53 protein-coding genes and 1 pseudogene (1 of these 54 cut by a window edge) are annotated in these 55,661 nt (G+C 69.7%); 28 read left to right on the top strand and 26 right to left on the bottom strand.

Translation table 11 applies throughout. The features are described from left to right. On the bottom strand, positions 1-468 hold the 5' portion of the coding sequence (locus tag ACFWNN_RS23685; RefSeq protein WP_382442101.1) for a GNAT family N-acetyltransferase. Its footprint begins 18 nt before the window's first position; only the first 468 of its 486 coding nucleotides appear in the window; it begins with the start codon at positions 466-468; its stop codon lies off the left edge, out of view. Positions 469-516: 48 nt separating this feature from the next. On the opposite strand from ACFWNN_RS23685, the gene ACFWNN_RS23680 reads away from it, so the two are divergent. The 4 genes from ACFWNN_RS23680 to ACFWNN_RS23665 are packed head-to-tail and all read left to right on the top strand — an operon-like array spanning position 517 to position 2,301. Next, complete coding sequence (locus ACFWNN_RS23680) at positions 517-1,044, top strand: TetR/AcrR family transcriptional regulator (RefSeq protein WP_382442100.1); 528 nt, start codon at positions 517-519, stop codon at positions 1,042-1,044. A gap of 10 nt (positions 1,045-1,054) precedes the next feature. Beyond that, entirely contained in the window at positions 1,055-1,696 is a 642-nt protein-coding gene (locus ACFWNN_RS23675) for an epimerase (protein ID WP_382442099.1), read from the top strand. Further along, positions 1,693-2,082 (top strand): hypothetical protein, encoded by a 390-nt coding sequence (locus ACFWNN_RS23670; RefSeq protein ID WP_382442098.1) that lies wholly within the window; start codon positions 1,693-1,695, stop codon positions 2,080-2,082. Before ACFWNN_RS23675 ends, ACFWNN_RS23670 begins: the two co-directional genes overlap by 4 nt. A gap of 48 nt (positions 2,083-2,130) precedes the next feature. Beyond that, the gene (locus ACFWNN_RS23665) at positions 2,131-2,301 is read left to right on the top strand and encodes a KOW motif-containing protein (protein WP_382442097.1); all 171 of its coding nucleotides are present in this window, start codon (positions 2,131-2,133) and stop codon (positions 2,299-2,301) included. On the opposite strand, the gene ACFWNN_RS23660 is transcribed toward ACFWNN_RS23665, so the two are convergent. The 3 genes from ACFWNN_RS23660 to ACFWNN_RS23650 are packed head-to-tail and all read right to left on the bottom strand — an operon-like array spanning position 2,298 to position 4,319. After that, positions 2,298-2,852 carry a cysteine hydrolase family protein gene (locus tag ACFWNN_RS23660; protein ID WP_382442096.1) on the bottom strand — a complete coding sequence of 185 codons (555 nt, stop codon included), beginning with the start codon at positions 2,850-2,852 and terminating at the stop codon, positions 2,298-2,300. The two genes, ACFWNN_RS23665 and ACFWNN_RS23660, sit on opposite strands and share 4 nt — an antisense overlap. 19 nt (positions 2,853-2,871) lie before the next feature. Then, positions 2,872-3,774: a GlxA family transcriptional regulator gene (locus ACFWNN_RS23655; RefSeq protein ID WP_382442095.1), complete on the bottom strand. Its 903-nt coding sequence runs from the start codon at positions 3,772-3,774 to the stop codon at positions 2,872-2,874. Next, positions 3,771-4,319 (bottom strand): cysteine hydrolase family protein, encoded by a 549-nt coding sequence (locus ACFWNN_RS23650; RefSeq protein WP_382442094.1) that lies wholly within the window; start codon positions 4,317-4,319, stop codon positions 3,771-3,773. Before ACFWNN_RS23650 ends, ACFWNN_RS23655 begins: the two co-directional genes overlap by 4 nt. Before the next feature lie 91 nt (positions 4,320-4,410). Here ACFWNN_RS23650 and ACFWNN_RS23645 point away from each other — a divergent pair, with 91 nt between their 5' ends. Continuing rightward, on the top strand, positions 4,411-5,301 hold the full coding sequence (locus ACFWNN_RS23645; protein ID WP_382442093.1) for a hypothetical protein: 891 nt from the start codon (positions 4,411-4,413) through the stop codon (positions 5,299-5,301). On the opposite strand, the gene ACFWNN_RS23640 is transcribed toward ACFWNN_RS23645, so the two are convergent. Further along, positions 5,298-5,639, bottom strand: coding sequence for a DUF2203 domain-containing protein (locus ACFWNN_RS23640; protein WP_382442092.1), 342 nt, complete (start codon positions 5,637-5,639; stop codon positions 5,298-5,300). The genes ACFWNN_RS23645 and ACFWNN_RS23640 overlap by 4 nt on opposite strands. A 27-nt stretch (positions 5,640-5,666) precedes the next feature. Between ACFWNN_RS23640 and ACFWNN_RS23635 the strand changes: the two genes are divergently transcribed. Continuing rightward, positions 5,667-6,539, top strand: coding sequence for an oxidoreductase (locus ACFWNN_RS23635; protein ID WP_382442091.1), 873 nt, complete (start codon positions 5,667-5,669; stop codon positions 6,537-6,539). Here ACFWNN_RS23635 and ACFWNN_RS23630 read toward each other — a convergent pair. Both ACFWNN_RS23630 and ACFWNN_RS23625 read right to left on the bottom strand, forming a co-directional pair. Beyond that, the gene (locus tag ACFWNN_RS23630; RefSeq protein ID WP_382442090.1) at positions 6,526-7,269 is read right to left on the bottom strand and encodes an ABC transporter permease; all 744 of its coding nucleotides are present in this window, start codon (positions 7,267-7,269) and stop codon (positions 6,526-6,528) included. The genes ACFWNN_RS23635 and ACFWNN_RS23630 overlap by 14 nt on opposite strands. Then, positions 7,266-8,174, bottom strand: a complete 909-nt coding sequence (locus ACFWNN_RS23625) for an ATP-binding cassette domain-containing protein (RefSeq protein WP_382442089.1) — start codon at positions 8,172-8,174, stop codon at positions 7,266-7,268. Before ACFWNN_RS23625 ends, ACFWNN_RS23630 begins: the two co-directional genes overlap by 4 nt. A gap of 76 nt (positions 8,175-8,250) precedes the next feature. Here ACFWNN_RS23625 and ACFWNN_RS23620 point away from each other — a divergent pair, with 76 nt between their 5' ends. The 5 genes from ACFWNN_RS23620 to ACFWNN_RS23600 are packed head-to-tail and all read left to right on the top strand — an operon-like array spanning position 8,251 to position 12,474. Then, positions 8,251-8,934, top strand: a complete 684-nt coding sequence (locus tag ACFWNN_RS23620; protein WP_382442088.1) for a TetR/AcrR family transcriptional regulator — start codon at positions 8,251-8,253, stop codon at positions 8,932-8,934. Further along, positions 8,931-9,461, top strand: coding sequence for a molybdenum cofactor guanylyltransferase (locus ACFWNN_RS23615; RefSeq protein ID WP_382442087.1), 531 nt, complete (start codon positions 8,931-8,933; stop codon positions 9,459-9,461). The genes ACFWNN_RS23620 and ACFWNN_RS23615 overlap by 4 nt, the downstream gene beginning before the upstream one ends. A 60-nt stretch (positions 9,462-9,521) precedes the next feature. Continuing rightward, on the top strand, positions 9,522-10,571 hold the full coding sequence (locus ACFWNN_RS23610; protein WP_382442086.1) for an AAA family ATPase: 1,050 nt from the start codon (positions 9,522-9,524) through the stop codon (positions 10,569-10,571). A gap of 59 nt (positions 10,572-10,630) precedes the next feature. Continuing rightward, positions 10,631-11,512, top strand: a complete 882-nt coding sequence (locus ACFWNN_RS23605) for a DUF58 domain-containing protein (RefSeq protein ID WP_382442190.1) — start codon at positions 10,631-10,633, stop codon at positions 11,510-11,512. Beyond that, positions 11,509-12,474: a VWA domain-containing protein gene (locus ACFWNN_RS23600; RefSeq protein WP_382442085.1), complete on the top strand. Its 966-nt coding sequence runs from the start codon at positions 11,509-11,511 to the stop codon at positions 12,472-12,474. Before ACFWNN_RS23605 ends, ACFWNN_RS23600 begins: the two co-directional genes overlap by 4 nt. On the opposite strand, the gene ACFWNN_RS23595 is transcribed toward ACFWNN_RS23600, so the two are convergent. The 4 genes from ACFWNN_RS23595 to ACFWNN_RS23580 are packed head-to-tail and all read right to left on the bottom strand — an operon-like array spanning position 12,459 to position 15,813. Further along, complete coding sequence (locus ACFWNN_RS23595; protein WP_382442084.1) at positions 12,459-12,992, bottom strand: dihydrofolate reductase family protein; 534 nt, start codon at positions 12,990-12,992, stop codon at positions 12,459-12,461. The two genes, ACFWNN_RS23600 and ACFWNN_RS23595, sit on opposite strands and share 16 nt — an antisense overlap. Continuing rightward, positions 12,989-13,852 (bottom strand): TAXI family TRAP transporter solute-binding subunit, encoded by an 864-nt coding sequence (locus ACFWNN_RS23590; protein WP_382442083.1) that lies wholly within the window; start codon positions 13,850-13,852, stop codon positions 12,989-12,991. Before ACFWNN_RS23590 ends, ACFWNN_RS23595 begins: the two co-directional genes overlap by 4 nt. Then, a complete protein-coding gene (locus ACFWNN_RS23585; protein ID WP_382442082.1) occupies positions 13,849-15,153 on the bottom strand; it encodes an ATP-binding protein in 1,305 nt (434 codons plus the stop codon). The genes ACFWNN_RS23590 and ACFWNN_RS23585 overlap by 4 nt, the downstream gene beginning before the upstream one ends. Further along, a complete protein-coding gene (locus ACFWNN_RS23580; RefSeq protein ID WP_382442081.1) occupies positions 15,154-15,813 on the bottom strand; it encodes a response regulator transcription factor in 660 nt (219 codons plus the stop codon). Positions 15,814-16,353: 540 nt separating this feature from the next. Here ACFWNN_RS23580 and ACFWNN_RS23575 point away from each other — a divergent pair. Then, positions 16,354-17,646, top strand: a complete 1,293-nt coding sequence (locus ACFWNN_RS23575) for an MFS transporter (RefSeq protein WP_382442080.1) — start codon at positions 16,354-16,356, stop codon at positions 17,644-17,646. On the opposite strand, the gene ACFWNN_RS23570 is transcribed toward ACFWNN_RS23575, so the two are convergent. Beyond that, entirely contained in the window at positions 17,626-20,205 is a 2,580-nt protein-coding gene (locus ACFWNN_RS23570; RefSeq protein ID WP_382442079.1) for an FAD-binding and (Fe-S)-binding domain-containing protein, read from the bottom strand. The two genes, ACFWNN_RS23575 and ACFWNN_RS23570, sit on opposite strands and share 21 nt — an antisense overlap. Before the next feature lie 108 nt (positions 20,206-20,313). Between ACFWNN_RS23570 and fabG the strand changes: the two genes are divergently transcribed. Genes fabG through ACFWNN_RS23555 form a run of 3 tightly spaced genes read left to right on the top strand, consistent with a single transcriptional unit; the run spans position 20,314 to position 22,898 of the window. After that, positions 20,314-21,018 carry a 3-oxoacyl-ACP reductase FabG gene (gene fabG, locus ACFWNN_RS23565; RefSeq protein WP_382442078.1) on the top strand — a complete coding sequence of 235 codons (705 nt, stop codon included), beginning with the start codon at positions 20,314-20,316 and terminating at the stop codon, positions 21,016-21,018. A gap of 34 nt (positions 21,019-21,052) precedes the next feature. Continuing rightward, the gene (gene fabI, locus ACFWNN_RS23560; RefSeq protein WP_382442077.1) at positions 21,053-21,820 is read left to right on the top strand and encodes an enoyl-ACP reductase FabI; all 768 of its coding nucleotides are present in this window, start codon (positions 21,053-21,055) and stop codon (positions 21,818-21,820) included. A 52-nt stretch (positions 21,821-21,872) separates the two neighbouring features. Beyond that, complete coding sequence (locus ACFWNN_RS23555) at positions 21,873-22,898, top strand: ferrochelatase (protein ID WP_382442076.1); 1,026 nt, start codon at positions 21,873-21,875, stop codon at positions 22,896-22,898. 59 nt (positions 22,899-22,957) lie between these two features. Here ACFWNN_RS23555 and ACFWNN_RS23550 read toward each other — a convergent pair whose 3' ends face one another. Next, positions 22,958-23,755, bottom strand: coding sequence for a hypothetical protein (locus ACFWNN_RS23550; RefSeq protein ID WP_382442075.1), 798 nt, complete (start codon positions 23,753-23,755; stop codon positions 22,958-22,960). A 60-nt stretch (positions 23,756-23,815) separates the two neighbouring features. Then, a complete protein-coding gene (locus tag ACFWNN_RS23545) occupies positions 23,816-24,232 on the bottom strand; it encodes a hypothetical protein (protein WP_382442074.1) in 417 nt (138 codons plus the stop codon). A 164-nt stretch (positions 24,233-24,396) separates the two neighbouring features. On the opposite strand from ACFWNN_RS23545, the gene ACFWNN_RS23540 reads away from it, so the two are divergent. Genes ACFWNN_RS23540 through ACFWNN_RS23530 form a run of 3 tightly spaced genes read left to right on the top strand, consistent with a single transcriptional unit; the run spans position 24,397 to position 28,069 of the window. Then, the gene (locus tag ACFWNN_RS23540; protein ID WP_382442073.1) at positions 24,397-25,788 is read left to right on the top strand and encodes a sigma 54-interacting transcriptional regulator; all 1,392 of its coding nucleotides are present in this window, start codon (positions 24,397-24,399) and stop codon (positions 25,786-25,788) included. Beyond that, a complete protein-coding gene (locus tag ACFWNN_RS23535) occupies positions 25,785-27,713 on the top strand; it encodes a VWA domain-containing protein (protein WP_382442072.1) in 1,929 nt (642 codons plus the stop codon). The genes ACFWNN_RS23540 and ACFWNN_RS23535 overlap by 4 nt, the downstream gene beginning before the upstream one ends. Then, a complete protein-coding gene (locus ACFWNN_RS23530) occupies positions 27,710-28,069 on the top strand; it encodes a hypothetical protein (protein WP_382442071.1) in 360 nt (119 codons plus the stop codon). The genes ACFWNN_RS23535 and ACFWNN_RS23530 overlap by 4 nt, the downstream gene beginning before the upstream one ends. Before the next feature lie 326 nt (positions 28,070-28,395). On the opposite strand, the gene ACFWNN_RS23525 is transcribed toward ACFWNN_RS23530, so the two are convergent. After that, a complete protein-coding gene (locus tag ACFWNN_RS23525; RefSeq protein WP_382442070.1) occupies positions 28,396-28,932 on the bottom strand; it encodes a DUF4240 domain-containing protein in 537 nt (178 codons plus the stop codon). A gap of 74 nt (positions 28,933-29,006) precedes the next feature. Here ACFWNN_RS23525 and ACFWNN_RS23520 point away from each other — a divergent pair, with 74 nt between their 5' ends. After that, complete coding sequence (locus ACFWNN_RS23520; RefSeq protein ID WP_382442069.1) at positions 29,007-29,819, top strand: hypothetical protein; 813 nt, start codon at positions 29,007-29,009, stop codon at positions 29,817-29,819. Here ACFWNN_RS23520 and ctaD read toward each other — a convergent pair. Genes ctaD through ACFWNN_RS23505 form a run of 3 tightly spaced genes read right to left on the bottom strand, consistent with a single transcriptional unit; the run spans position 29,816 to position 36,835 of the window. Then, positions 29,816-31,576: a cytochrome c oxidase subunit I gene (ctaD, locus tag ACFWNN_RS23515; RefSeq protein ID WP_382442068.1), complete on the bottom strand. Its 1,761-nt coding sequence runs from the start codon at positions 31,574-31,576 to the stop codon at positions 29,816-29,818. The two genes, ACFWNN_RS23520 and ctaD, sit on opposite strands and share 4 nt — an antisense overlap. 45 nt (positions 31,577-31,621) lie before the next feature. Next, positions 31,622-32,941 (bottom strand): esterase/lipase family protein, encoded by a 1,320-nt coding sequence (locus ACFWNN_RS23510; RefSeq protein ID WP_382442067.1) that lies wholly within the window; start codon positions 32,939-32,941, stop codon positions 31,622-31,624. After that, positions 32,942-36,835: a hypothetical protein gene (locus ACFWNN_RS23505; RefSeq protein WP_382442066.1), complete on the bottom strand. Its 3,894-nt coding sequence runs from the start codon at positions 36,833-36,835 to the stop codon at positions 32,942-32,944. A 346-nt stretch (positions 36,836-37,181) separates the two neighbouring features. Here ACFWNN_RS23505 and ACFWNN_RS23500 point away from each other — a divergent pair, with 346 nt between their 5' ends. Next, on the top strand, positions 37,182-37,508 hold the full coding sequence (locus ACFWNN_RS23500) for a hypothetical protein (protein ID WP_382442065.1): 327 nt from the start codon (positions 37,182-37,184) through the stop codon (positions 37,506-37,508). A 40-nt stretch (positions 37,509-37,548) separates the two neighbouring features. Here the strand turns inward: ACFWNN_RS23500 and ACFWNN_RS23495 are convergent, their stop codons facing one another. Then, the gene (locus ACFWNN_RS23495; RefSeq protein ID WP_382442064.1) at positions 37,549-38,388 is read right to left on the bottom strand and encodes a slipin family protein; all 840 of its coding nucleotides are present in this window, start codon (positions 38,386-38,388) and stop codon (positions 37,549-37,551) included. 66 nt (positions 38,389-38,454) lie between these two features. Beyond that, complete coding sequence (locus tag ACFWNN_RS23490; RefSeq protein WP_382442063.1) at positions 38,455-42,609, bottom strand: glycoside hydrolase family 2 TIM barrel-domain containing protein; 4,155 nt, start codon at positions 42,607-42,609, stop codon at positions 38,455-38,457. Positions 42,610-42,845: 236 nt separating this feature from the next. Between ACFWNN_RS23490 and mshC the strand changes: the two genes are divergently transcribed. Further along, the gene (gene mshC / locus ACFWNN_RS23485) at positions 42,846-44,084 is read left to right on the top strand and encodes a cysteine--1-D-myo-inosityl 2-amino-2-deoxy-alpha-D-glucopyranoside ligase (protein WP_382442062.1); all 1,239 of its coding nucleotides are present in this window, start codon (positions 42,846-42,848) and stop codon (positions 44,082-44,084) included. On the opposite strand, the gene ACFWNN_RS23480 is transcribed toward mshC, so the two are convergent. Further along, positions 44,081-44,848, bottom strand: a complete 768-nt coding sequence (locus ACFWNN_RS23480; protein ID WP_382442061.1) for an ATP-dependent Clp protease adaptor ClpS — start codon at positions 44,846-44,848, stop codon at positions 44,081-44,083. The two genes, mshC and ACFWNN_RS23480, sit on opposite strands and share 4 nt — an antisense overlap. 34 nt (positions 44,849-44,882) lie before the next feature. Here ACFWNN_RS23480 and ACFWNN_RS23475 point away from each other — a divergent pair, with 34 nt between their 5' ends. Continuing rightward, on the top strand, positions 44,883-45,323 hold the full coding sequence (locus tag ACFWNN_RS23475; RefSeq protein WP_382442060.1) for a hypothetical protein: 441 nt from the start codon (positions 44,883-44,885) through the stop codon (positions 45,321-45,323). A gap of 55 nt (positions 45,324-45,378) precedes the next feature. Here the strand turns inward: ACFWNN_RS23475 and ACFWNN_RS23470 are convergent, their stop codons facing one another. Next, the gene (locus ACFWNN_RS23470) at positions 45,379-47,178 is read right to left on the bottom strand and encodes a S8 family serine peptidase (RefSeq protein WP_382442059.1); all 1,800 of its coding nucleotides are present in this window, start codon (positions 47,176-47,178) and stop codon (positions 45,379-45,381) included. A 410-nt stretch (positions 47,179-47,588) separates the two neighbouring features. Here ACFWNN_RS23470 and ACFWNN_RS23465 point away from each other — a divergent pair, with 410 nt between their 5' ends. Further along, positions 47,589-48,689, top strand: a complete 1,101-nt coding sequence (locus tag ACFWNN_RS23465) for a S1 family peptidase (protein WP_382442058.1) — start codon at positions 47,589-47,591, stop codon at positions 48,687-48,689. Between the two features lie 167 nt (positions 48,690-48,856). Here ACFWNN_RS23465 and ACFWNN_RS23460 read toward each other — a convergent pair whose 3' ends face one another. Continuing rightward, complete coding sequence (locus ACFWNN_RS23460) at positions 48,857-49,354, bottom strand: GbsR/MarR family transcriptional regulator (RefSeq protein ID WP_382442057.1); 498 nt, start codon at positions 49,352-49,354, stop codon at positions 48,857-48,859. A gap of 83 nt (positions 49,355-49,437) precedes the next feature. Here ACFWNN_RS23460 and ACFWNN_RS23455 point away from each other — a divergent pair, with 83 nt between their 5' ends. Both ACFWNN_RS23455 and ACFWNN_RS23450 read left to right on the top strand, forming a co-directional pair. Beyond that, positions 49,438-50,325 carry an ATP-binding cassette domain-containing protein gene (locus tag ACFWNN_RS23455; protein ID WP_382442056.1) on the top strand — a complete coding sequence of 296 codons (888 nt, stop codon included), beginning with the start codon at positions 49,438-49,440 and terminating at the stop codon, positions 50,323-50,325. Beyond that, positions 50,322-51,905 (top strand): ABC transporter permease, encoded by a 1,584-nt coding sequence (locus tag ACFWNN_RS23450; protein ID WP_382442055.1) that lies wholly within the window; start codon positions 50,322-50,324, stop codon positions 51,903-51,905. The genes ACFWNN_RS23455 and ACFWNN_RS23450 overlap by 4 nt, the downstream gene beginning before the upstream one ends. Here ACFWNN_RS23450 and ACFWNN_RS23445 read toward each other — a convergent pair. The 3 genes from ACFWNN_RS23445 to ACFWNN_RS23435 form a co-directional block, all read right to left on the bottom strand. Then, positions 51,835-52,995: an MFS transporter gene (locus tag ACFWNN_RS23445; RefSeq protein WP_382442054.1), complete on the bottom strand. Its 1,161-nt coding sequence runs from the start codon at positions 52,993-52,995 to the stop codon at positions 51,835-51,837. The genes ACFWNN_RS23450 and ACFWNN_RS23445 overlap by 71 nt on opposite strands. Positions 52,996-53,068: 73 nt before the next feature. Next, positions 53,069-53,275, bottom strand: coding sequence for a hypothetical protein (locus ACFWNN_RS23440; RefSeq protein WP_382442053.1), 207 nt, complete (start codon positions 53,273-53,275; stop codon positions 53,069-53,071). Positions 53,276-53,418: 143 nt separating this feature from the next. Then, positions 53,419-54,321, bottom strand: a complete 903-nt coding sequence (locus tag ACFWNN_RS23435) for a PAC2 family protein (protein ID WP_285642163.1) — start codon at positions 54,319-54,321, stop codon at positions 53,419-53,421. Between the two features lie 48 nt (positions 54,322-54,369). Here ACFWNN_RS23435 and ACFWNN_RS23430 point away from each other — a divergent pair, with 48 nt between their 5' ends. From ACFWNN_RS23430 to ACFWNN_RS23420, 3 genes and pseudogenes are all read left to right on the top strand, one after another. Beyond that, positions 54,370-54,513, top strand: coding sequence for a hypothetical protein (locus ACFWNN_RS23430; RefSeq protein WP_382442052.1), 144 nt, complete (start codon positions 54,370-54,372; stop codon positions 54,511-54,513). A gap of 141 nt (positions 54,514-54,654) precedes the next feature. Continuing rightward, positions 54,655-54,945 (top strand): annotated as a pseudogene (locus tag ACFWNN_RS23425) (hypothetical protein); the annotation flags it as partial. Next, on the top strand, positions 54,938-55,594 hold the full coding sequence (locus ACFWNN_RS23420) for an HAD family hydrolase (RefSeq protein ID WP_382442051.1): 657 nt from the start codon (positions 54,938-54,940) through the stop codon (positions 55,592-55,594). The pseudogene ACFWNN_RS23425 and the gene ACFWNN_RS23420, both read left to right, overlap by 8 nt. Positions 55,595-55,661 lie beyond the last annotated feature (67 nt).

The raw sequence follows: 55,661 nt of genomic DNA, 5'->3' as shown, positions 1-55,661 counted from the left end.
GCGCCTCCAGACCTGGCCGGTCACGTCGTGGCCGAAGCTGTGCTGCGGCACCTCTTCTTCGAGTGCGAACCCGTGCGCCTCGTAGATCTTCCGCGCCGAGTCGAGCCCGCCGACCGTCCACAACACCATGTGCTCGTAACCGGCGTTGCGCGCGAACTCGACGCACGTGCTGACGAGCTTGTTGCCCGCGCCGTGCCCACGCGCGTCGGGGTGCACGAGCAGTACGCGCAGCTTCGCGGTCGTGTCGTCCTCACGGACGCAGAACACACACCCGACGCGTTGGCCGTCCAAGTCAGCGATCCACGCGCCCTCTCTCGTGGGGTCGTGATCGGTCGCGTAGTCGCCGACGATCTTGGCGACCAACGCTTCGAACGAGGTGTCCCAGCCGAGCTCGGACGCGTAGAGCTCGCCGTGGGCCTGGACGACCCAGCCCAGGTCACCAGGCTGGTCGAGCGGGCGGATCAGCATGGGTCTCCTCCACTGACACGAGTGTTTCAGTAATGCGAGAATAGCCCCATGCCGTCCGCCCGCGAGACCGAGCTCCTCGAAGCCGCCTACCGCTACGTGCTCACCCACGGCCTGGCCGACGTGTCGCTGCGGCCGCTCGCGGCGGCCATCGGGTCGAGCACGCGCGTGCTGCTCTACCTGTTCGACAGCAAGGACGGCCTGGTCAGGGCGTTGCTGGCGCGGGCGCGGGCGGACGAGCTGGCGCTGCTCGCCGACATCGGCACCGGGCCGGGGGTGGTCGAACGGCTGTGGGAGTGGTTGTCAGCGCCTGCGCATCGGCCGTTGCTGACGTTGTGGCTGGAGGCCTACGCGCGCTCTCTCGTGGAGCCGGACGGACCGTGGGCGGGCTTCGCGCGCGCGACTGTCGAAGACTGGCTGGAGGTGCTGCGCGCGGCGCAGCCGTCAGACGTGCGCGACACCGATGCGGGACTGGCGGCGCGCACGCGCGAGCTCGCGTTGCTGCGAGGGGCGTTGCTCGACCTGCTGGCGACGGGGGACACCGAGCGCGTCCTCGGCGCGGTGCGGGAGCTGCACTAGGTTTGAAGACGTGAAGGTAGTGATTTTCGGTGCGTCCGGAATGGTCGGTCAGGGCGCGTTGCGGGAGAGCCTGCTCGACCCCGACGTGGACTCCGTCGTGACGGTGGGACGGTCGCCGTCGAGCACGAGCGACCCCAAGCTGCGGCACGTCGTGCACGCCGACTTCAGTGACCTGTCGGCGATCGCCGCCGAACTGGCCGATGCCGACGCGTGCTTCTACTGCATGGGCGTGACTTCGGCCGGTCTCACCGAAGCCCAGTACACGCCCGTGACGCACGACTACGCGGTGGAGGCCGCACGGGTCGTGGGCGGCACCTATGTGTACGTGTCCGGTGAGGGTGCCGACGCCGACAGCAAGACCATGTGGGCGCGGGTGAAGGGGCGCACGGAGAACGAGCTGCTGGCGCTCGACCGGCCCGCGTTCGTGGTGCGGCCCGGTTTCATCCAGCCGTTGCACGGGATCACGTCGCGCACGCGGATCTACCGGTACGTCTACACGTGGTCGTCGTGGCTGTTCCCGGTGCTGCGCAAGGTGGCGCCGAAGTACGTGACCACGACGGAGCTGCTCGGGCGCGCGATGCTGGCGCTGGCCAAGGGCGCGCACGCGGACCGGATCCTGCGCAGCGACGAGATCAACCGGGTGGCGGGATGACGCTCGCCGAGGCGATCCGCGAGTACCAGGAGGACGGGTACCCGGTCACGCACGTCGTCGCGTCGGTGTGCGGCGGGTGCGGCGGCGGGAAGTTCCGCGTGCAGATGACCGAGGACCAGTGCGTGCGCCGGACGTGTCTCGGGTGCGGCAAGGCGGAGTTCTTCGCCGACTCCGAGGAGCACTGGGACGAGGACGACGCGGAGGAGTGCGAGTGCACGTGCGGTGGCGAGGAGTTCGCCGCCGCGCTCGGGTCGTCCTGCCTGCCCGACGGCGAGGTGCGCTGGGTGTCCGTCGGGCTGGAGTGCCTGGGCTGCGGGCTGGCCGGTGTCTACGAGGACTGGAAGATCGACTACCTGCCCAGCAAGCACCTCATCACACAGGCCTGATGTTGCTCGGCGTGCCGGTGTCGGACCTCGTCGTTACGATCGGTGGCCATGGGTGATTTCCAGATCGGCGACACCGTCCAGATCACCGGCGCGACCATGACCGGCAACGTCGGCACCGTCGTCCACTTCGACGACGAGCGGGGAAAGATCCTCGTGCGCGTCACCGACCAGACGCAGAACTACTTCACCGCGGCCGAGCTGAAGAAGTTCTCCGCCTAGGCCTTGAAGGCGTCCTCCGTCTTCACCACGCCCGCCGTCCGGCCCGGTGCGGTGTGGTTCTCCCAGTAGAGGTTGGTGTGCGCGACGACCTTGTCGGGGGTGGGGGCGCCCCACTCCGACAGGTCCTCGGTCGTGTGCGCGTCGCTCACCAGCAGGGCGTCGTAGCCGCGCACGATCGCGCCGTGCAGGGTGGAGCGGATGCACTCGTCGGTCTGCGCGCCGGACACGACGAGGCTGCCGATTCCCTTGCCCGCCAGCACCTCCTCGAGGTCGGTGGCCTCGAACGAGTCGGCGTACGTCTTGTGCACCACCGGTTCGCCGTCGGCGAGCTTCAGCTCGGGCACGAACTGCCAGCCGTCGGACTCCTTCGGCATGTGCTCGGGGCTGCTGTGCTGCACCCACACGACGTCGACACCGGCCGCGCGTGCCTTGTCGACGAGCTTGGCGACGTTGGCCACCACCTCGTCGCGGTTGTGAGCGTGGTTCACCACGCCGTTCTGCACGTCGATCACGAGCAACGCGGTGTTGGGTCGGTTCGCCAGTGTCGTCACGCGGCCCAGCTTAAGCCCGTCAGCGCGAACGCAGGCGGCGCAGCATGCGGGCGTCCTCGAAACCGACGTTGCGGGCAGCGGTCTCGACCGTGGCGCCTTGACCGATCAGGTGTTCCGCTCGTTCGACGCGGAGCGCTTGTTGGTACTTCAACGGCGTCATGCCTGTCGCACGGCCGAACAGGCGCGTCACGGTGCGTTCGCTGCATCCCACGTGGACGGCGAGGTCCGCGAGCGACAGACGATCTGTCAGGCGTGACTCGATCACGTCCTGAAGGCGGTGCACCGTCTCGTTGATGTGCGAACGGTGGCGCAGCAGCACACTTGCTTGCTGGTCGTCGCCGTTCCTGCGTGCGTAGATGACCATCGTGCGTGCGATCGCGGCTGCCACAGCGGGTCCGTGGCGCACGGCGACGAGGTGCAACGCGAGGTCGATGCCGCTCGCGATGCCCGCGGACGTCACGACCCTGGTGTCCTCCACGTACAAGACGTCACGCACGACGTGTGCGGACGGGTAGCGCCGTGCGAGCTCGTCTTGCAGTTCGTGGTGTGTGGTGCAACGGCGTCCGTCGAGCAAACCCGCGCGTCCCAACACATCCGCGCCCGCACACACACTCGCGACTGTGCCGCCCCGGTCGTGGTGCGCGCGCAACCACGACAACGCGCGTGTGCTCAAAGGCCCGGTTCCGGCGATTTTCGGCGAACGCCACCCAGGCACGAACACGAGGTCGTCCACGTCGAGAGAGGGCAGCGCGACGGACGCACCGAGCGGCACGCCCTGATGGCTTGGCACGGTGTCCGAATCGCCCACATAGGACAGCGCATACCCGCAGTCGAGATCGGCGGCGCTGGAGAACACCTGCGCCGGCCCCGCGAGGTCGAGCAGGTGCACTCCCGGTACGAGCACGAAGACGACTTTGGTCACGATCCGGTCAGCGTAGCGACATCCGAGATCCGCGCGAACCTGCCAGCCAGCACGTACTCGGTCCGCTCGATGATCTCCTCGACGCCGAGCACCGTCCCGGTCCGCCAGTGCGGCAACGGCATGGTCGCCGTCGCGTCCGTCACGAACGTCATGTCGAACCCGAGGTCGGAGCCGACGCGCGTGGTCGTCTCGCAGCACTGCTCGGTCCGGATGCCGCTGACCAGCAGCTCCCGCACGCCCCGCTGGGTCAGCGTCTGCTGCAGGTTCGTCGTGGTGAACGCGTTGTGCGCGGTCTTGGTCAGCACGGGCTCGTCGTCGAGGGGCTTGAGGCCGTCGATCAGCCGCACGTGCCCGAGCGCAGGGTCGAACACGTCGCCGGTGCCGGGTTCGGAGTGCAGCACCCACACGACGAGGTCACCGGCGTCGCGACTCATGTCCACCAGCCGGTTCACCTGGCCCACGACGTCCGGGTTCGACACCTCGGCCCAGTTGGCGCGCTGCCGGAACGACTCCTGCACGTCGACGACGATCAATGCTCGCTTCATGCCTCCCAGACTCGCCAACGCAGCCGGGGTCGGCCAGGCACGTCCCGGCCGACCAGCGGACGGATCCGGTCACCGTGGCAAGATCGCGGACATGCGCATCCTGGCGGGCGATCCGGCGGACGGGGACCTGGGCGTCGACGTCACCCTGAGCGAGGGCCTGCTCAGGGGTCCCGCGGTGCCGTTCCTGCGGATCACCAGGACCCGCAAGATCCTCGTGGGGGAGGCGCGCACCGACGGTGCGAACGTCGAGATCGTCGTCCGGGCCGCGTGGAGCGACGAGCACGGCTGGGGCCAGAGCACCTGGTCACCGGAAGACCTCGACGGCACGCTCGCCGAACCCGCCCACCGCGTCGAGGAACGGGAACGCGCGCTCACCATCGCGAAGGCGCTCGCCGAGGGGTCCCGCAACACCGTCGCGGACCTGCGCGGCCTCCGCTACGAGATGGAACGCCAGGTCGCCGACCTGCTGGCACAACGGAAGAACACCGCTCTGCGCCTGGTCATGGCGCAGCTCGTCGAGCTGTCGATGGCCGTGAGCCGGGCCCGCGACCTCGCCCAGGAGGCGATCCGCGAGGGCCGCTTCACCACCGTCACCATGCGGCACTGCGAGGCGATGAACGCCGAGCTGGGCGACGAGGTCACCCGCCTGCAGGCGTTGCTGAGCAGCGTGTCGACGTTTGCCGTCGCGCAGGAAGGCGAGGCGCAGCAACGGTTCAACATGCTCGCCGCCGCGGCCGCCGCCGGACTCGGTCTCCCCGCGCTGATCCTGTCGCTCTACGGCGCCGACGACTACCTGCCGTTCACGTGGGACAAGGCGTGGCGTGCGCTGACCCCGATCGCCGGTGCGCTCACGCTGGCCGCGGCGATCATCCTGAACCGCATGCCGGGCCGCACCACGGCGAAGCAGTACCTGATCGCGCTGGGCCTCATCACCGGGCTCCTGAGCGTGCTGCTGGTCGCGGGGCTCCTCGCACCGGGCTAGAGGGGGCGGCGGCCCGCGAAGCCGAGATCGGTCCGGTGGTACCAGGCCAGTTCGCGGTCGCCTTCGAGCCAGCACAGCAGCACCGGCACGCCGTCGCGTTCGGACGGGAAGTCCACCAGCAACGGCGCGAGGCCCTTCAGCTCGGCCCCGGTGTGCTGCACGGTCTCCATCAGCTCGTCCAGCCGGGCCTGCGCGGCCTTGAACTCCGGTATCCCGCCGAGCGCCGAGTCCCCGGCCGCGAGCTCGGCGGCGTCGGCGCGCAACCGCACGATCTCGTCCAGCACGGGCAGCAGCCGCGCGAGTTCGGTCTTGGCCTCGGAGAGCGTGAACAGTGACACGACACCAAGGCTGGCACAGTGCACGGAATGACGTGGCGACTGGGTGACCTGACCGTGCGCCGGATCGGCTTCGGCGCGATGCGGCTGCCGCAGCGCGGCACGGCGTTCGACCTGTCCGCGCCGCCACGCGATCGTGCGCAGGCGATCGAGGTGTTGCGCACGGCCGTCGCGCTCGGCGTCAACCACGTCGACACGGCCGCCTTCTACTTCTCCGCCACCAGGTCCGCGAACGAGCTGATCAACAGCGCGCTCGCGCCGTACCCGGACGACCTGGTGATCGTGACGAAGATCGGGCCCGGCCGCACACCGCAGGGGGAGTGGCTGCCGCTCGCGACGCCCGCGCAGCTGCGCGGGCAGGTCGAGGAGAACCTCCGGCAGCTCGGCCGCGACCACCTCGACGTGGTGAACCTGCGGATCAGCGGCCTCGACGACGTCAGCGCGCACTTCGCGGCGCTGGCGGAGCTCCAGCGGGCCGGGCTGGTCCGGCACCTCGGGCTGTCCAACGTCAAGCCGCACCACCTCGACCAGGCGCAGCGGATCGCCCAGGTCGTGTGCGTGCAGAACTCCTACGGCCTCGGCCACCACCCGGAGCAGGACGACTTCCTCGGCGTCTGCGGCGAGCGCGGCGTCGCGTTCGTGCCGTTCTTCACGCTGGCCGGCGCGAACCAGGAGGCCGGGACGTCCGCCGAGGACGACGAGGTCACCGCGATCGCCCGCGCCCACGACGCCTCACCCGCCCAGGTCAGGCTGGCGTGGACGCTCGCCCGCGGCCCGCACGTGCTCGTCATCCCCGGCACCGGCGACCCCGCCCACCTGCGGCAGAACGTCGAGGCGGGCGATCTCCAGCTCAGTCCGGAGGAGCTCACCCGCCTCGACTTCACGCACCTCAACGGCGGCTGATCCGCCCGAAGAGCCACGTGGCCCAGATGAACGCCACGACCAGCAGCCCGCCGGACCACGCGAGCGCGAGCCAGCCGGACGTGGCCTCCTGGCCGTTCAGCAACGCCCGCACGGTCTCGATGACCGGCGTGATCGGCTGGTGCTCGCTGACCAGCCGCAGCCACGACGGCATGGTCGCCACCGGCACGAAAGCGCTGCTCAGATAGGGGATGAACAGCATGAAGAACCCGAGCAGACTGGCCGACTCGACGGTCCGCGCGACCACGCCGAACCCGGCCGCGAGCCACGACAAAGCCAGCACGTAGAGCGCCAGCAGACCCATCGCGAGGATCCACGACCCGAACGACGCCACCGGCCGGAACCCCATCAGCAACGCCACGAGCACCACCGCGAACGTCGCGAGGCCGTTGCGCGCGACCGACGCGACGACGTGCCCGGTCAGCACGGAGAACCCGCTGATCGGCATCGAGCGGAACCGGTCGACCACGCCCTTCTTCACGTCGTCGGTGACGGACATGGCGGTGGACGTGGCGCCGTACCCCGTGCACAGCACCAGGATGCCGGGCACCACGTAGTCCACATAGGACTGCGTCGAGCTGATCGCGCCGCCGAACACGTACACGAACAACGCCATCATGAGCACCGGCAGCACGATCGCCATGATCACGAGGTCGAGGTTGCGGCGGCTCAGCCGGATGCTGCGGCCGACCATCGTCAGCGTGGCGGTCATGCGGCCACCGCCACGAGCGAGGTGAACACGTCGTCCAGGGTCGGGCGGTGCGTGGCCACGCGCAGCACGGTCACCCGCGCCGCCAGCAGGTCGTCCAGCACCCGGTGCAGGTGCGCCGCGCTGCCGTCCGAGGGCACGCTCAGCGTCGGTCCGCCGGCCACCCCGCCGACCACCTCCCCGGCGTGTGCCGCGTCGCCAGGACTCGCGAACGTCAGGTCGAGGCGCGTGCCGCCGACCGAGCTCTTCAACGCGTCCGCGGTGCCGTCCGCGACGACGCCTCCCTGGTGCAGCACCACGATCCGGTCGGCGAGGCGGTCGGCCTCCTCCAGGTACTGGGTGGTGAGGAAGATCGTCACGCCGTCGCGCACCAGGTCGCTGATCGCGTCCCACATCGTCGTGCGGCTGAGCGGGTCGAGGCCGGTGGTCGGCTCGTCCAGGAACAGCAGCCGCGGCCGTGCCACCAGGCTCATCGCGAGGTCGAGGCGCCGCCGCATCCCGCCCGAGTAGGTGCGCACCCGCCGGTCCGCCGCGTCCACGAGGTCGAACCGCTCCAGCAGTTCGCCGGCCCGGGCGCGCGCCGCAGACCTGGTGAAACCGCGCAGGCGGGCGATCATGACCAGGTTCTCGCGGCCGGTCTGCTCCTCGTCCACCGCCGCGTACTGGCCGGTCAGGCTGATCACGCCGCGCACGGCGGCCCCCGACCGCACCACGTCGAACCCGCAGACCCGCGCCGTGCCGCCGTCGGGCCTGGTCAGCGTGCTCAGGATGCGGATCGTGGTGGTCTTGCCCGCGCCGTTCGGCCCGAGCAACGCGAGCACCGACCCCTCGGCGACCTCCAGGTCCAGGCCGCTCAGGACCGTCGTGGCCCCGTATCTCTTCGTCAGACCCTCTGTCTCGACGATCATCGAACCCCCTTTTATGCGTACCTGATACGCAAAACCCAAATTAGCGTATGGCATACGCATCTGTTTGACTAGGGGCATGAAGAGGGGGCGCAAGCCGACGATCGACGCCGCCGACATCACGCGGGCGGCCATCGCGATCGCGGACGCCGAGGGGCTTGCCGCCGTGTCGATGGCTCGCGTCGCCCAGGAGATGGGCAACGCGACGATGGCGCTCTACCGGCACGTCAAGAACAAGGACGAGCTGCTCGCGCTGATGTGGGACGAGGCGATGGAGGACCCGCCGCCGCTGCCGGACGGCGAGTGGCGCGAGAAGCTCGGGTTCTGGGCGAAGGCCGTGCTCGCGGCGATCCGCCGGCGCCCGTGGTTCCTGCAGATCCCGATCAGCGGCCCGCCCTCCGGCCCGCGCAACCTCGCCTGGCTGGAGTCCGCGCTCACGGCCCTCGACGGCACGCCGCTCGAGCCGGGCGAGAAGATCGGTGTCGTGATGGGCCTGTCGACGTTCGTGCAGGGCGAGGCGCGGCTGGTCGGCACGCTGGCGCAGGGGTTCGAGGAGGACCCCGACCAGTTCAACCACCAGTACGGGCAGGTCCTGCGCGAGATCGTCGACCCCCGCAAGATGCCCGCGCTCGCCAAGATCATCGCGGCCGGTGTGTTCGACTACGACGACGTGCGGCAGGCCGAGGACCTGGGCGCGGACTTCGACTTCGGCCTGCACCTGTTCCTGGAGGGCGTCGCCGCGCACATCGGAGGCAGGACATGACGTACGCGGTGATCATCCTCACCGGCGGCAAGGGCGAACGCCTCGGCGGCGTCGACAAGGCCGCACTGTCCTTTCGGGACGCCACGCTGCTCGACCACGTGCTGTCCGTTGTGGACGACGCGGCACGGAAGGTCGTTGTGGGGCCGGAGAAGGATCTTCCCGGCGTGCTCTGGGCACGCGAGGACCCTCCTGGCGGCGGACCGCTCGCCGGACTCGCCGCCGGACTCGCGAAGATCACCGAAGAGTGGGTCGCGGTGCTCGCCGTGGATCAGCCAGGGCTCACCAAGGACACCATCGCGCGACTGCGGGCCGTGGGCCGCAACGCCGTGCTGAAGGACGACCGCGTGCAGTGGCTGATCGGCTACTGGAACGCCGCTGAGCTGCGCGAAGCCCTCCCCGAAGATCCTTCGAACCTGCCGCTGCGCAAGACTCTGCTCACGCTCGACCCCGTCGAAGTGTCCGCTTTGCCCGGTGAGGCACAGGACGTCGACACACCGGACGACCTGGACACCCTTCACAGCGGTTGAACAGGCGAAGAGTAAGACTGTCAACGATCGGTAAACCCTGTTCCGCATGGAGGCCCGCACGTGACCGAGCCCGCCGCCGAGGCAACGCCGAACGCATCGGCGCCCGTCACCCCGGCTCGTGACGCCCAGCTGCTCGAACGCACCGTGTTCGAGGTGAAGCGGGTGATCGTCGGCCAGGACCGGCTCGTCGAGCGGATGCTCGTGGGTCTGCTGGCCAAGGGCCATCTGCTGCTCGAAGGTGTGCCGGGTGTCGCGAAGACGCTCGCCGTCGAGACGTTCGCCCGCGTCGTCGGCGGATCGTTCTCCCGCGTGCAGTTCACGCCCGACCTGGTGCCCGCCGACATCCTCGGCACCCGCATCTACCGCCAGTCGAGCGAGGCGTTCGACGTCGAGCTCGGCCCCGTCGTCGCGAACTTCGTGCTCGCCGACGAGATCAACCGCGCGCCCGCCAAGGTGCAGTCCGCGATGCTCGAGGTCATGGCCGAGCGGCACGTGTCCATCGGTGGCAGGACGTTCCCGATGCCGAACCCGTTCCTCGTGCTCGCCACGCAGAACCCGATCGAGAACGAGGGCGTGTACCCGCTGCCCGAGGCGCAGCGCGACCGGTTCCTGTTCAAGATCCAGGTCGAGTACCCGACGGCCGAGGAAGAGCGCGAGATCGTCTACCGCATGGGTGTCGAGGCGCCCACGCCGAACCAGGTCCTCTCGCCCGAGGAGCTGGTGCGCCTGCAGGGCGTCGCGTCGCGCGTCTTCGTCCACCACGCGCTCGTCGACTACGTGGTGCGCCTGGTGATCGCGACCCGCGCGCCCGGCGAGCACGGCCTCACCGACGTCGCCGGCTGGGTCGCCTACGGTGCCTCGCCGCGTGCGTCGCTCGGCATCATCGCCGCCGCGCGTGGTCTTGCGCTCGTGCGTGGTCGTGACTACGTGCTGCCGCAGGACGTAGTGGACGTCGTCCCGGACGTGCTGCGCCACCGTCTCGTGCTGTCGTACGACGCGCTGGCCGACGGCGTGCCGATCGACCACATCATCACCCGAGTGCTCCAGATCGTGCCGCTGCCGCAGGTGTCGGCCCGTCCGCAGCAGCCGGTGCCGGCTGGTAGGCCGTGAGCCGGGACAAGCAAGAGGAGCGTCCGTCCTGGGCGCCGCCCGTCCTGCGCGGGGTCCGGATGGAGGCCGCGCTGCGCATGCTGGAGCTCGACGTCCGGCGCAGGCTCGACGGCCTGCTGCAGGGCAACCACCTCGGCCTCGTGCCGGGGCCGGGCACCGAACCGGGCGAGGCGCGCACCTACCAGCCCGGTGACGACGTGCGCCGGATGGACTGGGCGGTCACGGCCCGCACGACGATCCCGCACATCCGCGAGACGGTCGCCGACCGCGAGCTGGAGACGTGGGTGGCGATCGACCTGTCGCCGTCGCTCGACTTCGGCACCGCCGCGTGCGAGAAGCGCGACCTGGCCGTCGCCGCGACGGCCGCGGTCGCGCACCTCACCCGCGGCGGCGGCAACCGGATCGGCGCCGCGGTCTCGACCGGCGCCGAGAACGTCCGCATCCCGGCGCGCGGCGGGCTCGCCCACGCGCGCGGCATGATCCGCAAGATCGCCGAGATCGACCGCGCGCCCGAGGGCACCCGCGGCGACCTGGCGGCGTTGCTGGAACAACTGCGCCGCCCACCGCGCCGGCGCGGCCTGATCGTGGTGATCTCCGACTTCCTCGGCGGCATGGAGTGGCAGCGGCCGTTGCGCGCCCTGTCCGCGCGGCACGACATCGTGGCCATCGAGGTCGTCGACCCGCGTGACGTCGACCTGCCCGAGGTCGGCACCGTCGTGCTGTCGGACCCGGAGAGCGGGCGGCAGCGCGAGGTGACCGCGTCCGCGTTGCTGCGCAAGGAGTTCAACGCCGCGGCGGCCGAACACCGGGCCGAGGTGGCGGCGGGTCTGCGCCGTGCGGGCGCCGGGCACCTGGTGCTGCGGACCGACTCGGACTGGATCGCCGACACGGTTCGTTTCGTGGTGGCGCGCAAGCGTCGCTGGTCTGGGGGTGTCGCATGAGCTTCTCGAACTTCGTCGCCCCGTGGTGGTTCCTGCTGCTGGTCGCCGTCGTGCTGCTGGCCGCCGCGTACGTGTTCGTGCAGCGGTTGCGGCGCAAGAGGGTCCTGCGGTTCACGAACCTGGAGCTGCTGGAGAAGGTCGCGCCCAAGCGAGAACGCTGGTCGCGGCACGTCCCGGCGGCGTTCCTGCTGGCCGCGCTGGCGTTGCTGACGGTCGCGCTGGCCGGCCCGACCTCCGAGCAACGCGTCCCGCGCAACCGGGCGACCGTCATGCTGGTCGTCGACGTGTCGCTGTCGATGAAGGCCACCGACGTCAAGCCGTCCCGCCTGGAGGCCGCGCAGGTGGCCGCCAAGTCGTTCGCCGAGGGCCTCACGCCGGGCATCAACCTGGGCCTGATCTCGTTCGCGGGCTCCGCCACGGTGCTGGTCGCGCCGACCACCGACCGCGCCGCCGTCTCGCAGTCGATCGACGGGCTCAAGCTCGCCCAGTCGACCGCGACCGGTGACGCGCTGGTGGCCGCGATGGCGTCGATCGACTCGTTCGGCAAGGTCGTCGGTGGCGCCGAAGGACCACCGCCCGCCCGCATCGTGCTGATGACGGACGGCAAGGAGACCGTGGGCACCAGGAAAGCCTTTGACGCGGCCGAGGACGCGAAGAAGGCCGGCATCCCGATCTCCACGATCTCGTTCGGCACCGAGGACGGCGTGGTCGACATCGAGGGCAGGCAGCAGTCCGTGCCCGTCGACGACGACTCGATGAAGGAGATCGCGAAGATCTCCGGCGGTGAGTTCTTCAAGGCCGCCTCGGCCGAGGAGCTGCGCCGCGTCTACGACACGCTGGGCGAGCAGATCGGCTACGAGAAGAAGCAGGCGGACGCCTCGAAGCCGTGGCTGCTGCTGGGCACGATGACGGCGATGTTCGCCGCCGCCGCTGCTTTGCTGCTGGGTCAACGCCTTCCGTAGACCAGCTCCACGACCCCGATCGCGAACGCCCTGGTGCTCTTGAGCGCCAGGGCGTTCGGCTTCTGGAAGAACGGCGTGCCGGCGCCGATCGCGACCGGGTTGAGGTAGAGCCTGACCTCGTCGATCAGGTCGTGCTCGAAGAACGCGTTCACGAGCTGCGCGCCACCGACCATGCTGTCGCCGGGCAACGCCCTGACCTCGTCCGGGTCGATCTCGCGTTTGACCGTGGTGTTCCACGCGGTGGTGTCGAGCGTGCGCGAGTAGACGATCTTCGGCATCTCCCGCCAGATCCTGCCGAAGTCGTGCATGGGCTGCGGCCACTCGGGGTGCTCGTCGGTGTGCGGCCAGGCGGCGAGCATCGTCTCGTGGTTGCGGCGGCCGTCGATGAACCGGTCCATGCGGGCGAGCTCGGTGTTGAAGTGCTCGTGCATCTCTTCGTCGACGTGGTGCCAGCTGATGTCGTGGTCCGGGCCTTCCATGAACCCGTCCAGCGAGATCGACGCCATCGTGCTGATCATCCGTGGAGCCTCCGGTATTCCGTCGCCGCGCCGGGGTGCAGGGGGACCTTGCCGGTGTCGATCAGGCTGCGCACGTCGAGGTACTGAGTGCCGAGCGCCTGCTCCGGCACCAGCTCCGCGGCCCTGCGCACGAGCAACCGCACGATCGCGCCCGCGTGCTCGGCGCTGAGATCGGGCCGGCACACCAGCAGGTTCGGCGTGCCGATCGTGGGGACGTCGACGGGGGAGCCGTAGACGCCCATCCGGACGTCGACCCGTTCGTAGACCTTGCCGTGGTCCTGCCGCAGCTTCGGCAGGAAGCCGTCCAGCGGCAGGAGTCTGATGCCGCTCGCCTTGTCGAGCTCCGGGGTCGGGACGCCGCCCGACCACAGCAAGGCCGCTATCTCGCCGGACTTCAACGCGTCGATGGCGTTGCGCAGCGGGTAGTGCTCCTCCTGCACGCCCATCTGCAGCCTGGAACCCTGTAAAGCGGCGCCCGAGCCGTCGGCGCCGAGGGACACGGGTTTGCCTTTCAGGTCCGCCGCCGAGGCGTACGGGGAGTCCTTGAGCACCACGAGCTGCAGGTAGTTCTCGTAGACGCGGCCCAGGGCGACGAGGCCGGGTTCCAGGTGGGCGCTGTCGCTCAGGGAGAGGCCGATCTCGGCGGTGCCCTCGCGGAGGTGCTTGAGGTTGTCGGCGCTGCCGCCGGTCTGGACCGGGGTGATGGTGAGCGGGCTCGGGGCGAGGCGGGAGAGCAGCGACGCGAAGTCGTTGTAGAAGCCGCCCGGTTCGCCGCCCGCGATCCGGATGGTGCCGTCGGGTTCGCTCGTGCCGCACGCGGTGAGCGCCAGGGTGCCGAGGAGGAAGGTTCTGCGTTTCACAGCAGCGGCTCCTTCGGCAGCTCGACCGTGACCACCAAGCCGTTGTCGCTGTGCAGCTTCAGCTTCCCGTCGTGCGCGGTCACGATCCGCTCGGCGATCGCGAGTCCCAGGCCCGTGCCGCGGCGTGAGTCGTCGCCGCGCCAGAACCGTTCGGTGGCGTGCTTGATGTCCTTTTTGGACAGGCCGGGGCCGTTGTCGCGCACGGTCAGCGTGGCGCGGTCGCAGATGACGGTGACGTTGGTTGCGCCGTACTTGATGGCGTTGTCCAGCACCACGTCCAGCACCTGGGCGAGGTCCGAGACCGCGCACTGCACGAGTCCGTGCGCGCGGTCGTCGATCGTGATCGTGACGCCCTCGGCCTGCGCCGCCGCCCGCCACGCGTCGACCCGGTCGTGGGCGACGACCTGGAGGTCCGCGATCTCGGGTTCGACACCGCCCGCGGCACGTTCGGTCGCCGTGCTCTCGGCCGAGGCGAGCGCGAGAAGCCCGTCCAGCAACGACTCCAGGCGTTCGACCTCGGTCAGCAGCGAGCCGTTGGACGGCAGCATGTCGACCCGGATCCTGAGCGCCGCCATGGGGTTGCGCAGCTGGTGCGATGCGTCGGCGATCAGGCGTCGTTGCTGGTCGGCGGCCTCCGCGACGGCGTCGGACATGCGGTTGAACGACTCCGACAACGCCCGCAGCTCGGCCGGCCCGGCGGTGTCGGCGACGTGGGTGCGCCGCTGGCCCGCCGCGACCGCCCGCACACCCCTGTCGAGCTCCTTCAACGGCCTCAGCAGCCAGCGCGACACCACGAGCGCGAGCAGCACGCACGCGCACGCCGCCAGCAACGCCCCGGCCAGCACGAGCGCCCAGCGCCGGGCCACGTCCAGCGCCGCCACCTGCGTGGAAGCCCTGAGCACCACGGCGCCCGCGACCTTGGTGCCGATGCCGATGGGCCGCGCGAACAGCACGTCACCACCGCTCCACGGCAGGACTGTCGGCACGGTCTTCGCGGGCTGGTTGCGCAACGCCGCGTCGATCTGCGCCGACACGTCCTCCGCCGTCATGCCCGACTCCACGACGGGTGTGCCGGCGGCATCGACGACCACGATCTCCTCGCCGTAGACCTCGGCGTAGCGCTCGGCCTCGGACACCACGACGTCGACCGGCAGCGTGGCGAAGCGGTCCAGGTCGGCGGTGCGGCTGATGACGAACTGCTGGGTGCGTTCGGACGCCGTGCTCATCAGCAACGGGAACGCGAACGCCGTCACGGCCGACAGCGAGAACAGCAGCAGCACCAACAGCAGCCGTTGCCGCATCTATTCACCGAGCCGGTAGCCGAAACCGCGGATCGTGTGCAGCAACCCCGGCCGGTCGAGCTTGGCGCGCAACTGCGTGAGGTGCACGTCGAGCGTGCGCGACACGGCCACGAACGCGTTGCCCCACACCTCGTCCATCAGCTGCTGCCGGCTCACCGCCGTGCCGGGCCGCCGCGCCAGCACCGCCAGCACGTCGAACTCCTTGGTGGTCAACGAGATCTCCCGCCCGCCGACCACGACCTGCCGGCTCTGCAGGTCGATCTCCACATCGGACACCCGCACCACGTCGTCGGGTTCCTGCGACCGCGCCGCACTGCGCCGTGCCACCGCGTCGATGCGCGCCAGCAACTCCGCCAGCCGCACAGGCTTCACCAGGTAGTCGTCCGCGCCGAGCCGGAGCCCTCGGACCACCGTGCGTTCGTCACCGCGCGCGGTCAGCACGAGCACCGGCACCGGGTCGATCCGGCGGAGCTTGCGCAACACCTCCAGGCCGTCCTGGTCGGGCAGGCCGAGGTCGAGCAGCACCACGTCGGCGTCGCGGTGGGCGATGAGCGCGTCGGCCCCCCGGCGCACGCGGGCAGGCCGGTGGCCGTTCGCCCGCAGCGCTTCCACCAGGGCGTCGGCGACACCGTCGTCGTCTTCGACCAACAGCACCCGCATTCCAGCAGTATCGGTCATGGCGACTGTTGCCCGCGCGTACCGACGCGCTTAAGTGACTGTAAAGAAGCCGCTGCGGGACCTCGGGGAGGCAGGACGCATGGCGGCATGCCTGATGAGCGGGAACGATCGTGCGCTGACCCGTGAGCACGCGATTGCTGCGTGGATCGGTCGCGAGTTGAACTCGATGAGCGAGTCTGGCTGGGAGCCGCGTGACATCCGTCCGGGACGGCATCCGGTGCTTGTCGCCATCTGTCCGTCGCACATCCGTCTCAGCCGCGAGCAGGTCCCTCTGATCGTTGACCTCGTACAACCAGTCGCTTCCTTCCAGCCGGGACAGGTGCACGCCGGTTCGGCGGCGTCCGACTCAGCCGTAAGTCCACTTCGAACTGGCTCGCCAGATTCGATTTGTCTGCTTGCTGTTGCCCTGCCGCATGAGCTGCGCGCTGGAACCCTGTGTGTCGGCCAAATGGCCCTAAGTGACTGTAAAGATGCCTTACCGCAGGTTGTGGGCGATCACGGACCGTCGCGATGGTGTCCGGCATGACAGTCGTTCAGGAGAAGAGCAGCGAACGCCGAGTGGTGGCGAACGTGCTGCGCGGGTCGGTCGGCAACCTCATCGAGTGGTACGACTGGTACGCCTACACGGCGTTCAGCATCTACTTCGCGGCCGCGTTCTTCCCCAAGGGCGACCAGACCGCGCAGCTGCTCAACACCGCCGCCGTGTTCGCCGTCGGCTTCCTCATGCGGCCGCTGGGCGGCTGGCTGCTCGGCCGGTACGCCGACCGGCACGGGCGCCGCGCCGCGCTGACGTTGTCGGTCACGCTGATGGCCGCGGGGTCGCTGATCATCGCGGTGACGCCGTCGTACGCGACGATCGGGGTGGCGGCGCCGATGCTGCTGGTGCTGGCGCGGCTGCTGCAGGGTTTGTCTGTTGGTGGTGAGTACGCGACGTCGGCTACCTATCTGTCCGAAGTGGCCTCTCCACAGCGCCGGGGGTTCTACTCCAGCTTCCAGTACGTGACGCTGACCGCCGGGCAGCTGGTGGCGCTGGGCGTGCAGATCGTGTTGCAGCAGTTCCTGTCCAAGACCGAGATGACCGAGTGGGGCTGGCGGGTCGCGTTCGTCATCGGCGCCACCGGGGCGATCGTCGTGATGTGGCTGCGGCGCGGGATGGACGAGTCGGCGAACTTCGAGAAGCAGCAGGGGAGCGGTGAGCAGAACGGCACGATCCGGGCGTTGCTCAAGCACCCCAAGGAGTGCCTGACGGTCGTGGGCCTGACGCTCGGTGGCACGGTCGCGTTCTACACGTTCACGACGTACCTGCAGAAGTTCATGGTGAACACGAGCGGGATCGACGCCGCGACGGTCAGCTGGATCAACTTCGCCGCGTTGCTGGTGTTCGTGGTGCTGCAACCGCTTGCGGGCGCGTTGTCGGACCGGATCGGGCGTCGTCCGCTGCTGCTAGGCTTCGGTGTGTTGGGCACGCTCGCGACTGTGCCGTTGTTGTCGACGCTGGCGACGACGTCCGCGGTGATTCCGGCGTTCCTGCTCATGCTGGGCGGCCTCGTGATCGTCACCGGGTACACCTCGATCAACGCGATCGTGAAGGCCGAGCTGTTCCCCACGAACATCCGCGCGCTGGGCGTGGGGCTGCCGTACGCGCTGACCGTGGCGATCTTCGGTGGCACGGCCGAGTACGTGGCGTTGTGGTTCAAGCAGGCCGGCATGGAGTCGGTCTTCTACTACTACGTCGCGGGCTGCGTGCTGATCTCCTTGCTGGTCTACGGGTTCATGCGGGAGACGTCGAAGGACTCAGTCCTCGACCGCGATTAGCGCCGCGAGCGCGCTGGCGAGGTGCACCGGCTTGCGGTCGGTGGTGTGCCGGATCTGCGTGCGGCAGCTGAAGCCGTCCGCGATCACCAGCGCGTCCTCGTTGGCGCGCAACGCGGGCAGCAGGTCCTGCTCGGCGCACGCGATCGAGACGTCGTAGTGGCCTCGCTCGAAGCCGAAGTTCCCGGCGAGGCCGCAACACCCCTCGACGATCGTCGCGTCGATGCCGGCCTTGGTCATGGCCTCGCGGTCGCGGTCGAAGCCGAGCTCGGCGTACTGGTGGCAGTGGGTCTGCACGACCGCCTCGCGGGCGCCTTCGAGCGTCGGCAGCTTCGGGGCGACGTGCTCGGCGAACGTGCGGGTGGCGTTGGCAAGCGCTTGCACCGCCGGGTCGTCCGAGAGTTTCGGGGCCTCCGCGCGCAGGAACGCCGTGCAGCTCGGTTCCAGCCCGATCACCGGGACGCCCCGGCTCGTCCACGGCAGCAACGCCCGCGCGGTGCGTTCGACGACCCGGCGGGCCTTGCCGAGCTGGCCGGTGGAGTGCCAGGTCAGTCCACAGCAGACGTTCGCGGACGGCACCTCGACGCGGTTTCCCAGGTGTGCCAGGACGGTCGCGGCGTCGAGGCCGACGCCCGGTTCGAAGTGGTTCGTGAACGTGTCGGGGAACAGCAGCACCGGATCGCCCTGGCCGATCGGGTGCAGCTGGCGGACCAGGCGGGTGGTCTGGCGCGGCAGCTCGCGCTGCGGGGTGATGCCCGCGAACCGGCCGAACCTGGTCGTGATCCTGTTGACCAGCCCGTACTTCAGCCAGGTGGGCAGCCAGCCCATCGTGTAGTGCGAGAGCGGCCTCAGCCGCTTCCTGTGGTGCTCGTGCAGGAACTCGGCCTTGTAGCTCGCCATGTCGACGTCGACCGGGCAGTCGCGCTTGCAGCCCTTGCACCCCAGGCACAGGTCCAGTGCCTCGGCGACCTCCTTGGAGCGCCAGCCGTCCTTGATGACGTCGCCGTTGAGCATCTCGAACAGAAGGTGCGCGCGCCCGCGCGTGGAGTGCTTCTCCTCTTTGGTGACGCGATAACTCGGGCACATCACGCCGCCCTTCGTGTTCAGGCACTTGCCGACGCCGACGCACCGGCGCGTGTCGCTCGCGAACTCCGCACGCGTCGGGATCCTCGGTGGTGCCACGAGGACGCGCAGGTCGTCGTCCAGCTTCACCGGCTCGACGATCCGGCCGGGGTTGAGCAGGTTGCGCGGGTCGAACACGCGCTTGAACTCGCCGAACGCCCTGATCGCCTCCGGCGGGTACATGCGGCTGAGCAGCTCGGACCGCGCCTGGCCGTCGCCGTGCTCGCCGGACAGGCTGCCGCCGTGGCTCACGACCAGGTCGGCGGCGTCCTGGAGGAACTCGCGGTAGCCGTGCGCGAGGTCGAAGTCGATGCGAACGTGGATGCAGCCCTCGCCGTAGTGGCCGTAGGTGATGCCGCGCCGTCCGTAGCGGGTCAGGAGCTGGTCGAACTCGCGCAGATACGTGCCGAGGCGCTCCGGCGGGACGGCCGAGTCCTCCCACCCCGACCAGGCCTCGCTGCCGTCCGCCATCCGGGTGGCGAGGCCCGCGCCGTCCTCGCGGATCCGCCACAGCGCCCGCTGGTGCGCGGGGTCGTGGATGATCATCGAGTTCCTGGTGATCTGCGCGATGCGTTCGGGGTGGTCCTCGACCTCGACGAACAGCCAGCTGCGGCCCTCCGGCAGGTCAGGGCGCGTTTTCACGCTGTGGACCAGTGCCTCGTTCAGGCCCTCGATCGCGAGCGCGTCCTCGATCTGGGTGACCTGGTCGGCGGCCTCGTAGGTGTCCGCGAAGCCGAGCACGACGAGCACGCGGCGTTCGGGTCGGCGCACCAGCTTCAGTTCGGCGCCCAGCAGCACCACACAGGTGCCTTCGGTGCCGACGAGTTGCTGCGTCAGCGTCGGGGCGTCCAGCGCGTACCCGCTGACCCGGCGGCTGAGCTGCGGAAACCACGCCGGGTCGTAGTCCGGGAGCCGTAGGAGCGGCGGGTTCTTGGTGTCGAACGTGCGGCCGTCGGCGGTGAGGACGTGCAGGTTCTCTACGTTCTCGCTGGTCTTGCCCCACTTCACCGAGTGCGCGCCGCACGCGTTGTTGCCGATCATCCCGCCGATCGTGCAGCGCGAGTGCGTGGACGGGTCCGGCCCGAACAGGTACTCGCCGGCCGCCGCGTTGATCTTGTCGAGCACCGCTCCCGGCTGGACGTGCGCGCGGTCGCCGGAGATCTCGAACGAGTGCAGGTACCGGCTGAAGTCGAGCACCAGTCCGGTGCCGGTCGCGTTGCCCGCGATGGACGTGCCGGCACCGCGGCTCGTGATCGGCACGCCGTGCTCCGCGGCGAGCCCGACGGCCGTGATCACCGCGTCCGTCGTGCGTGGACGGACGATCACCCGCGGCACGTGCCGGTAGTTCGACGCGTCCGCCGAGTACAGCGCTCGGCTGGCGGGATCGTCGAGGACGTCGCCGTCCACGTCGCGCCGGAGTTGATCGAGAAAGGCCCGCATCACCCGATCATGCCCCGCCTGGTGTGACATGTCCCCGCCGATGCCGGTCTACCTGCCGGTAGCCGATAGCCTCACCCGGTCAACCAGCAGCGATTCTCAGGAGAGCTAGTGAGTCGGTCCGTTCTGGTCACCGGAGGCAACCGCGGCATCGGCCTCGCCATCGCGCAGGCGTTCGCGGCGCAGGGCGACAAGGTCGCGGTGACGCACCGCGGGTCCGGCGCTCCCGAAGGCCTGCTCGGCGTGAAGTGCGACGTGACGAACTCTGAAGAGATCGACGCCGCGTTCACCGAGGTCGAAGCCGCGCACGGTCCCGTCGAGGTGCTCGTGTGCAACGCGGGCATGACGCAGGACACGCTGCTGCTGCGCATGAGCGAGGAGCAGTTCACGTCCGTCGTGGACGCGAACCTCACGGGCGCGTTCCGCTTCGCCCAGCGCGCCTCGCGCGGCATGCTGCGCAAGAAGTTCGGCCGCATCGTCTTCATCTCGTCCGTCGTCGGTCTCACCGGCGGCGCGGGTCAGGTGAACTACGCGGCGTCCAAGGCGGGCATGGTCGGCATGGCGCGCTCGATCGCGCTGGAACTGGGTTCGCGCAACATCACCGCGAACGTGATCACGCCCGGCTTCATCACCACGGACATGACCGCCGAACTGCCCGAGGCCGTCCGCGACGCCGCTCTCAAGCAGATCCCGGCCGCTCGCTACGGCGCCGCCGAGGAGATCGCGCGCGCCGTCACGTTCCTCGCCGCCAACGAGGCCGGCTACATCAACGGTGCCGTGCTGCCGGTCGACGGCGGCCTCGGCATGGGCCACTGACGTTTCCTCCAGAACTGCGAAAGGGTTGGACCAAGTGACCGGACTGCTCGAAGGCAAGCGACTGCTGATCACCGGTGTCATCACCGACGCGTCGATCGCCTTCCACGTCGCACGTGTCGCCCAGGAACAGGGCGCCGAGGTCGTGCTGACCGGGTTCGGCCGGATGAGCCTCGTGACGCGCATCGCCCAGCGCCTGCCCAAGCCCGCGCCCGTCGTCGAGCTCGACGTGCAGAACCAGGAGCACCTCGACACGCTCGCCGACCGCGTCCGCGAGCACGTCGACGGCCTCGACGGCGTCGTGCACGCCATCGGCTTCGCCCCGGCCTCCTGCCTCGGCGCACCGTTCATGGACGCGCCGTGGGAAGACGTCTCGAAGGCGATGCACGTCTCCGCGTACTCGTACAAGGCGCTCGTGCAGGCCGCCCGCCCGTTGCTGACGCACGGCTCGTCGGTCGTCGGCCTCGACTTCGACGCCCGCCAGGCGTGGCCCGCGTACAACTGGATGGGCGCGGCGAAGGCGGCGTTCGAGTCGATCAACCGCTACATGGCGCGCGATCTCGGCCCGGACGGCATCCGCGTCAACCTCATCTCCGCCGGCCCGGTCCGCACCATGGCGGCGAAGTCGATTCCGGGCTTCGCCGAACTGGAGAAGATGTGGGGCGAGAAGGCCCCGCTCGGCTGGGACGTCGAGGACGCCGAGCCGGTCGCGAAGTCCGTCTGCGGCCTGCTGTCCGACTTCTTCCCGGCCACCACGGGCTCGATGGTGTTCGTCGACGGCGGCGTGCACTTCCTCGGTCTCTGACGTCACACGCGTTCGTCATGTAAGGAGAACGGGCGTCTGATTGGATGGAGCGGTGAGTTTCGATGCGCTGCTCTGGCTGTCGTTCGGCGGCCCAGAAGGTCCAGAAGACGTCCGTCCCTTCCTGGAGAACGTGGTTCGTGGACGTGGCGTGCCGCCGGAGCGGCTGGACGAGGTCGAGGCCCACTACCAGCACTTCGGCGGCGTCTCGCCGATCAACCGCCTGAACCTCGAAGCGATCGCCGCGGTCCGCGACCGCGGCTTCGAGCTGCCGATCTACTTCGGCAACCGCAACTGGCACCCCATGGTCGAAGACGTCGTGGCCCAGATGAAGGCCGACGGCGTCCAGCGCGCTCTTGTGTTCCCGACGAGCGCCTACGGCGGCTACTCCGCCTGCCGCCAGTACGACGAGGACATCGTGCGCGCCCTCCAAGCCGTCCCCGGCGGCCCGGAGTTGGTGAAGCTGCGCCAGTTCTTCGACCACCCGCTCTTCGTCGGCGCGTTCGCTGACGCCGTGCGCGCCGCCGGCGAATCGCTGGACGGCCCGTACCGCCTGGTGTTCACCGCGCACTCGGTGCCGGTGTCCGCGGACAAGGCAGCAGGCCCGCCCGAGGAAGGCGGCTACCGCTACTCCCGCCAGATCGTCGAAGCCTCCCGCCTGGTCGCCGCCGAGCTGGGCATCACCGAGTACGACGTGGTGTGGCAGTCGCGCTCCGGCCCGCCGCAGATCCCGTGGCTCGAACCGGACATCGTCGACCACATCGACGCCTTGCACGCCAAGGGAGTCGCCGGCGTCGTCGTGTGCCCGATCGGCTTCGTCTCCGACCACCTCGAGGTGGTGTGGGACCTCGACACGGAGGCCCGCGACCGGGCGGTGGAACTCGGCATGGAGTACGCCCGCGCCGCCACGCCCAACGCCGACCCGCGCTTCGCCGAGCTCGTGACGGAGCTGGTTGCGGAGCACACTTCCGGTGCGCCCGTGCGGAAGTTGTCGTCGTTCGTGGCGGCTGGCTGCACGGTGAACGGCGCGCCTTGTGCGCCGATGTGCTGCGAACCGGCGAAGAGGCCGGTCCGCACCTAGTCACTCCAGACGGGTCGTCTGCGGGTGTTCGGTCGCGGACGACCCGTCCGTGCGACGTCTCAGTGCCTGCCCGCTCCACTGTCCGCCAGTACGCGGACGGCCTCGTCCACGGCTGCGCAGCGGGCCCGGCGCACGGCCAGAGAGACCGGGCGGAGGGCTTCGGTGCGGGCCGTCATGGCGGAGGCCGAGAGGGCGCCGCCGGGGGCGTCGGAGCTCGCCACCTTCACGATCGCGTCCACCTCCGCCGCGCGCTGGAGTACGCGCAGGGACCGCGGGGGCATGGCGTCCGGCCACGGGAGGGTGGAGTTCTCGGCCGCCAGGTCCGCGATCTCCTTGCGGACGTTCGGGCGGTGCTTGGCCACGTCGAGGCTCGCCAGGGCGGCTGTCGCCTCGCGGAGGGCGGCGCCCAGGCCGTGTTCGGCCTCGCCGATCGGGATGTGCTCCAGGCCGTTGGAGGACGGCAGGTCGAAGACGGTCCAGCGCATCACGCCGTCGGCCACGATCTTGGGGACCAGGCCGATGTGCACGGACGGGACGACCAGGGCCTCGCCGGAGCGGAGCGCGCACGTGGAGAGCGGTCCCTTGCCGCCCAGGCCTCGTACGTCGCCCGGGACTGGCAGGACCAGCCTGGCGGAGGTGGCGCCCGCGCGCCGCAGGGCGGCCAGCAGCAGGGCGGGGCCCACTGGGGCCTCGTCGGGACCGGGGAGGTCGAGCGCCGTGGCGGTGCCGTCGTCGTCGGCCACCACCTCGTGCTGCTCGGCCCACAGGTGCAGGGCGTCGAGGACGTCGTCGGAGGCGGCCATGCCGTGCAGCCATCCCGACGCCCACACGACCAGCGTGGCGCTCGCACAGGACACGCGACGAGATTACGTGGCCCCGGCCCGTCCGCCCCACCCGGTGTGCCCGATCCGAGACACCTAGGCGGCTGGACCGATGTGGTTCTCCAACAGCGAACGGAACGAGGTGACGTCCTCATCGGACGCGAAGGCCCGGTGAGGCACGGAAAGCGACCCCGCGCCCTCGTCCAGCGTCTCCAGGACGAAGCCCTGGCGGGTCTCGGTCCAGCCCGGGAGCTCCTCCCAGACGATCTCCTCGCGGATGGTGGTGCCGACCGCCATCCGGAACGACTGGGCGTCGGCGCTGCCCACGACCGTCCGGCTGATCATCTCGTCGGAGCTGAACCGCCACCACACCGCGACCGGCTCCATGAGGCCGATGACCAGTGCGCACGCGAGGCCGAACAGGCCCACGACCAGCGCGTCCTCGAACCCGAAGAGCAGCACCAGGGAGAACGCTCCGAGCACGAGCGCGAACCACGGCGCCCATCTGAACATCGGCACCATCGTGCGCAGGCTGGCCCGCCAGTCCGCCGGTGAAGGGGCCCATCTGAAATCAACGCTGTCACTCATGTCGCCCCGCATTCTGGCGCACGCGCCCGGCCCGTGCCTGGAGTTGCTCCACATCGACGGGTCCGGATTCGGTGCGTAGCGTCGTCTGCGTGACCCAGAACCTGGCCCGCACGGCGGGCGAACTGCGCGCCGCCGGGCACCTGCCGCGCGGCGTCAAGACCGAGATCAGGGAGAACCTCCTCGCGGCCCTGCGCGAAGGACGCAACCCGTGGCCCGGCATCGTCGGTTTCGACCGCACGGTGCTGCCACAGCTCGAACGCGCGCTCCTCGCCGGCCACGACGTCGTCCTGCTCGGCGAACGAGGACAGGGCAAGACGCGGCTTTTGCGCAGTTTGGTGGCGTTGCTCGACGAGTGGACGCCCGTCATCGAGGGCTCCGAGCTGGGCGAGCACCCGCTGGAGCCGATCACGCCCGAATCGAAGCGCCGTGCTCTCGAGCTCGGCGACGCCCTGCCCGTCGTGTGGCGGCACCGCGACGAGCGCTACGCCGAGAAGCTCGCGACACCCGACACGTCCGTCGGTGACCTCGTCGGCGACGTCGACCCGGTCAAGGTCGCCGAAGGCCGCTCGCTCGGCGACCCCGAGACCATCCACTACGGCATGCTCCCGCGCGCCCACCGCGGCATCATCGCCATCAACGAGCTCCCCGACCTGGCCGAACGCATCCAGGTGTCGCTGCTCAACGTCATGGAGGAGCGCGACATCCAGGTCCGCGGCTACACGCTGCGGCTGCCGCTGGACGTCCTCCTCGTGGCCACCGCGAACCCCGAGGACTACACGAACCGCGGCCGCATCATCACGCCGCTCAAGGACCGCTTCGGCGCCGAGGTGCGCACGCACTACCCGTTGGAGATCGACGCCGAGGTCGACCTGGTCCGCCAGGAGGCAGACCTCGTCGCCGAGGTGGGCGACCACCTGCTGGAGATCATCGCCCGCTTCGTCCGGCACCTGCGCGAGTCGTCGTCGATCGACCAGCGCTCCGGCGTCTCCGCCCGGTTCGCCGTCGCGGCGGCCGAAACCGTTGCGGCGTCGGCGCTGCGCCGGTCCGCGCTGATCGGCGAGACGCCGGCCATCGCCCGCCCGGTCGACCTGGAGTCGGTACCGGACGTGCTGCGCGGCAAGCTCGAGTTCGAGGCGGGGGAGGAGGGCCGCGAGGACGAGGTCCTGGTCCACCTGCTGCGCCGCTCGATCGCCGACACCGCCCGCGCCCGCCTGGCAGGCCTCAACCTGCGCGCGCTGGCCGAGGTCGTGTCCGACGGCCACCCGGTCGCGACCGGCGACCGCGTGCACGCCGGCGACCTGCTGGCGGCGTTGCCCGAGCTCCCGATCCTGCACGAGGTCGCGGCCCGCATGGGCGCGGGCCCGAAGGACCCGGTCGGCCGCATCGCCTCCGCCGTCGAGCTCGCCCTGGAGTCGCTCTACCTGACCCGCCACCTGTCGAAGGACAACTCCTCCGACGACGACCGATCGGTGTACGGATGAGATACCGCTACGGACGCTGGGGCGGCGGCGCCGATCCGCTGGCGCCCCCGGTGGACCTCCGCGCGGCCGTGGACGAGCTCGGCCGCGAGATCATGGAAGGCGCCTCGCCGCAGTCCGCCCTGCGCGAACTCCTGCGGCGCGGCGTCGACGGCACCCGCGGCCTCGACGACCTGACCTCACGGCTCTGGCAGCGCCGCGCGTCCATCCAGCGCCGGCATCGCCTCGACGGCACGCTGACCGAGGTCCGTCAGCTGCTGGACCAGGCCGTCGAAGCCGAACGCCGCACGCTCTTCCCGGACCCGTCCGACGACGCCCGCTTCCGCGAGGCGCAGCTGGACGCGCTGCCACCGGGCACGGCCGCGGCCGTGCAGGAGCTCGCCTCCTACGACTGGCGCTCCTCCGAGGCGCGCGAGGCGTACGAGAAGATCCGCGAGCTGCTCGGCCGCGAGCTCCTGGACCAGCGCTTCCAGGGCATGAAGGACGCGCTGTCCAACGTGGACTCCCAGGACGTGGAGCGCATCCAGCGCATGCTCCGCGACCTCAACTCGTTGCTGGAGGCGCACGCCTCGGGTTCCCCGGACACGCCGCGCATGTTCGACGACTTCATGCGCAAGCACGGCGACTTCTTCCCGGAGCAGCCGCGCAACGTGGACGAGCTCGTCGACGCGCTGGCGGCCCGCTCGGCCGCGGCCCAGCGCATGATGAACTCGATGACCGACGCCCAGCGCGCCGAGCTGTCCGCGTTGTCGCAGCAGGCGTTCGGCGGTATCGGGTCTCAACTGTCCACTCTGGACTCCCTTCTGCAACGGCTCCGTCCCGGCGAGGACTGGTCGTCCTCCGCCCGCTTCCGCGGCCAGGACCCTCTGGGTCTGGGCGAGGGCGCCCAGGCCATGGCGGACCTCGCCGAACTGGACGCCCTGGCCGAACAGCTCTCGCAGTCCTACCCCGGCGCCCGCCTGGAGGACATCGATCTGGAGGCGCTCGAACGCCAGCTCGGCGAGTCGGCGTCGGTCGACGCGCGCCGCCTGTCCGAACTGGAGAAGGCGCTCCGCTCCCAGAACATCGTGGAACGCGCCCCCGACGGCACCTTGCGGTTGACACCCAAGGCGTTGCGCCGCCTGGGCGAGACAGCGCTGCGCGGCGTCGTGGACCAGCTCCGCTCGTCGCAGGGGTCGCGCGAAACCACCTCGGCCGGTGCGGCGGGCGAGCTGATCGGCTCGACCCGGCCGTGGCAGTTCGGCGACACCGAACCCTGGGACGTGCCGCGTTCGCTGCGCAACTCCGTGCTGCGGTCCGGCTCCATGTCCCTCGACGTCGTGGACCTGGAAGTGGCCGAGACCGAACACCGGTCGCGTGCGGCTGTCGCGTTGTGTGTGGACACCTCCTGGTCGATGGTGCAGGACGGCCGTTGGGTACCGATGAAGCGCACGGCCTTGGCGCTCCATCACCTCGTGCGCACGAGGTTCCGCACCGACGCCCTTCAGCTCGTGACGTTCGGGCGCTACGCGGAGTCGGTAGACATCGGGCAGCTGACGGCGTTGGAAGGCGTGTGGGAGCAGGGCACGAACCTGCACCACGCGCTGCTGCTCGCCGGCAGGCACGTCCGGAGGCATCCGGACGCGCAGCCCGTCGTGCTCGTGGTGACGGACGGCGAGCCGACCGCACACCTGGAACCCGACGGTGACGCGGAGTTCAACTACCCGCCGCTGCCCAGGACGTTGAGCAAGACGCTGAACGAGGTCGACTCGCTCGCGCGCCTCGGGGCGACGATCTCGGTGTTCAAGCTGGGCGACGACCCGCGGCTGGCCGCGTTCGTCGACATCGTGGCCCGGCGCGGTGGTGGCCGGGTCGTGGCGGCGGACGAGGAAGGCCTCGGGGCGGCCGTGGTCAGCGACTACCTGAGGTCGCGGCGCCGGCGGCGGTGAGGCGCTTCGTGCTCGCCGTCGTGCTGAGCGGGGTGCCGTCCATCGTGCACGCCGTGATGACGCGTGACGACCTGTTGCGTGCGACGAGGGCTGCTGGGTCGTTGGTCGGCGGCGGGGCTCGTGCGGGCATCGTGGTGCACCTCGCTGTGTCGGCGTTCTGGGCGGTGGTGTTGGCGCGGCTTCGGGTGCGGGGAGTTGCCGGTGGGGCGGTGGCCGGGCTGGCCATCGCCTGGCTGGACCTGGAGGTCGTCGGCCGGCACAACGCGCTGATCCGGGCGTTGCCGCGCGTGCCGCAGTGGCTGGACCACGTGGTGTTCGGTGTTCTCGTCGCTGGTGGAACTGGACGGCGGGGTTGAGTGGTGCGGCTGAGGTGGCGGGGAGACAGCCGGGTTGCGGGGTGAGGCCGGGCTGGCGGGGTGACGCGGCCAGGCCGAGGGATGTGGCTGTGTCGGCAGGGTGCGGTAGCCGAGTTGAGCGGAGCGCTGGCTCGGTGGGCGACACAACCGGGCTGAGTGGTGCGGCCAGGTTGGTGGGTCGCGGTAGCCGGGTTGAGCAGTGTGGCTGGGTCGGTGAGTGACACAGCCGGCCTGCGTGGCGTGGCTGTGCCAGTGGTGTGGCTGGGTAGTGGGCCGACACGGCCGGTGCGAGGCGAGCGGCCTGGTGGGGCCGCGGCGCGGTCGGCTCAGGTCAGGAACAGGGCGGCCAGGCGGGGGAGGCGCGCGGCCAGTTCCGTGCTGTCGTCGAAGTCGAAGTCCCAGTCCGGGTCGAGCTCCGGGTAGCGGATCCGGAAGGCGTCCTGGGGTAACTGCATGCCCGTCGCCTTGATGTGGGCGTCCCAGGCGATGGAGAGGGCCGCCTCGCACTCGAACTCCTCGCCCGACTCGGCCGCCTCGATCACGGCGGGCAGGTCGGCCAGGGAGTCCGGCGACGCGAGTACGGCGTCGTGCGTCTCCTTGCCCTGGGTGAGGAGCCAGCCGCGGAAGTAGTCGAAGCCGTCGTCGGAGCAGCCGCCGTTGATCAGGTAGGCCGCCGCCCACAGCGGGTTGGTGTACGAGGTGACCAGGACGTCCCACAGGACCTGTTGGGCGGCGACGATCTCGGACGGCGGGCGTGCCGCGAGCAGGGTGGTGGCCTCGGCGGCGACGGCTTCGCTGTCGGACGGGTCGGGGACGGTGGAGCGGGCCTGCGCGATGAGGCTCCAGAGGGCGGTTTCGTTCACAGGTCGAGCTTGGCAGAGGGGTCTGACAATTTTTGGCGCCTGACGAACCAGCGCCCACGATCTAGGTTGGAGACATGATCAGGACTCTGTTTCGCTCGCTCGAGGCCGTGCACGGAATGATCTACTTCTCGCCCGAGGCGGAGGCGCGGTACGCGGGGGTCGGGCTGGACCGGCCCGGTGGGTACTTCGCGTCGCGGGCGGCGGCGCTCGGGGCGGTCGGGGCCGAGGTCGTGATCGCCACCTTCTACAACTTCAACCCCGAGATCGTGCGCGCCCGCATCCCGCAGGCCTGGGAGAAGGTGTCGCCGCAGCGGATGCTCGAGCTGCGCTGGGAGGCCGCCGACGAGGCGCTCGCCAAGGTGCTGCCGGACGACCTCAAGGAGATCAACGACCTGGCGCGGCGGGCCGCCGAGCGGTCCACCGAGATGCTGCACGGGCGCCCGTTGTTCGCCGCGCACGCCGCCCTGGAGTGGCCAGAGGAGCCGCGTCTGCGGCTGTTCCACGCCCAGACGTTGCTGCGCGAGTTCCGGGGCGACGGGCATCTCGCGGCGTTGCTGCGGCACAACATCACCGGCATCGAGGCGCTCGTGCTGCACGTGGCGACCGGCGACTACCCGGCCGACGTGCTGCGCAAGACCCGCGCGTGGTCGCAGGAGCAGTGGGACGAGACGGTCAGGGACCTGCAGGACCGCGGCCTGGTGAACGACGAGCAGCTGCTCACGGAGCAGGGCCGTGAGCTGCGCCAGGGCATCGAGGACGACACGGACCGGATGGCCGCGCCCGCCTACGACGTCCTGTCCGACGAGGAGAAGCAGCGGTTCGTCGAACTGGCCGCGCCGCTCAGCAAGGCCGTCGTCGAAGCCGGGATGATCCCCGGACGGCGCTAGGACTCGCCGTCCCGATCGGTCGAGGCGAGCGCCTTCTCGGTGACGTCGTCCTTGCCCACGCGGTGCTTTCCGGGATGGGCCAACGAGAAGTGCGCCTCGTCGCGCATCCGTTCCACCATGTGCGGGTAGTGCAGTTCGAACGCCGGGCGTTCGGAACGGATGCGCGGCAGTTCCTTGAAGTTGTGGCGCGGCGGCGGTGACGTCGTCGCCCACTCCAGCGAGTTGCCGTAGCCCCACGGGTCGTCCTGCGGGGCCGGGTCGCCGTAGCGGTACGAGCGGAAGACGTTCCACACGAACGGAAGCACGGACGCTCCCAGCACGAACGAGCCGATGGTCGAGATCGTGTTCAACGCCGTGAAGCCGTCTGACGGCAGGTAGTCGGCGTACCGCCGTGGCATGCCCTCGTTGCCCAGCCAGTGCTGCACCAGGAACGTGGCGTGGAAGCCGAGGAACGTGGTCCAGAAGTGCAGCTTGCCCAACGGCTCGTTGAGCATCCGCCCGGTCATCTTCGGGAACCAGAAGTAGATGCCCGCGTAGGTGGCGAACACGATCGTGCCGAACAGCACGTAGTGGAAGTGCGCCACCACGAAGTACGTGTCGGACACGTGGAAGTCGACGGCCGGCGCCGCGAGCAGGATGCCCGTCAGACCGCCGAAGAGGAACGTGACCAGGAAGCCGACGCTGAACAGCATCGGCGACTCGAACGTCACCTGTCCCTTCCACATCGTGCCGATCCAGTTGAAGAACTTGATGCCGGTCGGTACGGCGATGAGGAACGTCATCAGCGAGAAGAACGGCAGCAGCACCGCGCCCGTCGCGTACATGTGGTGCGCCCACACGGCCACGGACAGCATCGCGATCGCGAGCGTCGCGAACACCAGGCCCTTGTAGCCGAACAACGGCTTGCGGCTGAACACCGGGAAGATCTCCGTCACGATCCCGAAGAACGGCAACGCGACGATGTACACCTCGGGATGGCCGAAGAACCAGAACAGGTGCTGCCACAGGATCACGCCGCCGTTGGCCGGGTCGAACACGTGCGCCCCGAGGTGCCGGTCGGCGGCGAGGCCCATCAGCGCGGCGGTGAGGATCGGGAACGCCAGCAGGATCAGGATCGACGTGACCAGGATGTTCCAGGTGAAGACCGGCATCCGGAACATCGTCATGCCCGGCGCCCGCAGGCAGATCACCGTGGTGGTCATGTTGACGGCGCCGAGGATCGTGCCCAGACCGGACACGGCCAGGCCCATGATCCACATGTCGGCGCCCACACCCGGTGAGTGCACCGCGGACGACAGCGGCGTGTAGGCGAACCAGCCGAAGTCCGCCGCGCCGCCCGGCGTGATGAACCCGGCGACCACGATGATGCCGCCGAACAGGTACAGCCAGTACGAGAAGGCGTTCAGGCGCGGGAACGCGACGTCCGGCGAGCCGATCTGCAACGGCAGGATGTAGTTCGCGAACCCGAACAGGATCGGCGTCGCGTACAGCAGCAGCATGATCGTGCCGTGCATGGTGAACAGCTGGTTGAACTGCTCGTTCGACAGGTACTGCAGGCCCGGCCGCGCCAGCTCGCCGCGCATCAGCAGCGCCATCACGCCGCCGATCAGGAAGAACGCGAACGACGTGGTCAGGTACATGATCCCGATCTGCTTGGGATCTGTGGTCTTGAACAGCTGGAGGAAGTACGAACCCTTCGGCCGTGCGCGCGCCGCCCCGGGATGGGGCACTACGGGCGTGGGCTTGATCGTGGTCATCGCGCCTCCTCCGTGCCAGACGACAAATCGTCCTCCGTGCCAGACTCAGGGGCAATCCACGACGAGCGCCGCGCCGGTCACCGGGACCACCGGAGCGCCCACCGCGATACCGCTGACCTGCACGTAGTAGGCACCGGGGGCCAATTCGTCGAATTTGATCGACATCTTCTCGGAGATCGCCGGACTGCGCGATTCGACCTGTTTGCCGTTCTCGTCGAGCAACGCCACCTTCAACGCCCGCGCGGTCGTGTCCTTCAGCTCGACGGTGACCTCCAGAGTCTCGCCCGTCAGCACCAGGTCGGGCACGGTGACCTGCGGTTCCGTGTCGGTGACGTTGCGCGGGACGACGGGTTTCGCGGTCAGGAACGACTCCACGGCGTCCAATACGGTGGAGTTGTCCTGCAACGACGTGTGCTGCTCCGTCACGCGGTGCAGCGTGTTCGACGACAACGCCAAACCACGCCGTGCGGCACCTACGGCAGGCACGGTCGCATCGCCGTAGAGATCATCGCCCTCAAATGTCCGATAACAGGTGACTTTGCCGTCCGCAATTCGAGCCGTGGTCGCCGTGGGCTGTTTTCCGCCGACGATCGCGTACGTCTGATCGGCGAACGAGTCGCCCAACGCGCCGTGGAACGCCATCGCGTCCGTGACCATCTTCGTGTCGAGCTCCGGCAACGTCACCTCGGTGGTCTTGAGCAGGCCATCAGGCGACTCGATGCACGCGTACTCGGGTAGCAGCTGGTGCAGCGAAGGCATCGACCGCGCGAACTCCGTCAGGTCGATCGCCAACGGCCCGAGCCCCTTGCGCACGCCGTTGACCAGCTGGTCCAGCGCGGCGGCCGCACCGCGGTACGGCGTGCCCATCGTGATCAGCTTCGCCGTCCGCTCGGCCATCCCGCACTGCTCGATGCACCACCGTGCGACCAGGCCGCCCATCGAGTGGCACACGAAGCTGACCTTGGCATTCGGGCCGATGCGGTCCAACGCCTCGTCGACGCGTCGAGCGAGCAACGCGCCGTTGTAGCGGTTCGACAGCCGCCAGTCGTAGGCGAACAGCAGCAGGTTGCCCTTCTCGACCGTGTAGCCGAGCGAGTTCATCCGGCGCGTGACGCGGTCGTAGCCCTTCAACGGCGTCCAGATGCCCGGGATGACGTGCAGGTCCGCCATCAGGCCCACGGGCTCCACGCCGTCGCCGGGGTGCTCGTCGCCGATGCCGGCGGGCAGTTTCAGCTGCTTGAGGCTGCGGCCGAGCGTGAGCACCGCGCGCAACGCGGCCTTGCCCGACACCTCCCAGACCATGCCGTCGGAGTTGCGCAGGGTGCTGCCGAGAATGCCGGGCAGGACGACGACGAGATCGCTCATCTAGGACTCCTCGGCGAGCTTGCGGATGAGGGAGAGCAGCGCGAGGTTCGCGGGGACCAGGTAGGTCAGCTCGTGGATCCACGCCAGGCGCTGGTTCGGTACGGGCAACGCCAGGCGTGCGTCACCGGCCCGAGCGCGCGCGACCACGTTGTACAGCGCCGCCAACGCGTGCGGTTCCAACGCCGTGACGGCCTGCGTCAGCGCTTGAGGGGAGGCGTGTGCTGCGAGTGAGCGCAGGACGTCCGTGACGCGCGCAGGGTCCTCCACGGCGTCCAGCACGAGGTCGAGCACGTCCGAGTCTTCGTCGGCGAGCAGCAGCATCGCGTGCACGGGCTTGTTGTCGCGGACGTTCTTCAGCACTTCCTTGTCCAGCAACTCGTCCCGTCGCGTCGCGAGCAGCTCACGGCGGCGTGCGGGCGTGGCGTCGACGAACTCGTCCGCGAGGCTCGCGAGCAGCCACGGCCGGTAGGCGAGCGCGACGCCCTGCTGCTGCGCGGTCGTCCGGCGCGACTGGATGACCTGCGCCTCGATCAGGCTCGTGCCGTACAACGCCTCCGTGACGGCGACGTCCGCGTCGGTGGACAACAACTCGGGGTGTGCGACCAGAATCGCCCGTTCCTCTGCATAGGAGCGTGCGAACACCCACGACCGTGCGGTCTTGAGCAGCGTGCGGTCGACCGACAGCCAGTCCGGTGTCGTGTCCCACGGCCACGGCCCCGAGTCGTAGTGGCGGCGCGCGATGTCGTGGACGTCGTGGATCGCCTGCCGGGACTGGCCGACGTGCGTGAGCGCCTGGCACAGCCACTTCGCCGCCGCCGGATCACCTGCCCTGGTGGCCGCCGCCCGCAACATCAGCAGCGTGGCGAGGTGCGGGCCGTTGAACCGCGTGGTGACCTTCTCCCACGCCTCATCGACGATCTTCGGCAGCTTCAGGCTCGCGCAGAGGGTGTCGAGCGTGAACAACGCGGCCGCGAGCGTCGACAACCGGTCGGTGTTCTCCGGCAGGAGACAGACCTCGATGGTCTGCAGACCGGTCGAGAGCGCCTCTCTGGGCTTGTCCGCGTCCCGTTGGCGGCGCATCAGGTTGTGCAACGCCTGGCCGTGCACGGGGAGCCCGTCGGCGAAGTCGGCTGCTTGACGCGCGGTGTTCAGTGCCGCGTCGGTGCGGTCGACCATGCTGTAGGCGACGCTCAGGCTCAGCGCGGCGTCCGCGAGCTGGGGACGGAACGCGGCGTGCCGGCCGAGCGTGCCGCTGATCTCCGCGGCCTGCTGGGTCATCGAGTCCGCGTCGGACAGCCTGCCGAGCGCCAGGTAGTCGCGGCTCAGTTCGACGAGCGCGCTGACCAGGTCCGCGAGGAACACCGGATTCGTCTGCGCGAGCGCGTAGTACAGCTCCACGGCCTGTTTCGACCGTTGCATGGCTTCGTAGCGCAACGCTGAGTCACTGCACCTCGCGGCCAGGCATGTCATCGCGCGCGCAAGCGGTGCGTCGGTGTCCACGGCTGCAACGGCGTCACGGGCCGTGGACAGCGCTTCTTGCCTACGGCCCAACATCGCGTAGACCTCACTCAGGTCCACTAGTGCGCCGCTGAGATGTGCGGCGTACGTCGAGTTCTCACCGCCGTGCGTCGTCGTCTTTGCGATGCGTTGCGCCAACCGTTTGTGCGTAAGGCTTTCCGCGGTTGTGGGGGTTGAGGCCACCAGTTCCCGGTAGCGCACCGCTGCTTCTTCGGCGGGGGCCACGGCCTGTTGCAGCCTGCCCGCGTCGCGGAACCTCCTACCGAGCTTGTTCAGCACGAAAGCCAGGTCCGCCAGGTACATCCGCAGCGTCGGGACGAGCGCGCGGAAGTGCTCGGCGGCCTCTTCGAGCGGCGCGACGGCCTCCTCGCCACGACCCCAGTGCAGCAGCTCGTTCGCCGCCGTCGTGGCCGCGAGCGCGATGTCCGGCAACAACATCCGGTTCATCTGCGCCAACTCGCGCAGGCCGTCCAACGCCTGCGCGCCGGCGTGCCCGCAGTGCCGCCACGCGTACTTCCACAGGTAGCCCGGCACGTTCGGCGGCACGCCCGCCTCCATGCGCTGCCGGTACAGCCTGATCAACGCGCAGGCGACCTGGTCGGCGCCGGGTGCGAACACCACGTCCCTGCTGGGGGCGAACTGCGGCCTCAAGTGGTCCGCGAACGTTTGGTGCGTGAGCTTGAAAACCGCCGTGCCTTCCTCACCGTCCTGCACGACGTGACGGCCCAGTTCGGTGAGCACGGCCGTGATGTCGTCACGGGTGAACTCCTCGCCGGACAACGCCTGTGCCACGGCCATCCACTCGGCCTCGGGGAACCCCGCGCCGTAGCTCCACGTCAACGCCGTCAGCAACGCACGAGCTGACGGCACCTTCGCGAGCTCACGGTCGAACGCCGCGTCCAGCGACAGCTTCAGATCGGCGCCGCCGTCGGCCAGCACCTGGTCGGTGATCATCCACGCGGTCAGGAACGGCAGCTTCGCCAGCTCGTCCACAGTGGACTGCTGCGCGGTGGGGCCCAGGCGTGCCATGACGTACTCGCGCACGTCGGTCTCGTTGTCGGCGGTGTCGAGGTTGAGCACCTCGACCGGTGCCAGTTCGGTGAGCAGGGGAGCGCCGCCCGCGACCCGGTGCGCCTGCCGCGTCGAGACGATCACCACGGCGTACCCGGCGAGCTTGGTGAGCAACGAGGTGGCGATCGAGAACGACTCACCACGCGCCTCGTCCAGGCCGTCCACCACCAGCACGGGAGGTCTCGGCAGCGCGCTGACCACACCGACCAGCTCGGCGGCACCCCGGCGCGGCCCCTCGGGTTCCGGGATCAGCCCGGCCGCGACGAGCTGACGGCTGAGCAGGTCGGCCACGCGGTCGGCGTCCATCGCGCGGGCGTGCACGGCAGCGTCGACGGAGCCAGGTCCCGGATCGGCGTGCCGGAACGACGGCCCCGCGGTCAGCAGCAGGTCGCGCTCGGCGGCGTTCGACAGGCTGACCACGCGCCCGACGACGGCGGACTTGCCCGTACCCGGCGACCCCGTCACCACCCGCAGCCCGGCCACCCCGGACCTCACCCAGCTCACGACCTTGTCGACCTGCGAGGTCCGGCCGGTGAACCACGACCTGTTGTCCCGTGAGTCGCCACCTCGCGCCGCGAGCAGAAGGTGCTTCACGACCGTGTCCGCGGCATAGAGCGGATTGGGCAGCATCGGCTGCGCGGACCCGTACTGCATGAAGCGCGGCCGTTGGATGTCGCTGTCCCACGCGTTCAGCAACGCCGTGCCGACCGCACCACCGTCCACCAACGCGGTGCGGTCACTCCACCGCCGTGCGTCCTCCACGGCCGTGGGACCGGCACGCAGCAGCTTGCGGAGTTTCCCGCCGAACAACCCGTCCCGCGCCGTCTCGATGCCCGAGCACGACACCAGGACACCCGCCCAGTGCGCCTGCCCCTGCAGGAGGTTGTCCTGGACGAACGCGATCGACCCCATGACCTGGTTCAGCTGGGCGCCGGCGTAGCAGGCGTCGATGACGACGAGGACCTGGTGAGCTCCCGACCGCGCACACCACGCCGCGAACTCGGACAGCTTGATGCCGTCGCCGTCGCCGCTGTTGTCCTTCGCGAGCAGCATGAGGCTGTTGTCGTCCGGGATCGCGTGCCCGCTCCACAGGGCGACCAGCGCGCCGCCGTCCTGCGACCCCCTGAGGCCCTTCATGAACGTGCGGACCTCGAACTCGGCCGGGTCCGCCAGGGGCTCGCCCTCGTAGCCCTTGAGGAGGGCGTGCAGTTCCCGCACGTCGCTGACGGCGTGCTGCAGCGGCTGCAGCGCCTGGTAGGAGCTGACGCCGATGCCGACGAACCTGCCTCTGACCCTCTCCTGCATGCCTCACTACCCCCTGTCCACACGTCGTTTCGGGGGATCGGGCGTTACGGCGGGTAACTCACATGGACGAACGCGGGGTGGGAGGTGGGGAGGAGGTGCGGGGTGTGGGGAAGCGCGGAGGTGAGGGAGGCGGGGGAGGTGAGGGAGGCGGGGGAGGTGAGGGAGGCGCGGGAGGTGAGGGAGGTGAGGGAGGCAGGGGAGGTGCGGGAGGTGGGGAAGTGCGGGAGGTGGGGAAGTGCGGGAAGCGCGGAGGCGGGGAGATGCAGAAGGTGGGAAGTGCGGAAGGCGGGGAAGTGCCGAAGGTGAGGGGGATGCGGAAGACGGGAAGGTGCGGAGGAAGTGTGGAATGTGGCGAGGTCGGGCAGAGGCAGAGGCAGAGGCAGAGGCAGAGGCAGAGGCAGAGGCAGAGGCAGAGGCAGAGGCAGAGGCAGAGGCAGAGGCAGAGGCAGAGGCAGAGGCAAAGGCAAAGGCAAAGGCAAAGGCAAAGGCAAAGGCAAAGGCAAAGGCAGAGGCAGAGGCAAAGGCAAAGGCTATGGTGATGGCGGAGCGGCGGCACAGCGTGCGCCGGGATCCGCCCGCCGTTCGCCTGCCGGGATCCGCCCGCCGTCCGCCTGCCATGTCCGCCCGCCTGCCGTCCGCCGTCCGTCTGCAGGCTGTGCGGTGGGCAGCCTGAAGCGTCGTCCGCCAGCGTGCGCGCGGACGGACGGCTTCGTTCACGCCTGTTCCGAGTCCTTCGCGGGTAACTCCGGCGCCGAGGCCTGACCCGCGTCCGGTGGCGCGGCCGGGGGCTTGGGGAGTTCGGCGTTCGTGTTCTTCTCCAGGAACCTCAGCAGTTCCACCGGGAACGGGAGCACCAGCGTCGAGTTCTTCTCCGCCGCCACCTCCACGATGGTCTGCAGGAGGCGGAGCTGGAGGGCGCCCGGTGTCTCCTCCATCGTGCCGGCGGCCTCGGAGAGCTTCTTGGACGCCTGGAGCTCGCCGTCCGCGGTGATGATGCGGGCGCGGCGTTCGCGTTCGGCCTCGGCCTGGCGGGACATCGAGCGCTTCATGCTCTCGGGCAGGGCGACGTCCTTGATCTCCACGCGGTCTATGTCGATGCCCCAGGCCAGGGCCGGGGTGTCGATCATCAGTTCCAGGCCGTGGTTGAGGTTCTCGCGGTTGGACAGCAGGTCGTCGAGCTCGCTCTTGCCGATGATCGAGCGCAGGGACGTCTGCGCCACCTGGAGCATGGCGAAGCGGTAGTCCTCCACGTTGATGACGGCCTTGGCCGGGTCCTGCACCTTGAAGTAGACGACGGCGTCCACGCGCACCGTCACGTTGTCGCGGGTGATGCCGTCCTGCGCGGGGACGGGCAGGGTGACGATCTGCATGTTGACCTTGCGGAGCTGGTCCACACCGGGCAACAGCATCGTGAGGCCGGGGCCCCGGACGGCCTCCTGGAGCTTGCCGAACCGGAAGACCAGGCCCTGCTCGAACTGCTTGATCACGCGAGCGCTCATGGCGAGGCCGAGACCGCCGAGCGCCACCAGTCCACCTAGGATTTCCACGATCATGAGACCCCGCCCTTCGACCGGCGAATGCCCTTGATCTCCGACGGTACGCCTGGGGTCCGACAATTTTCAGCAGTGCAGGACCGGGGCCGCCCAGTCGGCGTGGTCGTGGGCGTTGCCGTCACCTCCGTCCGTCACCCGGAACGTGAGCACGGTTGCTCCGGTCGTGTCGACGGTGATCGGGACGGCTGCGCTCTGTCCGGTCAGCAGCGGGCTCTGGTACGCCGATCGGTTGTCTTTCAGGACTTCGAAGCGGACCGAGCCGGTGCCGCCGGTCTCATCGTCCACGCCGATGGTGGCGGTGAGGCCGGAGCACCTGCCGCCGACGTAGACCTGGAACTCCGAGTCGGCGTGGACGCCGACGCCGCGGTCGAACGCGGCACCGCGCAGGCGAAGCGGGTTGCCGTCGCCGCCCGCCTGTTCGCCGTTGCTGCGGTCGCGTTCGAGAGGGCCCCAGCCGTTGCGCTCGTCCAGGAACTCCAGCGTGGACACGGGGGCGGCGCCGGCGGGCGGGCGCGGGGTGGCGGTGAAGTCCTTCGTGAGGCTCGTGGTCCCCTTGCCCGCCATGATCTCCGCGAAGATCGGGCGGGTGCCGGTCGGGCCGCCCTCGCGCTTGACCGTCACCTTCGCCGAGCCGCCGGACAGGTCGGCGGTGGCCGGCGTGACGGACCAGCCTTCCGGAGCCGTCAGCCGCGCGGTGGTCGTGCCGGGGCAGGGCTTCGTCACGACCAGTTCGGCCTCCACCTGCTCGCCCGGCTCCAGCACGGTGTCGTTGGAGTTGAGTTGTGCCGTAGGCGCGCAGTCGACGCCGGCGCCCAACCGTCCCGTTGCCGATTCCACGGGCGTGAGTGGGCGCAGCAGCACGGAGTACGCGTACTCGTTGCCCGCTTCCACCTGGTACTGCGGCAATGGCTCGTGGAACGTCTCGCTGACGCCGGTCACCCGATGCGCCACGTGCAGGCTGGTCCAGCCGTCGTTCTTCTTGAGCGCGAACGGGTGCGCGGCGCGGTCGAGGTCGTCGTAGCGGGAGACCCGGACGTCCAGGTCGCCCGCGACGAGCAGGCCCGCGCGGCCGTCGGACAGCGTCGCCCAGCGCGTGTCGGCGTGGTTGCCGAAGTCCTGCGGCTTGTAGTAGTCGTTGAACTCCCGATCCACTGTGGACTGGTAGACGCCGATCGGGTTGCCGGACTTGCGGTCGTCGTAGTTCTCGCCGGGGCCGCGGCCGTACCAGGTGAACCTGCCCAGGTTGTCGGGCACCTTCAGCGTGAAACCGATGCCCGGCAGGTAGCTGAGGTCGCGCATGCGGTCGCGGGCCGCCACCCGGTGGCCGACGTGGATCTCGCCGGCGCCGGTGACGCGGTAGGTGAAGGTCTGCGCGAACGACGCGTCCGCCACGGCCTGGGCCGTCGACCTCACTGAAATCAGAGTGTCAGACCCCTGTGCGACAGTGATGTCGGCTGGTGATGTCTTGAGGCGGTCGAGGCCGCTGCGGTACCAGGACGAGTCCTCGCTCATGAACTCGTTCGACAACGGCGCGCGCCACGCGTCGAGCTCCGGGCCCGTGCGCAGGAGCTCGGTGCCGCGCACGCGCATCGACGTGAGAGTGCCGGACGTCTTGCTGACGACGTACCGGAAGTCCTTGCCGGACACCACGATCTCGGACTCGGTCTGGGTGGTCGTGAGCTTTCCGGGTGTGCCAGGGGCGTGCAGGCCCGTTATTCCCGTGCCACCGAGCGGGAACTGCGCGATGCCGACATCGGTGCCACGCCGGTCGGTCGCGCGCACGGTCAGCCAGCGGTCGGTGTCGGCGTGGAGGTCGGGCAGCGTCACGGTGCCCGGCCGCAGCGGGCCGCGGTGCTGGGCGACGGTGCGGCCGTTGTCCTGGACCTGCCAGCGCAGTTCGAGGTCGTCGGTGCCGGTGAACTGGCGTTCGCTGACGGTCGTGAGGTCGTTGCCGGAGAAGGAGAAGCGTATGGGTGAATGAACGGCCATCAGTTCGGTGGTCTCGGGCTGAGGCCTGCGGTCGGCCCAGACGACGCCGTCGACACCCCCGGTGCCGGCGCCGTACGACTGGTGGCGGCCCTTGTCCTCCAGCTTCTCGAAGTCGAGTGCCAGCACGGCCTCGCGCTTCGGGTCGGACGCGAGCTCGGCGTCGGTGAGGGCGCGGTGGTAGATCCGGACCTGGTCCACGCTGCCGTGTGCCATGCGCGTGCCCACGTTCTCCTGCATGGTCTCGGAGTTGCGGCCGATGTTGACCGGCCAGTGCGACCAGTCGATCGTGCCGCTGAACGCGGTCGTGGCGACCTCGCGGCCGTCGATCAGCAGCCGCAGCGTCGTGCCGTCGAACGTGCCGGTGACGCGGTGCCAGTTGCCGTGGAAGTCCGCCGGGACGGTCGCCCGGACCGTGCGCCAGGTACCGCTGTGCACGAAGAACTCCAGCGTCGTGGCGTTGGACATCTTCAGCGCGTACTGGTGGTCGCCCTTGGAGATGACGGTGAAGTCGCCGGTCCAGGCGTCGGGCTTCACCCAGGCGTCGAGCGTGAGCCCTGTGCTGACCTCGTCCAGCTTGCGGTCGCGGTAGACCTCGACGAAGTCGTCGAGTCCGCTGAGCTGCAACGCTTTGCCGTGCGGTCCGTCCACCTGGGACGGTTTTCCGGAGAGGTACGTGAGAATGCCGTTGGCGTCGTCGGGGGTGGTGTAGAGCGGGAGCGCGATGTTCTGCTCGGCCCAGTCCCAGATGAACCCGCCCTGCACCTGCGGGTAGGCGCGCACGACGTCCCAGAACTCCTTGAAGTTGCCCAGGCTGTTGCCCATCGCGTGGGCGTACTCGCCCATGATGATCGGCTTGGTGGTGGTCTTCGCCTTGGCTTCGAGGCTCGCGGGCGACGGGTAGCGCGGACCTGACACGTCCGCGAACGGCGCGTCGCCGTCGGGCACGTTCGGCTGGTGGTAGAGCGGCCGGGTGTCGTTCTTCCGGGCGTGCTCGGCCATCGTGTAGTGCGCCTTGCCCAGGCCCGCCTCGTTGCCGGTGTCCCACATGACCACGCTCGGGTGGTTCTTGTCGCGCTGCATCATCGCGACGAACCTGTCCTGGAAGGCGTCCTGCCACTCGGGGCGTTCGGCGAGGCAGTTGTTCGGGCAGCCGTCGTGGTGGTGGGTCTCGATGTCCACCTCGTCGGCGATCATCAACCCGTTGCGGTCCGCCAGCTCGTAGAAGTACGGGTCGCTCGGGTAGTGCGACGTGCGCACGGCGTTGATGTTGAACCGCTTCATCAGCTCGACGTCTTCGCGCTGGTCGGCGCGGGTGACGTAGCGGCTGCCGTGCTCGCTGGTCTCGGCCCGGTTGGTGCCGCGGAACAGCACGCGCTTACCGTTGATCTTGAACTGCCGGTCGATGATCTCGATCTCGCGGAACCCGACGGGCTGCCTGCCGGTCTGCACGACGCGGCCGTCGCGCAGCAACTCGATCTTGAGCTCGTACACGTTCGGGGTCTCGTCGGTCCACTTCAACGGGTCGGCGACCTTGCCGCCGACGACCGGCACCTCGCGGCCGCGCGGGTCGAACAGCCTGGTCCGGACGGTGTGGCCAGCGGCGGGCCCGCCGATCTTGACGTCCGCGGTGAGGGTCGCGTCGCGGTACTCGGCGTCGAGGTCGGTCCTGATGGTGACGTCGGCGAGGTAGGTCCGCGGGGTCGAGTAGAGCCACACCTCGCGGAAGATGCCGGAGAACCGCCACTGGTCGTAGTCCTCCAGGTGGGAGCCGGAGCCCCAGCGGTGGACCTGGAGCTTCAGCGTGTTGCGCCCGGCCTTCAGCTTGGAGGTGATGTCGAACTCGGCCGGCGTGTAGCCGCCCTGGTCGTAGCCGACGTACTCGCCGTTGACCCAGACGAAGTACCCGCTGGTCACGCCCTCGAAGCGGACCAGCGTGCGGTCCCAGTCCGACGGCAGCACGAACGTCTTCTCGTAGACGCCGGTCGGGTTGACGTCGTGCGGGATCGACGGCGGGTTGTCCGGGTACATCTCCGTGGGGATGTTGCGGAACATCGGGTGGTCGAGGAAGTCGGTCTGCCACGTGTGGGGGACCTGCACGGTGCGCCAGCCGTCCGGTGTGTCGCGGACGTCCTGCGGCCGGTCGAACATCCGCAGCCGCCAGTCGCCGTTGAGGCTCAGCCGCCGCTCGGGCTTCAGGTCCGGGTGCGGAGGCTCCTGGTGCTCCCCGGTCATCCGGGGATTCTCCAGGTACGCCAAGGCATCGAGAGGTTCGGCGTGTGCGGTTGCCGGGGAGAGTGAGAGCGCTACCACCGTGGCTACGACGACACGAAGCATGCCTTCGGAAGCTAGGGGCGGTGCGGGGAGACCGTCAACGGATGTCCAGTCTTTCTGTCCGAACGAATCGATCGTGGTCGTCCCAACAGCCGGAAATCTCACTCCGTACGGCGGCACGCGTTAGTGTCGGATGCATGCAGACCTGGTCATCCATTCCTGTGCCGCGGGTTCCGGGGGACCCCCGCCCGCTGCGGCTGTTCGACACGGCTACGGGCGAAGTGCGCCCCACGGCTCCAGGAGACACCGCCAGGTTGTACGTCTGCGGCATCACGCCGTACGACGCGACGCACCTCGGCCACGCCGCGACCTACCTCGCGTTCGACCTCGTGCACCGCGTGTGGCTCGACAACGGACACAACGTGCACTACGTCCAGAACGTCACCGACGTCGACGACCCGCTGCTCGAGCGGGCCGAGCGCGACCAGGACGACTGGGTGGTGCTCGCCATGCGCGAGACCGCCCTGTTCCGCGAGGACATGGAGGCGCTGCGCGTCCTGCCGCCGCAGGACTACGTCGGCATCGTCGAGGCCATCCCGGAGATCGTCGAGGTCGTCGCGAAGCTCGTCGCCGACGGCCACGCCTACCGTGCGGACGACGCCGAGTACCCGGACGTCTACTACTCGCACGACGCCACGGGCCGTTTCGGCTACGAGTCGAACTACTCCTCCGAGGAGATGCTCAAGCTCTTCGCCGAACGCGGCGGCGACCCGGACCGCCCCGGCAAGCGCCACCCGCTCGACGCCCTGCTGTGGCGGATGAAGCGCGAGGGCGAGCCCGCCTGGCCGTCCGAACTGGGCGAGGGCCGCCCCGGCTGGCACATCGAGTGCAGCGCCATCGCCCACAACCGCCTCGGCATGGGCTTCGACGTGCAGGGCGGCGGCTCCGACCTGATCTTCCCGCACCACGAGTACTCGGCCGCGCACGCCGAGGCGCAGACCGGCGAGCACCCGTTCGCGCGCCACTACGTGCACGCGGGCATGATCGGCCTCGACGGCGAGAAGATGTCGAAGTCGCGCGGCAACCTGGTCTTCGTCTCGAAGTTGCGCGCCGAGAAGGTCGACCCGAACGCCGTTCGCCTGGCCCTGCTCGCGGGCCACTACCGCGCCGACCGCCCGTGGACCCAGGCCCTGCTCGACGAGGCGCTGGCCAGGGTGGACAAGTGGCGCCGGGCCGTTGAGCTCGACACCGGACCGTCCGCAGTGGACACCGTGACGCGGCTGCGCGACCACCTGGGCAACGACCTCGACACCCCGAAGGCGTTGGCCGCCATCGACGCGTGGGCGGACGAGGCGTTGACGCACGGCGGTTCGGACAAGCACGGGCCGTCGCAGGTGCGCACGGCCGTGGACGCGCTTCTGGGCGTGGAGCTCTAAACCCGTTGTTCGGGGGCCGTCCGCGTGTCGGCCCCCGGCGCGTGTTCGGGGACGAGCACCTCGGGATCCACCGCCGCCACCAGCTGGTGCTGGATGTAGGCGAGCGTGTGGAAGTGCAGCGCGGTCGCCTTGCGCAGCTGCAGGTGCACCGCGCGGATCTGGCCGAACACCACGATCCACTCCTCGGCCTCGGCGGTCGTCAGCACGAGCGACTCGGCGTTGATCCACTGGTCCCACACCCGGTCGACCAGCGCGCGGTCGGCGAGCGTCGTGCGGTGCCTGCGCCGCAACAGCGCCGACCGCCACCGCGTCTCGGCGACGTTCGGGAACATCCTGCGCAGGAACGGCCGGCGCGTCATGAACGGTCGCGGGTAGCGGAGTCCGTACACGACCGCGTTGCGGCGGTAGAGGTTCTCCAGCATGCGGAACGCCGGTTCCCAGGCCCGGGCGAACTCCTCGGGGACCATCACCCGCACGCCCCCGTCGACCCGCTCGGCGGTGAAGATCGGCTCGTCGCCGCTCACCACACCACGCAGCACCGTCGCCCGCACACCCACCCGCACGAACCGCAGGGCGACGGACTCCGCCGTGTCCCGGTCGTGTGCCGCGACCACTGCGCGCCCGCTGTGGTGGATCAGGTTCGTCAGGTCGTACGCGGTGTCCGCGTCGAGTTCGCAGACCTTGCGGATCAGGTGCCAGACGACGGCGAACGGCGTGTGGTCGTCGTTGTGCACGACGACGTTCCATCTCTCCCCAGAACTCACGGGCGAGAGTATGCGTGACGGCCACAATGGACCGGTGACAGACGCATTGCGGTTCGAGCGCGGTCCGGACGGCACCGACGTGAACGAGGACGCGCGTGGCGCGGTGCTGCACTGTGCGAACACACCGGAGGACCTGCCGTTGCTGAGGTTCCTGGTGGAGCAGGAAACCCTCTGCCGCGCGCACTCCCGGGGAGGACTGGGGGACCAGGCCGCGCTGGCCGGGTTCCTGCTGGCCGAGCACCGGCGGCCGGAGGACGTGTGGCGGCACTTCGCGCTCAAGCGCTCCAACTTCGACGCGGGCTGCGCCTACGACGTCGAACACCTCGTGGCGGGAGGGGTCGACGCCACGAAGCGGTACGTCGAGGCGAGTGACCACCCGGACCGCGACGACGTGCTGGCGATGATCGGCGGCTTCGAGGACGAGGACGACGTCGAGGAGTGGTTCGAGCACCGGCGCGCGTACTTCGCCGAATAGAGGAACCGCCCCCGAGGCGGAAGCACCGGGGGCGGTTCGTTCAGCGGTGGAGCGCTCAGACGTCGAGCGTCCAGTTGTTCAGCGTGCCGGTGTCGAGGAACGCCGCGTCACGCACGCGCAGCGTCCAGGTGCCGTTCGCCGCCTCCGAGGAGAGGTTGCGGGTGTAGGTCTCGTTGATGTTGTCGGCCGAGCCGCCGGTCCGGTTGTGCAGGTTGTAGACCGAGCCGTCGGGCGCGACGAGGTCGACCACGAGGTCGCCCTTGTAGGTGTGGGTGATCGAGACCTTGATCGACGCCGTGGCCGACGCGGCGCCCGCGCAGCCGGAGACGACGATCGTGCTGGTCACGGTGGACAGGTCACCGATGGCGACCGGGGTCGAGTTGGTGCGGGCGTCACAGCTGCCGCCGACCGCGTTGACGACCCAGGAGAACGTGGCCGTGCCGGTCTTGCTGGCAGCGTCGGTCACGGTCGCGGTCACCGTGGAGGTGCCCGCCGTGGTCGGGGTGCCGGAGATCGCGCCGGACGCGTTCGCCGACAGGCCGGCCGGGAGACCGCTCACGGACCAGGTGTACGGCGCGGTGCCGCCCGAGGCCGAGAGCTGCAACGACGCGGCGGTGCCGACCGTGGAGGTCTGCGTGCTGGGGTTCGTCACCGAGGGGTTGCCCGGCTGCGGGTCGCCGCCGAACAGGGTGTAGAGCAGCTTGTTCGGCGTGTTGGCGCCGACGTTGGTGATCTTGTTCGGCGTGGAGGCGGCGTTGAGGCCGTTCCACACGGCGGCGGGGGAGTCGGTCGGGTGCGTGGCGAGCCACAGGGCCGCGGCGCCCGCGACGTGCGGGGTGGCCATCGACGTGCCGGAGATGTTGTTCGTGGCGGTGTCGTTGGTGTTCCACGCCGACACGATGTTCGAGCCCGGAGCGTAGATGTCCGTGCAGGAGCCGTAGTTCGAGAACGACGAACGCGCGTCGGTGTTCGTCGAGGAGTTGACCGTGATCGCCTCGGTGACGCGTGCAGGCGAGGTGCTGCAGGCGTCCGTGTTCGAGTTGCCCGACGCGATCGCGTAGGTCACGCCCGACGCGATGGACCGGCGCACGGCCGCGTCCAGGGTCGCGTCCGCGCCACCTCCGAGCGACATGTTGGCGACGGCGGGCTTGACCGCGTTCGCCGTCACCCAGTCGATGCCGCCGACGACACCGGCGGTCGTGCCGGAACCGGAGCAGTTCAGGACCTTGACGGCGACGACCTTGGCCGCCTTGGCCAGGCCGTACTGCGAGCCCGCGATGGTGCCGGCGACGTGCGTGCCGTGACCGTTGCAGTCGGTGTTGTTGCCGTCACCGGAGGTGTTGGTGCCCCACGTCGCGCGGCCGCCGAACGTGGTGTGCGTGGTGCGCACGCCGGTGTCGATGACGTACGCGGTGACGTTGGACGCCGTGGTGTCGTACTGGTAGCTGTTGCTCAGCGGCAGGTCGCGCTGGTCGACGCGGTCCTGGCCCCAGGACGGCGGGTTCTGCTGGACGTCGAGCGCGTGCAACTCGGCGTCCTGCTGGACGAACGCGACGTTCGGGTCCGCGGCGAGGCGGGCGGCCTGCTTGGCCGTCATCTTCACCGAGAAGCCGTTCAGCGCGTGCTGCCAGACCTGACCGACCTGGCCGCCGTACTTCGACGCGAGGCCCGGAGCGGCGGCCCTCGACGCCGTGCCGGACTTCAACGAGACGATGTAGCTGTCCTTCACGACATCGACGCGGTCGGCGCCGAGAATCGTCCCCACGTTTTCTTGAGCGGAAGCGGCTGGAACCACAGCGGCGGCCAGACACAGCGCGGCAGCGGCCGTGAGTCCCGCACCCAAGACTCTTCGCATGGCAGGGTTTCTCCCTCGTGCAGGGAACAGGGTGACCAGCACGCTAGCCCTAAACCGCAGGTCAGAGGGATACGCCGTCGAGTGCGAACTGTTGACAGATTTGACATTTCGTGGCAGGGCGAATGGTCGCTCTGCGTCACGGAAATAGGCTGAGAGAACGCATTTGCTTTCCCTATATCAACTCGGACGCCGCGAGGTCCACCCCTCGATCGACCCTACCGTCCGGTAGACATGCCAAAGTAGCGTCCCCCAGACGGAGGAACGAACTGATCGGGCAGTTCGCCGCCTGGGGACGCCATGCATCCGGTGTCGTACAGGCTGTGTTGCAGCACAGCTGATCTCCCTATCGCGGTTGCCCGGTCCGGCGTTACACCGGCCCTGCACAAACCGAAGATCAAGGAGAAATGCCTATGAAGCGCATGGCTGTCGCAGCTGTGGCCGTGTTGGCAGGCGCTCTCGCGACCACGGCATCCCCTGCCGCCGTCGCCGCTGAGGGACCGTCCGCCGACCTGCTCGCCGCGATGCAGCGCGACCTGGGACTCGACGCCACGCAGGCGGCGGAACGGCTGCGCCAGGAGAGCGCGGCCGCGGTCCTGCAGCGTGTCGCGGAAGGTTTCGCCGGGGACAGCTTCGGAGGCGCGTGGTTCGACGCGGCCACCGGCAAGCTCGTCGTGGGCGTGACCGACGCGACCAAGACCGAACGGCTCCGCCAGCTCGGCGCCGAGCCCCGCACGGTCGCGCACAAGGCCGATGACCTGGAGGCGGCCAAGACGAAGCTCGACGCGTCGCAGGCTCCCGCCGAGGTCACCGGCTGGTTCGTCGACACGAAGGCCAACGCCGTCACCATCACCGTGAAGCGCGGCCAGTCCGACGCCGCGAAGCCGCTGGTGGAGAAGGCGGGCGCGGTCGCGAAGGTCGTCGAGACCGACGAGGCCCCGCGGTTGTTCAAGGACACCCGCGGCGGCGACGCGTACTACATCAACAACGCCGGACGCTGCTCGGTCGGCTTCGCGGTCGAGGGCGGCTTCGTCTCGGCCGGCCACTGCGGGTCGCCCGGCGACACGGTGACCGGCGTCGACAAGACGGCGATGGGTGAGTTCGACAAGTCGTCCTTCCCCGGCAACGACTACTCGTTCGTGAAGACCAACTCGTCGTGGACCTCCACGCCGAAGGTCAACCACTACGGTGGCGAGGACGTCGTGGTCTCGGGTCACACCGAGTCCGCCGTGGGCGCGTCGATCTGCCGTTCCGGCTCGACCACGGGCTGGCACTGCGGCGAGGTCCAGGCGAAGAGCCAGACCGTGAACTACCAGGAGGGCTCCGTCAGCGGCCTCACGCGCACGAACGTGTGCGCGGAGCCCGGTGACTCGGGTGGCTCGTGGGTCAGCGGCACGCAGGCGCAGGGCGTCACCTCGGGTGGCTCCGGCGACTGCACCAGCGGCGGCACGACCTACTACCAGCCGGTCAACGAGATCCTGGAGGCCTACGGCCTGACTCTCACCACCGGCTGATCACCTGGGCCGACAGGCCGTGACCAGCAGTGACACCTGAGTGCCCGGCACGTTCGCGTGCCGGGCACTCGTCATGTGCTCGGCACGCACGGCCACGAAGTACCGCTCCGACGCGAGCGATCTCAAATCACGCGCGATAGCAGGCCCACTGAGCGGGACCCTGGTGACTAGCCCTGACGCTCTTCCATCCACTTTTCGCGGTGCACGCGCCAGCGGTCGAGCATCGTGCCGAGCTCGGCGTGCGCGAACCGGAAGAACTCGCGGGTCTCGTCGAGCCGCAGCCCCGCGTCGGTGTCCGCGCCGAGCGCCTTGACGCCCTCGGTGAGCACCTCGTCGATCATCACCAGCATCTGGTCCTTGCGGAACGTCGCCTCGAACCAGACGTTGTCGCGCATCCGGTACACGTCGCGGCGGGACCCCGGCTCGCGTTCGCGGCTGACGATCTGGACGGTGGTCAGGTAGCGCACCGCGCCCGACACCGCCGCCGGGGAGATCTGCAGCAGGTCGGCGATCTCGGCCGCGGTGAGCCGTCCCGAATCCGTCGTCAGCAGCGCCGCGAGGATGCGAGCCGGCATGCGGGGCACGCCGGTGTCCGCCAGAATCCCGCCGAACCGTTCGACGAACTGGCTCACCGCCTGCGTGTCACGCTCCGTAGTACTCGTCACGGCGGCATCATCCCCTTTCGTCAGCCGATCGGGCAAAATTTACGCGCTTCACGAAGTTGTGAAAGAAGTGTAGCTTACGGGGCATGACATCCGCGATATCCGTGTCGGGCCTGGTGAAGACCTTCGGCCCGACGCGTGCACTGGACGACCTGAACCTGGACGTCCAGACCGGTGAGGTGCACGGCTTCCTCGGCCCCAACGGCGCCGGCAAGTCGACGACGATCCGGATCCTCCTCGGCCTGCTGCGTGCCGACTCCGGCACCGCGCGGCTGCTCGGCGGCGACCCGTGGAAGGACACCGCAGCCCTCCACCGCCGCCTCGCCTACGTCCCCGGCGACGTGAACCTCTGGCCCAACCTGACCGGTGGCGAGGTCATCGACCTGCTCGGACGGCTCCGCGGCGGCCTCAACAAGGCCCGCCGCGCCGAGCTCCTGGAGCGGTTCGAGCTGGACCCGCGCAAGAAGGGCCGCACCTACTCCAAGGGCAACCGGCAGAAGGTCGCCCTCGTCGCCGCGCTGTCGAGCGACGTCGAACTGCTCATCCTCGACGAGCCGACCTCGGGCCTCGACCCGTTGATGGAGGCCGTCTTCCAGGATTGCATCAACGACGAACGCGAGCGCGGCCGCACCGTGCTGCTCTCCAGCCACATCCTCGCCGAGGTCGAAGCCCTCTGCGACCGGGTGTCGATCATCCGCAACGGCCACATCGTCGAGACCGGCACCCTCTCCGACCTGCGGCACCTCACCCGCACGTCGATCTCCGCCGAGCTGGCCGGCCCACCGAACGGCCTCGCGAACCTCAAGGGCGTGCACGACCTCGTCGCCGAGGGCAACCGGGTCAGGTTCGAGGTCGACTCGGACGAGCTCGACCCCGTGCTCAAGCAGCTCGTGTCCACGGGCGTGCGCACGCTGACCTCGCAGCCGCCGACCCTCGAGGAGCTGTTCCTGCGGCACTACGAGGACGCGAAATGATCGGCACCTGGCACCTCGTCCGGCTGGCGCTGCGCCGCGACCGGATTCTCCTGCCGATCTGGGTGCTCTTCCTGGTCGGCGTGACCTACTCGACGACGACCGCGCTCGAGGAGCTGTACGGCACGCAGCAGTCGCGCGACCTGCTCGGCGTGACCGCGAACGCCAACTCGGCGTTCCTCGCGATGCTCGGCCCTTTGCACGACTGGTCGTCGCTCGGCGGCCTGGTCGTGTGGCGCTGGGGCGTCTTCTCCGGCCTGTTCATCGCGATCATGGCCATGCTGGTCGTCACGCGGCACACGCGCGCAGAAGAAGAAGCGGGCCGTACCGAACTCATCGCCGCCACGGTCGTGGGACGGCACGCGCCGCTCGCCGCCGCCGTGATCGTTGCGGGCGGCACGAGCCTGCTGATCGGCCTGCTCCAGGCGCTGGCGTTGATCGGCAAGGACCTGGACCCGGAGGGTGCGTTCGCGTTCGGCCTGTCGACGGCTTCGGTAGGCCTGGTCTTCACCGGCGTCAGCGCGTTCACGGCCCAGCTCTCGGAGAACTCCCGCGTGTCGAACGCGATCGCGGGTGGGTTCCTCGGCGTGATCTACCTGTTCCGCGCTGCGGGCGACGCGGCGGGGGAGTCCGGTCCGCAGTGGCTGACCTGGCTCTCGCCGATCGGCTGGACCGAGCACGTCCGGTCGTTCGCCGACAACAGGTTCTGGGTGCTGCTGCTTCCGCTCGTGGCGTTCGGTGCGCTCGTGGGCGTGTCCGCGTACATCGTGACGCGCCGGGACGTGGGCCTCGGTCTGCTGGCCGCCCGCCTCGGACCACCGGAAGGCACCATCGGCACGCCGTTCGGGCTGGCCTGGCGGTTGCAGAAGGGCTCGCTGATCGGCTGGTCCATCGCGTTGTTCGCGGTCGGCGTGATCTACGGCAGCGTCGCGCAGGCGGTCGGGCAGATGGTGCAGGACAACCCGACGCTCGGCCAGATCGTCAGCAAGATCGGCGGCGCCGACGCGATGGTGGACGCGTTCTTCGCGACGGTGACGCAGTTGCTCGGCCTGATCACGTCCATCTACCTGGTGCAGGCGATCCTGCGGCTGCGGTCGGAGGAGACGTCGTTCCGCGCGGAGCCGATCCTCGCCACGCCGGTGTCGCGCTGGGGCTGGGTCGCGTCGCACGCGGTGTTCGCCCTGGTCGGCGGCGCGGTCGTGCTGGCGGCGTCCGGACTGGGCCTCGGCCTGGTCTACGGCCTGCAGATCGACGACGTGGGCACGGTCCTGCCGAAGATGCTCGGCGCGGCACTGGTCCAGCTGCCCGCGGCCTGGGTGATCGCGGGCGTGGCGCTGGTCCTGTTCGGACTGTTCCCGCAGCTCACGGGCGTGAGCTGGGCGGCGGTGTCGGTGGCGCTGGTGCTCACGCTGCTCGGCCCGACGTTGTCGCTCGACCAGTGGATGATCGACGTCTCGCCGTTCACGCACGTCCCGAAGTACCCGGAGATCACCTTCGGGCCGCTCGCCTGGCTCACGCTGGTCGCGGTGGCGCTTCTGGCGGCGGGGTTCGCCGGGTTCCGCCGGCGCGACGTGACCACGTGATGATCGCCGGGATGGTGAGCAGCAGGCCCGCCGGCACCAGGAAGGCCGGCAGCGGGTGGGACTGGTAGAGCGGGACGAACGCCAACGGGGCCGTGGCCGCGCCCATGAAGCGCAGTGACTGCACGACGCTGACGCTGCCGCCCCTGTTGGCGTTCTCGCTCTGCAACACCAACGCGTTGATGCTCACCAAAACGCCCTGAGCAGCAGCACCGGTCAACGCCCAGCACAGCACCACCATGGCGGCCAACGGTGCCGTGCCGACACCGGCGACCATGGCCGCGCCGAGCGTGGCACCGAGGATCCCCGTGGTGGCGGCACCGAACCTGTCGATCGCCTTGCCGACGTACCGCGCGGTCAGGAACCCGACGACGCCGAAGCCGGTCAGCAGCACACCGCGCTGGCCCGCGCTCAGCCCGAAGACGTCGTCCAGCCGGAACGCGACGAGGAACGACAGCCCGCCGAGACAGCCCCAGCCGATGAACCCGACCAGCGCGGGCCACAACGTGCTCGGCACGAACGCGCTGCGCAGGCTCGCGTTGCGCTCGGGTTCGGCGTCGGTCTGCGGCACGCCCAGGATCGCGAGCCCGACGGCCACGACGGCGATCACCACGAACGCCAGCCGCCAGTCGATCTCGGCGGTCAGGCCGCCGACCAGCGGGGCCGAGGTCTGCCCGGCCGCCTGCATCGACCCGAACAGCCCGAGTGCGCGCCCGAGCTTCTCCTTCGGCGTCGAGGCGGCGATCACCGCGAGCAGCACCGGGGTGGTGAACGAGTTCGCCGCGCCCTGCAACGCCCGTGAGGCCAGCAGCACCTCGAACGTCCACGAGCACGCGGCGAGCACGGACGTGACGGCGTAGGCCAGGTAAGCGATCCGGACTGTCCGTTGTGGACCCCAGCGTTGCGCGAGCGTCCCGGAGGCCAGCATCAGCACCGCGAACGGCACCAGGTAGTACGTCAGCGTCGCCGCGGCCGAGCCCGGTGACCGGCCGAAGTCGGCCCCGATCTCGGGCAGGATCGACGTGGTGACGGCGCCGCCGAACGGCCCGATCAATGCGCCCGCGTACAACCCGGCGCGTGCCAACCGTCCCACAGACACCTCCGCCGCTCACCCTATTGCGGTGAGCGGCGGAGAGTGCCGAAAAGTGGTTGTTGTCGCTAAGTTTTCAACCGCCGAGCTTGGCGGTGAACCCCTGGGTCTGCTCCTGCACCCCGGTGAGGTTGCCCTGGAACGACTCCCTGACGTCGCTCACGGTCGTGTGCGGACCGTTCTCCCCGAGGGAGTCTACGGAGGAGATGGGAGCAGCACTGGCGGGAGACACGGCCAACAGCACGCCGCCGCCCGCAGCGAGACCGACAGCGATCTTGCGCACGAGGGACACGGTGGTTCCTGTCTGGGAGGTGGATCTTGTACCCATTCCTCGGCAGCTGGAAACCCGGACTCGATCACTCGGAAGCGTGAAAAAGCCGTCCCGGCCCAAATGACCGGAACGGCTCCTGACCTGCGTTGAGAGACCTACTGGCGCGGGCCGGTCGACGGCCAGCCGGGGCCACGGCCGCGGCGGCGCAGGTAGCGCTCGAACTCCGCGGCGATGTCGTCGCCGGACGCCTCGGTGATCTGCATGGCCGCGTCACCGCGCTCTTCCAGCGCCCGGACGTAGTTGCGCACGTCCTCGTCCTCGTCCGCCATCTCGGAGACCGTGCGCTCCCACTCCTCGGCCTGCTCCGGCAGCGCGCCGAGCGGGACCTCGATGTCGAGGACCTCCTCGACCCGGTGCAGCAGAGCGAGCGTGGCCTTGGGGGAGGGCGGCTGCGAGACGTAGTGCGGCACGGCGGCCCAGAACGAGATCGCCGGGATGCCGGCCTGCACGCACGCGTCCTGGAAGACGCCGACGATGCCGGTCGGGCCCTCGTACTTCGAGTGCTCCAGACCGAACTTCTCGGCCGCGTCCGCGTCGTAGGCCGTGCCGGTGACCGGGACCGGGCGGGTGTGGGGCGTGTCCATGAGCAACGCGCCCAGCGTCACCACCGTCGTCACCCCGAGCGCGTCGATGTGGCCCAGCAGTTCGGCGGCGAACTTGCGCCACCGCATGTTCGGCTCGATCCCGTGCACGAGGATCACGTCCACGTCGGAACCGGGCGGGCGGCACACCGACAGCCGCGTCGTCGGCCAGTCGACCCTGCGCGTGACGCCGTCCACCAGGCGCACGGACGGGCGCGTCACCTGGAAGTCGTAGTAGTCGTCCGGGTCGATCTCGGCGAGCGGGGTGGCGTCCCAGGTGAGTTGGAGGTGCTCGATCGCGGTGCTGGCGGCATCGCCTGCGTCGTTCCAGCCTTCGAACGCACAGACCATGATCGGAGCCGTGAGCGGGATGCGCGGGTTCGAGGGGGTCGGGGATTCCTGGGACGGATCGTTCACGGCGCCAGACTACGGGTTCCGGGAGTCAACTCATCGTAGGCTTGGCCCATGGGTGATCGCGGAGCGTCGCCGTTGCCGGAAGCCCTGGTCAACCGCGTTGTTGTCGCCGACGGCGCGATGGAGCCACGCTTCGGGCCGCCGGCCTCTCGCCGGACGACCTCCGCGGTCTCGAAGGCCGCGACGAGATCTTGAACGTGACGCGCCCCGACGTCGGTGTGAATTTCGCGAACCTGGACGAGTACGACATTGCGGACGAGTTCGGGGTCGCGCCCAAAGTCGTTGCGGTGGAAGAAGAAGCCGTTCAAGGGCGCTCGGACGTGGCTCAGGACGACCCGATTCCGGCGCCGCTTTCCGCGCCAGGGAAGGGATCGGCAGCTCCGCCTCGGCTTCCGTCTTGCCACCGGGTTCGGCGAGAACGCGTATCGTGAGCAGCTGGAAGTCCACGGACTGGGGGTCCAGCTCATCGAAGCGCTGGCCTCGTAGTGGCACAAGCGGGTCCGCGAGGAGCTCCTGGAGCCCGGCCCCATCGGGGTCTCGCCGTCCGCGGAACTCCAGCTCCACCCGGAACAGTCCACCGACGCCTTCGTGGCGCACCACCCGGAGGCGAAGTACTTCGATGTCTGACCTGCACGCAGTCCTGTGGGACATGGACGGGACGCTGCTGGACTCCGAGAAGCTGTGGGACATCCCGCTCTACGAGTACGCGGAGAAGCTCGGCGGCACCCTGTCGCTGGAGACCCGCGAACGCATGGTCGGCACCAACGTGCCCACGACGATGCGCCTGCTCTTCGCCGACGTCGGCATCGAGCCGACGGACGCCGACCTCGTGGACGGCGGCGCGTGGATCCTCCGCCGCACCGAGGAGGTCTTCCGCGCCGGGCTGCCGTGGCGGCCGGGCGCCCAGGAGGCGCTGCGTGCCGTGCGCGCGTCGGGCGTGCCGATGGCGCTGGTGACGTCGACCGAACGCCCGCTGACCGAGGTCGCGCTGGACACGATCGGCCGCGACCTGTTCGACGTGACGGTGTGCGGCGACGAGGTCGACGGCCTCAACAAGCCGCTGCCCGAGCCGTACCTGAAGGCGGCGCGGCTGCTGGGCGTGGACGCGCCGCGGTGCGTGGCGATCGAGGACTCGCCGACCGGGGTGGCGGCGGCGGTCGCGGCCGGGTGCACCGTGCTGGTGGTGCCGTGCGACGTCGAGGTGCCCGCGGGGGAGCGGCGGATCTTCCGCGACTCGCTCGTCGGGGTCGACGTCGAGGTGCTGCGGGCGCTCTAGAACCGGTGTCCTGGGCGGGGTGGGCGCGGGGGGGGCCCCCCCCGCCCCCAAACGCGCCACGGGGCGA

The sequence above is a fragment of the Lentzea sp. NPDC058450 genome (genome assembly GCF_042721395.1).
Lineage (GTDB): Bacteria > Actinomycetota > Actinomycetes > Mycobacteriales > Pseudonocardiaceae > Lentzea.
Note: the sequence above shows the minus strand (reverse complement) of the source record. Positions and strands in the feature narration are given on the sequence as shown.

Bases quoted from the DNA above. Each gene is read 5' to 3' on its own strand.
- ACFWNN_RS23680 (WP_382442100.1), top strand. From the start codon at position 517: ATGCCGTCCGCCCGCGAGACCGAGCTCCTCGAAGCCGCCTACCGCTAC.
- ACFWNN_RS23670 (WP_382442098.1), top strand. From the start codon at position 1,693: ATGACGCTCGCCGAGGCGATCCGCGAGTACCAGGAGGACGGGTACCCG.
- ACFWNN_RS23665 (WP_382442097.1), top strand. From the start codon at position 2,131: ATGGGTGATTTCCAGATCGGCGACACCGTCCAGATCACCGGCGCGACC.
- ACFWNN_RS23650 (WP_382442094.1), bottom strand. From the start codon at position 4,319: ATGAAGCGAGCATTGATCGTCGTCGACGTGCAGGAGTCGTTCCGGCAG.
- ACFWNN_RS23645 (WP_382442093.1), top strand. From the start codon at position 4,411: ATGCGCATCCTGGCGGGCGATCCGGCGGACGGGGACCTGGGCGTCGAC.
- ACFWNN_RS23635 (WP_382442091.1), top strand. From the start codon at position 5,667: ATGACGTGGCGACTGGGTGACCTGACCGTGCGCCGGATCGGCTTCGGC.
- ACFWNN_RS23630 (WP_382442090.1), bottom strand. From the start codon at position 7,269: ATGACCGCCACGCTGACGATGGTCGGCCGCAGCATCCGGCTGAGCCGC.
- ACFWNN_RS23625 (WP_382442089.1), bottom strand. From the start codon at position 8,174: ATGATCGTCGAGACAGAGGGTCTGACGAAGAGATACGGGGCCACGACG.
- ACFWNN_RS23620 (WP_382442088.1), top strand. From the start codon at position 8,251: ATGAAGAGGGGGCGCAAGCCGACGATCGACGCCGCCGACATCACGCGG.
- ACFWNN_RS23615 (WP_382442087.1), top strand. From the start codon at position 8,931: ATGACGTACGCGGTGATCATCCTCACCGGCGGCAAGGGCGAACGCCTC.
- ACFWNN_RS23605 (WP_382442190.1), top strand. From the start codon at position 10,631: ATGGAGGCCGCGCTGCGCATGCTGGAGCTCGACGTCCGGCGCAGGCTC.
- ACFWNN_RS23600 (WP_382442085.1), top strand. From the start codon at position 11,509: ATGAGCTTCTCGAACTTCGTCGCCCCGTGGTGGTTCCTGCTGCTGGTC.
- ACFWNN_RS23595 (WP_382442084.1), bottom strand. From the start codon at position 12,992: ATGATCAGCACGATGGCGTCGATCTCGCTGGACGGGTTCATGGAAGGC.
- ACFWNN_RS23585 (WP_382442082.1), bottom strand. From the start codon at position 15,153: ATGCGGCAACGGCTGCTGTTGGTGCTGCTGCTGTTCTCGCTGTCGGCC.
- ACFWNN_RS23580 (WP_382442081.1), bottom strand. From the start codon at position 15,813: ATGCGGGTGCTGTTGGTCGAAGACGACGACGGTGTCGCCGACGCCCTG.
- ACFWNN_RS23575 (WP_382442080.1), top strand. From the start codon at position 16,354: ATGACAGTCGTTCAGGAGAAGAGCAGCGAACGCCGAGTGGTGGCGAAC.
- ACFWNN_RS23570 (WP_382442079.1), bottom strand. From the start codon at position 20,205: ATGCGGGCCTTTCTCGATCAACTCCGGCGCGACGTGGACGGCGACGTC.
- ACFWNN_RS23545 (WP_382442074.1), bottom strand. From the start codon at position 24,232: ATGTTCAGATGGGCGCCGTGGTTCGCGCTCGTGCTCGGAGCGTTCTCC.
- ACFWNN_RS23535 (WP_382442072.1), top strand. From the start codon at position 25,785: ATGAGATACCGCTACGGACGCTGGGGCGGCGGCGCCGATCCGCTGGCG.
- ACFWNN_RS23520 (WP_382442069.1), top strand. From the start codon at position 29,007: ATGATCAGGACTCTGTTTCGCTCGCTCGAGGCCGTGCACGGAATGATC.
- ctaD (WP_382442068.1), bottom strand. From the start codon at position 31,576: ATGACCACGATCAAGCCCACGCCCGTAGTGCCCCATCCCGGGGCGGCG.
- ACFWNN_RS23510 (WP_382442067.1), bottom strand. From the start codon at position 32,941: ATGAGCGATCTCGTCGTCGTCCTGCCCGGCATTCTCGGCAGCACCCTG.
- ACFWNN_RS23505 (WP_382442066.1), bottom strand. From the start codon at position 36,835: ATGCAGGAGAGGGTCAGAGGCAGGTTCGTCGGCATCGGCGTCAGCTCC.
- ACFWNN_RS23500 (WP_382442065.1), top strand. From the start codon at position 37,182: ATGTGGCGAGGTCGGGCAGAGGCAGAGGCAGAGGCAGAGGCAGAGGCA.
- ACFWNN_RS23495 (WP_382442064.1), bottom strand. From the start codon at position 38,388: ATGATCGTGGAAATCCTAGGTGGACTGGTGGCGCTCGGCGGTCTCGGC.
- ACFWNN_RS23490 (WP_382442063.1), bottom strand. From the start codon at position 42,609: ATGACCGGGGAGCACCAGGAGCCTCCGCACCCGGACCTGAAGCCCGAG.
- mshC (WP_382442062.1), top strand. From the start codon at position 42,846: ATGCAGACCTGGTCATCCATTCCTGTGCCGCGGGTTCCGGGGGACCCC.
- ACFWNN_RS23470 (WP_382442059.1), bottom strand. From the start codon at position 47,178: ATGCGAAGAGTCTTGGGTGCGGGACTCACGGCCGCTGCCGCGCTGTGT.
- ACFWNN_RS23465 (WP_382442058.1), top strand. From the start codon at position 47,589: ATGAAGCGCATGGCTGTCGCAGCTGTGGCCGTGTTGGCAGGCGCTCTC.
- ACFWNN_RS23455 (WP_382442056.1), top strand. From the start codon at position 49,438: ATGACATCCGCGATATCCGTGTCGGGCCTGGTGAAGACCTTCGGCCCG.
- ACFWNN_RS23450 (WP_382442055.1), top strand. From the start codon at position 50,322: ATGATCGGCACCTGGCACCTCGTCCGGCTGGCGCTGCGCCGCGACCGG.
- ACFWNN_RS23430 (WP_382442052.1), top strand. From the start codon at position 54,370: ATGGGTGATCGCGGAGCGTCGCCGTTGCCGGAAGCCCTGGTCAACCGC.
- ACFWNN_RS23420 (WP_382442051.1), top strand. From the start codon at position 54,938: ATGTCTGACCTGCACGCAGTCCTGTGGGACATGGACGGGACGCTGCTG.